41 protein-coding genes, 2 tRNA genes, 3 rRNA genes and 1 riboswitch (1 of these 47 running past the window's edge) are annotated in these 57,671 nt (G+C 52.6%); of the genes, 14 read left to right on the forward strand and 32 right to left on the reverse strand.

What is annotated here, in order from left to right:
• Positions 1-95 precede the first annotated feature (95 nt).
• The 11 genes from speA to LVJ83_RS12450 form a co-directional block, all read right to left on the reverse strand.
• Entirely contained in the window at positions 96-1,997 is a 1,902-nt protein-coding gene (gene speA, locus LVJ83_RS12400) for an arginine decarboxylase (protein ID WP_244784976.1), read from the reverse strand.
• A 494-nt stretch (positions 1,998-2,491) separates the two neighbouring features.
• Complete coding sequence (locus LVJ83_RS12405) at positions 2,492-2,782, reverse strand: ComEA family DNA-binding protein (protein ID WP_244784473.1); 291 nt, start codon at positions 2,780-2,782, stop codon at positions 2,492-2,494.
• 246 nt (positions 2,783-3,028) lie between these two features.
• Positions 3,029-3,141 (reverse strand): 5S ribosomal RNA (gene rrf, locus LVJ83_RS12410).
• Positions 3,142-3,328: 187 nt separating this feature from the next.
• Positions 3,329-6,222, reverse strand: a 23S ribosomal RNA gene (locus tag LVJ83_RS12415).
• Positions 6,223-6,679: 457 nt separating this feature from the next.
• Positions 6,680-6,755 (reverse strand) — tRNA-Ala (locus tag LVJ83_RS12420).
• Between the two features lie 29 nt (positions 6,756-6,784).
• Positions 6,785-6,861: transfer RNA gene (locus LVJ83_RS12425), tRNA-Ile, on the reverse strand.
• Positions 6,862-6,943: 82 nt separating this feature from the next.
• A 16S ribosomal RNA gene (locus tag LVJ83_RS12430) occupies positions 6,944-8,484 on the reverse strand.
• The 16S, 23S and 5S rRNA genes sit together here with 2 tRNA genes alongside, the layout of an rRNA operon.
• 522 nt (positions 8,485-9,006) lie before the next feature.
• Entirely contained in the window at positions 9,007-9,423 is a 417-nt protein-coding gene (gene dksA / locus LVJ83_RS12435) for an RNA polymerase-binding protein DksA (protein WP_244784977.1), read from the reverse strand.
• Positions 9,424-9,624: 201 nt separating this feature from the next.
• Positions 9,625-10,182: a YggT family protein gene (locus tag LVJ83_RS12440; RefSeq protein WP_244784978.1), complete on the reverse strand. Its 558-nt coding sequence runs from the start codon at positions 10,180-10,182 to the stop codon at positions 9,625-9,627.
• Between the two features lie 17 nt (positions 10,183-10,199).
• Entirely contained in the window at positions 10,200-11,000 is an 801-nt protein-coding gene (gene proC, locus LVJ83_RS12445) for a pyrroline-5-carboxylate reductase (RefSeq protein ID WP_244784979.1), read from the reverse strand.
• 190 nt (positions 11,001-11,190) lie between these two features.
• On the reverse strand, positions 11,191-11,883 hold the full coding sequence (locus tag LVJ83_RS12450; protein WP_244784980.1) for a YggS family pyridoxal phosphate-dependent enzyme: 693 nt from the start codon (positions 11,881-11,883) through the stop codon (positions 11,191-11,193).
• A gap of 139 nt (positions 11,884-12,022) precedes the next feature.
• Here LVJ83_RS12450 and LVJ83_RS12455 point away from each other — a divergent pair, with 139 nt between their 5' ends.
• Positions 12,023-13,063: a type IV pilus twitching motility protein PilT gene (locus LVJ83_RS12455; RefSeq protein WP_244784981.1), complete on the forward strand. Its 1,041-nt coding sequence runs from the start codon at positions 12,023-12,025 to the stop codon at positions 13,061-13,063.
• A 185-nt stretch (positions 13,064-13,248) separates the two neighbouring features.
• On the forward strand, positions 13,249-14,475 hold the full coding sequence (locus LVJ83_RS12460) for a PilT/PilU family type 4a pilus ATPase (RefSeq protein WP_244784982.1): 1,227 nt from the start codon (positions 13,249-13,251) through the stop codon (positions 14,473-14,475).
• A gap of 221 nt (positions 14,476-14,696) precedes the next feature.
• On the opposite strand, the gene LVJ83_RS12465 is transcribed toward LVJ83_RS12460, so the two are convergent.
• Entirely contained in the window at positions 14,697-15,503 is an 807-nt protein-coding gene (locus LVJ83_RS12465; protein WP_244784983.1) for a cytochrome C assembly family protein, read from the reverse strand.
• A gap of 110 nt (positions 15,504-15,613) precedes the next feature.
• Between LVJ83_RS12465 and ffh the strand changes: the two genes are divergently transcribed.
• A complete protein-coding gene (gene ffh, locus LVJ83_RS12470) occupies positions 15,614-16,975 on the forward strand; it encodes a signal recognition particle protein (protein WP_244784984.1) in 1,362 nt (453 codons plus the stop codon).
• A gap of 394 nt (positions 16,976-17,369) precedes the next feature.
• Here the strand turns inward: ffh and dnaK are convergent, their stop codons facing one another.
• From dnaK to LVJ83_RS12485, 3 genes are all read right to left on the reverse strand, one after another.
• Positions 17,370-19,304, reverse strand: a complete 1,935-nt coding sequence (gene dnaK / locus LVJ83_RS12475) for a molecular chaperone DnaK (RefSeq protein ID WP_244784985.1) — start codon at positions 19,302-19,304, stop codon at positions 17,370-17,372.
• Positions 19,305-19,562: 258 nt separating this feature from the next.
• Positions 19,563-20,135 (reverse strand): nucleotide exchange factor GrpE, encoded by a 573-nt coding sequence (gene grpE, locus LVJ83_RS12480; protein WP_244784986.1) that lies wholly within the window; start codon positions 20,133-20,135, stop codon positions 19,563-19,565.
• Between the two features lie 78 nt (positions 20,136-20,213).
• Positions 20,214-21,179, reverse strand: a complete 966-nt coding sequence (locus LVJ83_RS12485; protein ID WP_244784987.1) for a GlxA family transcriptional regulator — start codon at positions 21,177-21,179, stop codon at positions 20,214-20,216.
• 160 nt (positions 21,180-21,339) lie between these two features.
• Here LVJ83_RS12485 and LVJ83_RS12490 point away from each other — a divergent pair, with 160 nt between their 5' ends.
• The 5 genes from LVJ83_RS12490 to aceK all read left to right on the forward strand — a co-directional run bounded on the left by LVJ83_RS12490 (position 21,340) and on the right by aceK (position 27,553).
• Positions 21,340-22,563: an aminopeptidase P family protein gene (locus tag LVJ83_RS12490; protein WP_244784988.1), complete on the forward strand. Its 1,224-nt coding sequence runs from the start codon at positions 21,340-21,342 to the stop codon at positions 22,561-22,563.
• 74 nt (positions 22,564-22,637) lie between these two features.
• Positions 22,638-23,954, forward strand: coding sequence for an MFS transporter (locus LVJ83_RS12495; protein WP_244784989.1), 1,317 nt, complete (start codon positions 22,638-22,640; stop codon positions 23,952-23,954).
• 453 nt (positions 23,955-24,407) lie between these two features.
• Positions 24,408-25,307 (forward strand): DMT family transporter, encoded by a 900-nt coding sequence (locus tag LVJ83_RS12500; RefSeq protein WP_244784990.1) that lies wholly within the window; start codon positions 24,408-24,410, stop codon positions 25,305-25,307.
• Between the two features lie 147 nt (positions 25,308-25,454).
• Positions 25,455-25,586, forward strand: coding sequence for a hypothetical protein (locus tag LVJ83_RS13600; RefSeq protein WP_280515215.1), 132 nt, complete (start codon positions 25,455-25,457; stop codon positions 25,584-25,586).
• Positions 25,587-25,777: 191 nt separating this feature from the next.
• Complete coding sequence (gene aceK, locus LVJ83_RS12505) at positions 25,778-27,553, forward strand: bifunctional isocitrate dehydrogenase kinase/phosphatase (RefSeq protein ID WP_244784991.1); 1,776 nt, start codon at positions 25,778-25,780, stop codon at positions 27,551-27,553.
• Positions 27,554-27,717: 164 nt separating this feature from the next.
• Here aceK and LVJ83_RS12510 read toward each other — a convergent pair whose 3' ends face one another.
• The 8 genes from LVJ83_RS12510 to LVJ83_RS12545 all read right to left on the reverse strand — a co-directional run bounded on the left by LVJ83_RS12510 (position 27,718) and on the right by LVJ83_RS12545 (position 38,232).
• Positions 27,718-28,218 carry a GNAT family N-acetyltransferase gene (locus LVJ83_RS12510; RefSeq protein WP_244787780.1) on the reverse strand — a complete coding sequence of 167 codons (501 nt, stop codon included), beginning with the start codon at positions 28,216-28,218 and terminating at the stop codon, positions 27,718-27,720.
• Positions 28,219-28,444: 226 nt separating this feature from the next.
• Positions 28,445-28,987, reverse strand: coding sequence for an isochorismatase family protein (locus LVJ83_RS12515; protein WP_244784992.1), 543 nt, complete (start codon positions 28,985-28,987; stop codon positions 28,445-28,447).
• 291 nt (positions 28,988-29,278) lie between these two features.
• Positions 29,279-30,499, reverse strand: a complete 1,221-nt coding sequence (gene argJ / locus LVJ83_RS12520) for a bifunctional glutamate N-acetyltransferase/amino-acid acetyltransferase ArgJ (RefSeq protein ID WP_244784993.1) — start codon at positions 30,497-30,499, stop codon at positions 29,279-29,281.
• Positions 30,500-30,502: 3 nt separating this feature from the next.
• Positions 30,503-31,918 (reverse strand): chloride channel protein, encoded by a 1,416-nt coding sequence (locus tag LVJ83_RS12525; protein WP_244784994.1) that lies wholly within the window; start codon positions 31,916-31,918, stop codon positions 30,503-30,505.
• A 567-nt stretch (positions 31,919-32,485) separates the two neighbouring features.
• Positions 32,486-34,456: a transglutaminase TgpA family protein gene (locus LVJ83_RS12530; RefSeq protein ID WP_244784995.1), complete on the reverse strand. Its 1,971-nt coding sequence runs from the start codon at positions 34,454-34,456 to the stop codon at positions 32,486-32,488.
• A 259-nt stretch (positions 34,457-34,715) separates the two neighbouring features.
• Positions 34,716-35,657 (reverse strand): DUF58 domain-containing protein, encoded by a 942-nt coding sequence (locus tag LVJ83_RS12535; RefSeq protein WP_244784996.1) that lies wholly within the window; start codon positions 35,655-35,657, stop codon positions 34,716-34,718.
• Positions 35,641-36,552: an AAA family ATPase gene (locus tag LVJ83_RS12540; protein WP_244784997.1), complete on the reverse strand. Its 912-nt coding sequence runs from the start codon at positions 36,550-36,552 to the stop codon at positions 35,641-35,643. Before LVJ83_RS12540 ends, LVJ83_RS12535 begins: the two co-directional genes overlap by 17 nt.
• Before the next feature lie 360 nt (positions 36,553-36,912).
• Entirely contained in the window at positions 36,913-38,232 is a 1,320-nt protein-coding gene (locus tag LVJ83_RS12545) for an MFS transporter (protein WP_244784998.1), read from the reverse strand.
• Positions 38,233-38,355: 123 nt separating this feature from the next.
• Here LVJ83_RS12545 and LVJ83_RS12550 point away from each other — a divergent pair, with 123 nt between their 5' ends.
• Positions 38,356-38,514: a hypothetical protein gene (locus tag LVJ83_RS12550; RefSeq protein WP_244784999.1), complete on the forward strand. Its 159-nt coding sequence runs from the start codon at positions 38,356-38,358 to the stop codon at positions 38,512-38,514.
• Positions 38,515-38,572: 58 nt separating this feature from the next.
• Here LVJ83_RS12550 and LVJ83_RS12555 read toward each other — a convergent pair whose 3' ends face one another.
• The 4 genes from LVJ83_RS12555 to LVJ83_RS12570 all read right to left on the reverse strand — a co-directional run bounded on the left by LVJ83_RS12555 (position 38,573) and on the right by LVJ83_RS12570 (position 43,844).
• Positions 38,573-38,956, reverse strand: a complete 384-nt coding sequence (locus tag LVJ83_RS12555) for a VOC family protein (RefSeq protein ID WP_244785000.1) — start codon at positions 38,954-38,956, stop codon at positions 38,573-38,575.
• Between the two features lie 432 nt (positions 38,957-39,388).
• Positions 39,389-39,916: a gluconokinase gene (locus LVJ83_RS12560; protein ID WP_244785001.1), complete on the reverse strand. Its 528-nt coding sequence runs from the start codon at positions 39,914-39,916 to the stop codon at positions 39,389-39,391.
• Positions 39,917-39,929: 13 nt separating this feature from the next.
• Positions 39,930-41,318 carry a GntP family permease gene (locus LVJ83_RS12565; RefSeq protein WP_244785002.1) on the reverse strand — a complete coding sequence of 463 codons (1,389 nt, stop codon included), beginning with the start codon at positions 41,316-41,318 and terminating at the stop codon, positions 39,930-39,932.
• A gap of 1,641 nt (positions 41,319-42,959) precedes the next feature.
• Positions 42,960-43,844, reverse strand: coding sequence for a lysophospholipid acyltransferase family protein (locus LVJ83_RS12570; protein WP_244785003.1), 885 nt, complete (start codon positions 43,842-43,844; stop codon positions 42,960-42,962).
• Between the two features lie 182 nt (positions 43,845-44,026).
• Positions 44,027-44,137, forward strand: a riboswitch (SAM-I-IV-variant riboswitch).
• 318 nt (positions 44,138-44,455) lie between these two features.
• On the opposite strand from LVJ83_RS12570, the gene metK reads away from it, so the two are divergent.
• On the forward strand, positions 44,456-45,625 hold the full coding sequence (metK, locus tag LVJ83_RS12575) for a methionine adenosyltransferase (protein ID WP_244785004.1): 1,170 nt from the start codon (positions 44,456-44,458) through the stop codon (positions 45,623-45,625).
• Positions 45,626-45,824: 199 nt separating this feature from the next.
• On the opposite strand, the gene LVJ83_RS12580 is transcribed toward metK, so the two are convergent.
• From LVJ83_RS12580 to LVJ83_RS12600, 5 genes are all read right to left on the reverse strand, one after another.
• The gene (locus LVJ83_RS12580; RefSeq protein WP_244785005.1) at positions 45,825-45,992 is read right to left on the reverse strand and encodes a hypothetical protein; all 168 of its coding nucleotides are present in this window, start codon (positions 45,990-45,992) and stop codon (positions 45,825-45,827) included.
• A gap of 677 nt (positions 45,993-46,669) precedes the next feature.
• The gene (locus LVJ83_RS12585; RefSeq protein ID WP_244785006.1) at positions 46,670-47,320 is read right to left on the reverse strand and encodes an ABC transporter ATP-binding protein; all 651 of its coding nucleotides are present in this window, start codon (positions 47,318-47,320) and stop codon (positions 46,670-46,672) included.
• On the reverse strand, positions 47,317-48,114 hold the full coding sequence (locus LVJ83_RS12590) for an ABC transporter permease (protein WP_244785007.1): 798 nt from the start codon (positions 48,112-48,114) through the stop codon (positions 47,317-47,319). The genes LVJ83_RS12585 and LVJ83_RS12590 overlap by 4 nt, the downstream gene beginning before the upstream one ends.
• Positions 48,114-49,247 carry a capsule biosynthesis protein gene (locus LVJ83_RS12595; protein WP_244787781.1) on the reverse strand — a complete coding sequence of 378 codons (1,134 nt, stop codon included), beginning with the start codon at positions 49,245-49,247 and terminating at the stop codon, positions 48,114-48,116. Before LVJ83_RS12595 ends, LVJ83_RS12590 begins: the two co-directional genes overlap by 1 nt.
• A gap of 891 nt (positions 49,248-50,138) precedes the next feature.
• Positions 50,139-51,275 (reverse strand): polysaccharide biosynthesis/export family protein, encoded by a 1,137-nt coding sequence (locus LVJ83_RS12600; protein WP_425316033.1) that lies wholly within the window; start codon positions 51,273-51,275, stop codon positions 50,139-50,141.
• 407 nt (positions 51,276-51,682) lie between these two features.
• Between LVJ83_RS12600 and LVJ83_RS12605 the strand changes: the two genes are divergently transcribed.
• From LVJ83_RS12605 to LVJ83_RS12620, 4 genes are all read left to right on the forward strand, one after another.
• Positions 51,683-53,278, forward strand: coding sequence for a hypothetical protein (locus LVJ83_RS12605; protein WP_244785008.1), 1,596 nt, complete (start codon positions 51,683-51,685; stop codon positions 53,276-53,278).
• Positions 53,279-53,447: 169 nt separating this feature from the next.
• Positions 53,448-55,220 (forward strand): glycosyltransferase family 9 protein, encoded by a 1,773-nt coding sequence (locus LVJ83_RS12610; RefSeq protein ID WP_244785009.1) that lies wholly within the window; start codon positions 53,448-53,450, stop codon positions 55,218-55,220.
• Between the two features lie 12 nt (positions 55,221-55,232).
• Complete coding sequence (locus LVJ83_RS12615) at positions 55,233-57,323, forward strand: glycosyltransferase (protein ID WP_244785010.1); 2,091 nt, start codon at positions 55,233-55,235, stop codon at positions 57,321-57,323.
• A 1-nt stretch (position 57,324) separates the two neighbouring features.
• Positions 57,325-57,671, forward strand: partial view of a hypothetical protein gene (locus LVJ83_RS12620; protein ID WP_244785011.1) — the start only. The gene runs 802 nt beyond the window's last position; 347 of the gene's 1,149 nt are visible here — the first part of the coding sequence; the start codon lies at positions 57,325-57,327; the stop codon falls past the right edge of the window.

A 57,671-nucleotide genomic window follows, 5' to 3' on the forward strand; every position in this document is an offset into this window, starting at 1 on the left:
CGGGGCTTAATGTGTTGTAATTAGTGCCAAATCAAGGCCGTCTGAAATGCCTTTTCAGACGGCCTATGTTCATCATGCGCTTGCTTGGGAAAAAATCAGCCGTTATCTTCCAAACTCAAATACGAACTTTGTTTCAAACCGCGGCAGAATTCGGCAAAGTATAAATTGTGCTCCAGCTTGCCCAGTTTCGCCCAACGTGATTTTTCTTCAAACTTGTTCAGCACTTCTTCGGGTGAAAGGTGCACATAGCGCAGCATGTCTTCGATGGTGTCGTGCTCCTCCATACCGCCGAATTCGATATGCCCATTGTCGCGTACGTAAACGTTGACCGAATCGGTGTCACCAAAGAGGTTATGCATATCGCCGAGAATTTCCTGGTAAGCACCCACCATAAATACACCGAGCAGATAGGGTTCGCCTGTGCGCGGTTCGTGTATGGGCATACTCGATTCGATGCTTTGCTGATCAACATATTGGCTGACTTTGCCGTCTGAATCGCAGGTCAGATCTTGCAAAATGGCGCGGCGGGCAGGTTTTTCGTTAAGCCGGTGAATCGGCATAATCGGCAACACCTGGCCGATGGCCCAAGTGTCGGGCAGGCTTTGGAATACGGAAAAATTGCAAAAATATTTGTCGGCCAGCTTATCAGTCAGGTCGTCAAACACTTGCCGCTGAGAGCGCTGGCTGGCTTGCAGCTGGCTTTTCAGACGGCGGCACAATACGGCATGCAATTGTTCGGCCAAGGCTTTTTCGCGTAAGGATACTTTGCCTTCAAGATATAAACCGATGACCTCAGTGAGATAATGGCCGATACGGTAATACGTTTCCGTAACCATTTCACTGTCGTTGGCATCTTCCAGCTTGGTAATCAGCTTTTTAGTGGCAAACGACAGCGCCTCTTCGTCTTCAATTTCAGGAATATGTTCGGGCAAGCGCTCAACATCGGTGACGTTCATCACCAATACAGCATGATGCGCCGTCATCGCACGGCCGGATTCGGAAAAAATATTGGGATGCGGTACGTTGTTTTCATTGCAATATTCGGCCAACATTGAAACGATTACGTGCGAATATTCGCCAATATCGTAATTGATTGAGCTGGCATTGCGCGAATGAGTGCCGTCGTAATCCACACCCAGCCCCCCGCCGACATCGACATATTCAATCGGCAAACCCAAATCGCGCAATTCTGCAAAATAACGCACAGCTTCTTTAAAGCCGGTTCGATAGTCTGAAATATTGGAAATTTGCGAACCCATATGAAAATGCATCAGTTTGACCGTGTCAGCCAGGCCTGCGGCAGTCAGCTTTTCAGCCGCGGAAATCAATTGCGCCGCCGATAAACCAAATTTGCCTTTATCGCCGCCGGTGTCCGCCCATTTGCTGGAAGCCAGCGAAGACAAGCGTACCCGCAGGCCGAGATTGGCTTTGACACCGAGATTTTTAGATTCTTCAATCACCAAGTCTACTTCGGATTCTTTCTCAATCACGATAAACACTTGGTGGCCGAGCCGCTGCCCCATCAGTGCGAGGCGGATAAATTCACGGTCTTTATAACCATTGCATACAATGGTGCCGCCTTTAGGTGCAAAAGCCAATACAATCATCAGTTCGGGCTTTGAACCGGCTTCCAAACCAATGGATACTTCATCGTTTTTCGGCACGATAATGTTTTTAACCACTGATTCTTGTTGGTTAACCTTAATCGGATAAATCGCAGTATATTGCCCCCGATACTCATTTTTACGGATAGACCGATTAAAAGCTGCGCATAGAAGCGCCACACGGTCTTGCAGAATATCAGGGAAGCGAAACAACATCGGCAAATCTTGTCCGCGCTCATTCAGCTGACTGACCAAATCGTATAAATCAACCTGCACATCACTATCGTCATTCGGCTTCACAACCACATGCCCCTGCTCGCTTACAGAGAAATAACGGTCGCCCCAATGGCGGATACCATACAAGCCTGCACTGTCGTTTACTGTCCAAGACATATCAATCATTTCCATTTTTCAAACACCAATCAGGCGCCTATCATAGCATAGCCTCATCTTGAACCCTATATTATTAAGGCCGTCTGAAACATTCAAACAACCTTAGTAAAGCCCCTTAATAACAGCAAACCGCAGCCAAAGCTCCCCGCAATAAGCAGATTGCTATCGAAGCCACTTCCTGATATTCCTGTCTAACCGTGTCCATTCTCCCAACAACAAACCATCAGCAGCTATCCGACATGCAGGCTGCAGCCCGATGCAGTAAAAGCCTTCAAGACACTTTCAGACGGCATCGTTCAAGCAACGGAGTCGGTTTAACCGCAGTTTGAATAAATGGTATCAAACGTATCGCAATCATTGAAACGAAATAAGCCAAGGTGCCGCGGCAGCAACCCGGCGGGCACCGCCGCCAACACCCGGTATTGTGCAGCCGCCATTCCCCCCTAAAGCAAAGGCCGCCCGAACGGGCAGCCTTCAAACAGCTAAACGCAGCATCACGGCTTCTTAAGCGCAGGCTTGGCCTTCTTCGCCGCCGCCCCCGATACCGAAGCCTCATCCTTCAGACGGTTGTAAATACCGTCTCCGATCCCCTTCACGTTCTTCAGCTCCTCCACACTTTTGAAGTTGCCATTGCGGCTGCGGTACTCTACAATCGCCGCCGCTTTCGAGGGGCCGATGCCCGGCAGGGCTTTGAGCTCTTCTTCCCCGGCGGTGTTGATGTTGACCGCCGCCAGCGAGAAGCCGGTGCTTATCAGCGCCAGTGCGCCCCAAATCAGTTTTTTCATATTGTTTTCCTTCGTAATGTTGTTCGGCCTTCACCGGCAGCCTCTGCTGCATGCCGGCATTTGTTTATGATAAGGGTATTTTTTGATGCGTTCAAATATTTTTACTGCATTAACGGTTATGTGCCCGAATATTGCGCCGGTTTGTCGCAATCGGGCAACAGCAAGAGGCTGTTGGGGCCGTCCACCCGCCAACCACCCACAGAATAAAGCCCCGATACGTTTCCGTATCGGGGCTCTTGAATGGGTGTCTGGCAGTGACCTACTTTCACATGGGTATCCACACTATCATCGGCGCTGAGTCGTTTCACGGTCCTGTTCGGGATGGGAAGGCGTGGGACCAACTCGCTATGGCCGCCAGACTTAAACTGTACAAATTGCTAAAGCCGTCGCAACATGGTCTCCCATCTTGCTTTATCAACATGAACCGAGGCGCGCTCTGGGCGCTGCGCCCGCTTCCAACAAGGGTAATGTGTATCGCATGTCCGTACTGCTGTACGGCTCATGACTTCAGTAAGCTTTATCATCATTCGAAGTTCTTCAAATGATAGAGTCAAGCCTCACGAGCAATTAGTATCGGTTAGCTTCACGCGTTGCCGCGCTTCCACACCCGACCTATCAACGTCCTGGTCTCGAACGACTCTTTAGGGTGGTTAAACCACCAGGGAAGTCTCATCTTCAGGCGAGTTTCGCGCTTAGATGCTTTCAGCGCTTATCTCTTCCGAACTTAGCTACCCGGCTATGCCACTGGCGTGACAACCGGTACACCAGAGGTTCGTCCACTCCGGTCCTCTCGTACTAGGAGCAGCCCCCGTCAAACTTCCAACGCCCACTGCAGATAGGGACCAAACTGTCTCACGACGTTTTAAACCCAGCTCACGTACCACTTTAAATGGCGAACAGCCATACCCTTGGGACCGACTACAGCCCCAGGATGTGATGAGCCGACATCGAGGTGCCAAACTCCGCCGTCGATATGAACTCTTGGGCGGAATCAGCCTGTTATCCCCGGAGTACCTTTTATCCGTTGAGCGATGGCCCTTCCATTCAGAACCACCGGATCACTATGTCCTGCTTTCGCACCTGCTCGACTTGTCGGTCTCGCAGTTAAGCTACCTTTTGCCATTGCACTATCAGCCCGATTTCCGACCGGACCTAGGTAACCTTCGAACTCCTCCGTTACTCTTTGGGAGGAGACCGCCCCAGTCAAACTGCCTACCATGCACGGTCCCCGATCCGGATAACGGACCTGGGTTAGAACCTCAAAGTCACCAGGGTGGTATTTCAAGGACGGCTCCACCAAGACTAGCGTCTCGGCTTCTAAGCCTCCCACCTATCCTACACAAGTGACTTCAAAGTCCAATGCAAAGCTACAGTAAAGGTTCACGGGGTCTTTCCGTCTAGCAGCGGGGAGATTGCATCTTCACAACCATTTCAACTTCGCTGAGTCTCAGGAGGAGACAGTGTGGCCATCGTTACGCCATTCGTGCGGGTCGGAACTTACCCGACAAGGAATTTCGCTACCTTAGGACCGTTATAGTTACGGCCGCCGTTTACTGGGGCTTCGATCCGATGCTCTCACATCTTCAATTAACCTTCCAGCACCGGGCAGGCGTCACACCCTATACGTCCACTTTCGTGTTAGCAGAGTGCTGTGTTTTTAATAAACAGTCGCAGCCACCGATTCTCTGCGACCCTCCAATGCTTACAGAGCTAGTCTTTCACATCAGAGGGCATACCTTCTCCCGAAGTTACGGTATCAATTTGCCGAGTTCCTTCTCCTGAGTTCTCTCAAGCGCCTTAGAATTCTCATCCTACCCACCTGTGTCGGTTTGCGGTACGGTTCTGATTTAGCTGAAGCTTAGTGGCTTTTCCTGGAAGCGTGGTATCTGTCACTTCGCATCCGTAGATGCTCGTTATCACTTCTCGGTGTTATGAAAGTCCGGATTTGCCTAAACTTTCCACCTACCGGCTTGAACGGCCTATTCCAACAGACCGCTGACATAACCTTCTCCGTCCCCACATCGCACTAAATCAAAGTACGGGAATATTAACCCGTTTCCCATCGACTACGCATTTCTGCCTCGCCTTAGGGGCCGACTCACCCTACGCCGATGAACGTTGCGTAGGAAACCTTGGGTTTTCGGCGAGCGGGCTTTTCACCCGCTTTATCGCTACTCATGTCAACATTCGCACTTCTGATACCTCCAGCAACCTTCTCAAGTCACCTTCTTCGGCCTACAGAACGCTCCCCTACCATGCTAATCTAAATTAGCATCCGCAGCTTCGGTTATAGATTTGAGCCCCGTTACATCTTCCGCGCAGGACGACTCGACCAGTGAGCTATTACGCTTTCTTTAAATGATGGCTGCTTCTAAGCCAACATCCTGGCTGTCTGGGCCTTCCCACTTCGTTTACCACTTAATCTATCATTTGGGACCTTAGCTGGCGGTCTGGGTTGTTTCCCTCTTGACAACGGACGTTAGCACCCGCTGTCTGTCTCCCGAGGAACCACTTGATGGTATTCTTAGTTTGCCATGGGTTGGTAAGTTGCAATAACCCCCTAGCCATAACAGTGCTTTACCCCCATCAGTGTCTTGCTCGAGGCACTACCTAAATAGTTTTCGGGGAGAACCAGCTATCTCCGAGTTTGTTTAGCCTTTCACCCCTATCCACAGCTCATCCCCGCATTTTGCAACATGCGTGGGTTCGGACCTCCAGTGCGTGTTACCGCACCTTCATCCTGGCCATGGATAGATCACTCGGTTTCGGGTCTACACCCAGCAACTCGTCGCCCTATTAAGACTCGGTTTCCCTACGCCTCCCCTATCCGGTTAAGCTCGCTACTGAATGTAAGTCGTTGACCCATTATACAAAAGGTACGCAGTCACACCTCTAGGGTGCTCCCACTGTTTGTATGCATCAGGTTTCAGGTTCTGTTTCACTCCCCTCCCGGGGTTCTTTTCGCCTTTCCCTCACGGTACTGGTTCACTATCGGTCGATGATGAGTATTTAGCCTTGGAGGATGGTCCCCCCATCTTCAAACAGGATTTCTCGTGTCCCGCCCTACTTGTCGTATACCTAGTACCATACTTGAAATTTCGAATACGGGGCTTTCACCCACTATGGCCAAGCTTCCCAGCTTGTTCTTCTATCTCAAGTATTATCGTATACAGGCTCCTCCGCTTTCGCTCGCCACTACTTGCGGAATCTCGGTTGATTTCTTTTCCTCCGGGTACTTAGATGGTTCAGTTCTCCGGGTTCGCTTCTCTCAAGCTATGTATTCACTTGAGGATACCGTACAGAATACGGTGGGTTTCCCCATTCGGACATCGCGGGATCTTTGCTTTATTGCCAGCTCCCCCGCGCTTTTCGCAGGCTTACACGTCCTTCTTCGCCTATCATCGCCAAGGCATCCACCTGATGCACTTATTCACTTGACTCTATCATTTCAAGAACCTCATTGACTTCGCCCAACCTCCCGTTGACTAGGGGACCGGACTTGAGGTGCCTACTTTGATAAAGCTTACTGCTTTGTTGTGTGATTCACTCTGCCTTTTGTGTTTCAGAGTGAATCCGATACAATCATCACCCAAATTTTTGTGCTCCGATTGCTGCTGGGCTGTCGCCGGATATACCGGCTCTGCTTTTGCTGAAACGCATTCCGTTGCAACGGTTTGCGCTTCCAATCGAAACAACATTGTCTTTGTTTGTTGATTTCGGCTTTCCAATTTGTTAAAGATCGATGCGTCTGCCGCCGCGGATTTTGCCCGGGCTTCAGAATAACTTCGCAAATCAAAATGAGCTGGCCATTATAACAGCCGCTTTCGCTCTGTCAATTAAAATAAGAAGCTGCCGCTTCTTTTTCCTTTTCCAACTCGCTTTGATTTGGGAAGCTTTTGGTGGAGGCAAACGGGATCGAACCGATGACCCCCTGCTTGCAAAGCAGGTGCTCTACCAACTGAGCTATGCCCCCAGTACCGGCCGTGCGGTGCTACTTCTGTTTGGTGGGTCTGGGAGGACTTGAACCTCCGACCCCACGCTTATCAAGCGTGTGCTCTAACCAGCTGAGCTACAAACCCAAGGCCTTTGCTTCTTTAATTCTGCATCTCTTCTACAGTTTACCGATAAGTGTGAATACGACAACGCCTCTTCTTTCTCTAGAAAGGAGGTGATCCAGCCGCAGGTTCCCCTACGGCTACCTTGTTACGACTTCACCCCAGTCATGAAGCATACCGTGTTAAGCGGGCTCCCGAAGGTTACCCTACCCAATTCTGGTATCCCCCACTCCCATGGTGTGACGGGCGGTGTGTACAAGACCCGGGAACGTATTCACCGCAGTATGCTGACCTGCGATTACTAGCGATTCCGACTTCATGCACTCGAGTTGCAGAGTGCAATCCGGACTACGATCGGTTTTCTGGGATTGGCTCCACCTCGCGGCTTGGCTACCCTCTGTACCGACCATTGTATGACGTGTGAAGCCCTGGTCATAAGGGCCATGAGGACTTGACGTCATCCCCACCTTCCTCCGGTTTGTCACCGGCAGTCTCATTAGAGTGCCCAACTTAATGATGGCAACTAATGACAAGGGTTGCGCTCGTTGCGGGACTTAACCCAACATCTCACGACACGAGCTGACGACAGCCATGCAGCACCTGTGTTACGGCTCCCGAAGGCACAACTCCGTCTCTGGAGTCTTCCGTACATGTCAAGACCAGGTAAGGTTCTTCGCGTTGCATCGAATTAATCCACATCATCCACCGCTTGTGCGGGTCCCCGTCAATTCCTTTGAGTTTTAATCTTGCGACCGTACTCCCCAGGCGGTCAATTTCACGCGTTAGCTACGCTACTAAGGCATCATGTACCCCAACAGCTAATTGACATCGTTTAGGGCGTGGACTACCAGGGTATCTAATCCTGTTTGCTACCCACGCTTTCGAGCATGAACGTCAGTGTTATCCCAGGGGGCTGCCTTCGCCATCGGTATTCCTCCACATCTCTACGCATTTCACTGCTACACGTGGAATTCTACCCCCCTCTGACACACTCTAGTTACCCAGTTCAAAACGCAGTTCCCAGGTTGAGCCCGGGGCTTTCACATCTTGCTTAAATAACCGTCTGCGCTCGCTTTACGCCCAGTAATTCCGATTAACGCTCGCACCCTACGTATTACCGCGGCTGCTGGCACGTAGTTAGCCGGTGCTTATTCTTCAGGTACCGTCATCACCACCGAGTATTAGCCGGCGGCTTTTCTTCCCTGACAAAAGTACTTTACAACCCGAAGGCCTTCTTCATACACGCGGCATGGCTGGATCAGGCTTGCGCCCATTGTCCAAAATTCCCCACTGCTGCCTCCCGTAGGAGTCTGGGCCGTGTCTCAGTCCCAGTGTGGCGGATCATCCTCTCAGACCCGCTACTGATCGTCGCCTTGGTGGGCTCTTACCCCACCAACTAGCTAATCAGACATCGGCCGCTCAAATAGCGCAAGGCCCTAAGGTCCCCTGCTTTCCTCCTCAGAGAATATGCGGTATTAGCCATCCTTTCGGACAGTTATCCCCCACTACTCGGTACGTTCCGATGCGTTACTCACCCGTTCGCCACTCGCCATCAAAAGAGCAAGCTCTTCTATGCTGCCGTCCGACTTGCATGTGTAAAGCATGCCGCCAGCGTTCAATCTGAGCCAGGATCAAACTCTTATGTTTAATCTCTAACTTTTTTTAACTTCTGGTCTGCTTCAAAGAAATAAACGAAGATATGTTAAAACATTTCTTGTCTATCTTTTTCAACAGTGTGAGGCGTCACCGCACTCACACTTATCGGTAATCTGTTTGTTAAAGAGCAAGAACGAAATTATACAACACCCAATCTTCTTGTCAACCGCAGAATCCAAAAACTTTATCAAAAAGCCTTCTCAATCCCACCGTCCGTGCTATAATTATCAGATCGTTTCGTCACCGCCGAAGCAGCGAAGAACCGAACTATACTCCCTCAACCAAACACCGTCAACCAAAATGCCGGAAGTTTTTTACCTAAAACCGGCATCGCCTTGTTTTAGATGCGCATTTTGTTTCGGCTTCTCTACTGCTTTTTTATCTGCACTGCTTCAAACTGGCTGCGGCCGCTGATTTTATGCTTGTGGCCGTCTGAAAATTAACAAAAGCCGCCTGAAAAGATTATTATCTTCAGACGGCTTTTATTAATTTTTTAATTATTGTCAGCTGCACTTAATCAGCAAATTGTTTCTTGAGCTGCTCTCGGCGCTCTTGCGCCTCAACCGACAACGTGGCAGTCGGACGAGCCAACAAACGCTTGAGGCCGATGGGCTCGCCGGTATCCTGGCAGTAGCCGTAGTCGCCTTCATCGATTTTACGGATGGATGATTGCACTTTGCTCAATAATTTGCGTTCACGGTCACGGGTGCGCAGTTCCAGTGCATATTCTTCTTCCTGGGTTGCGCGATCAGCGGGGTCGGGCGCGGATTCGTGTTTTTGCAAATGATCGGTGGTGGCCGATGCATTTTCGATCAACTCGTCTTGCAGTTTAACCAATAAATCTCTAAAAAAGGCCAGTTGATCAGCATTCATGTACTCTTCTTCCGGGCCGTTCCAATTCAGGATATCTTGTTCCGTCAGCTTTGCCATAATTATTCTTTCATTCTCAGGTGATCATCAAACTGACTTTGAGGCAAAGTCAGGCTTGTTATTGATTTTGCAACATTTTGGTATCTTCCAAGAAGAAGGCAGCATCATAACATGATTTTGCCGCCCTGCTGCATCTTTACGCCTGTTTTATGATCGGCTTACCTGCTTTTGTCTTTAAATTATTGTTAAGTATCTGATAACTCAACCCAACAACCACAAATTAAGTTTGCTGGTGAGTTGTGGCAGGATTACACTCAACCAAAACCACAGCACCAACACCAGAACGCTGCCTGAAAAATCGTAGCGCCCTATCTTAAGAAAGACAAACGGGCGGGAAAGAGGTTCAAAAATCCGGTGTAAAACCGCCAGTAAAGGCGAATAAGGATTACTGAAACTCAGCACCATACGCAACACCAGCCCCAACAGCAAAACATAGGCTACCGCTTTAAACAGGCTCAGCAAAGTAAACAATAGGTTTGCCGCCATGGCTTTGATGCCCAATCCGCTTGGCAAGGCCAGCAGCAACACCAGAGTAAACGATAAATAGTACAACACCACGCAAGCTAATACGCAGGCGGCATCCCAACGCCCCAAGGGTGGTGCGACCTTACGCAAAGGTTTGACCAGCCAATCGGTAGTTTGGCTGCAAAACTGTGCCAACGGGTGTTCAAAAGGCAGTTTCGCCCATTGCAGCAAACAACGGGTCAGACACACGATGGCCAATACATCGGCCAATAACAAAATCACTTTTGCCAGCATGATTCAGACGGCCTCCATTAAGACTGCTCCTCAAACTGGCGGGCAATTTCCTGCGAACGCGCCACACAAGCCTCGACACCGGCTGCAATGGCCGCGGCGACGCCATGCTGTTTGAAGGTTTCAATGGCTTCGTGGGTGGTGCCGCCTTTTGAAGTCACATTTTGCTGCAATACCGCAAAATCACGGCCGGTTTCTTCAGCCAATGCCACGGCACCCTTAAATGTGGCCAAACTCAATTCATGTGCGGTTTCCGCATCAAAGCCCTGCGCCTGTGCCGCTTCTTTCAACGCATCCAGCAGGTAAAACACATAAGCCAGGCCGCTGCCGCTGATGCCGGTCATGGCATGTATTTGCGCCTCATGCTCCAGCCATACGGCCTCGCCGGTAGCCGCCATAATATCTTCGGCAACACGTTTGTCGGTTTCTGCCACCCCCTCGGCGGCAAACAAACCCGACACGCCCAAACCCACACGGCTGGCAATATTCGGCATCACCCGCACAATGCGGCGGGTGCCGCCCAAATAGCGGCTCAAGGTATCTACTGTCAAACCGGCTGCCACCGACATCACCAATGCGCCGTTGGTTGCCACGCCCTCACAAGCCGCCTGCATATCTTGCGGCTTGACCGACAACACCAAAACATCCTGCCGGCCCAACGCCGGCAGTTTTTCCGACACGGCCACGCCAAACTGCTGTGCCAGCCGTTCGCGCTTCTCAGCACCCCGGTTGACAATATGTACATCGGCATCAGCATGATTGACCAATCCTGCCACAATGGCAGCCGTCATATTGCCGCCGCCCAAAAAATAAACCGTCATGTTTCTTTTCTCCCATCATCTTCGTTTGACCACTTGATTGAAAGCACCGGTTAATCACACAGCGTCACAACACTGCCCGTTTCAAATTGCCGGCCCTCTGCGCCGTGCCCTTTTCAGCCTTATGCCAACACAGATACTGTATCAGGCCGTCTGAAACCATGAACGTTTCAGACGGCCTCACATTCCGGTTTCAAACATTATCGCGCTGGCCGAAAATAGCACTGCCGATACGCACATGTGTGGCACCGCATACCACAGCCAGCGCCATATCCGCCGTCATGCCCATCGACAACACATCAGCAGCCACACCCGCCGCCTGCAATTGGGTCAACAGCGCCTGCATCTGCTTAAACTGCGCCTGCAAGCCCGCGTCGTCCGCCGCGGCTGCGGCCACACACATCAGGCCGCGCACCTTCAACCGCGGCAACTTCGCCACTTCGCAGGCCAGCGCCACAGCTTCTTCCGGCTTCACCCCGTGCTTGGCCGCTTCGGCAGCAATATTCACTTCAATACACACCTGTAATGCCGGCATATGCTCAGGGCGCTGGCTGCTCAAGCGCTGCGCTGTTTTCAAGCGGTCGATGGTGTGCACCCAATGTGCGCGTTCGGCCACCGGGCGGGTTTTATTCGATTGAATTTGGCCGATAATGTGCCAGACAATATCCGGGCAGTCAGCCAGCTCATCGGTTTTGGCATACCATTCCTGAATATAGTTTTCACCGAAATCGCGCTGACCCTCACAATATACGGCGCGAATATCAGCGGCAGGAAAGGTTTTGCCCACCGCCACCAGCCGAACACTGCCCGCGGGGCGCGAAGCAGCAGCTTCGGCGGCAGCAATTTCAGCCAGCACATTACGGTAGTTTTGTTGCAAGTTTGCCATGCACAAGCCCTCATCGCAGCCATTTCCCAGGCCGTCTGAAAATAATTGATTTTTTGCTTGGTTTAAGCACCTATCATTCTTTAAAATAAAACATTCATGCTGTTTATAAAAATTGTAACCCAAAATACGAAAGCACATTATGCAAATTACCGATTTACTCGCATTCGGTGTGAAAAACAAAGCCTCCGACCTCCACCTCAGTGCCGGCATGCCGCCGATGATCCGCGTACACGGCGACATCCGCCGCATCAACCTGCCCGAAATGAGCAGCGAAGAAGTCGGCCACATGATTACTTCGGTGATGAACGACCACCAGCGCAAACTCTACCAGCAAAACATGGAAACCGATTTTTCATTCGAGCTGCCCAATGTGGCCCGTTTCCGCGTGAATGCCTTTATGTCCAACCGCGGCCCCGCAGCCGTATTCCGCACCGTGCCCAGCACCGTGCTCACCCTCGATGATTTGAAAGCCCCGCGCATTTTTCAAAAAATTGCTGAAAATCCGCGCGGGCTGGTATTGGTAACCGGCCCCACCGGCTCAGGCAAATCCACCACGCTGGCGGCCATGCTCAACTATATCAACGAAACCCAACCCGCACACATCCTCACCATCGAAGACCCGATTGAATTTGTGCACGAAAGCAAAAAAGCACTCATCAACCAGCGCGAGCTGCACGAACACACCCACAGTTTTGCCGCCGCCCTGCGCTCTGCGCTGCGTGAAGACCCGGACGTGATTTTAATCGGCGAGATGCGCGATCCCGAAACCATCAGCCTGGCGCTGACCGCAGCCGAAACCGGCCACCTCGTATTCGGCACCTTGCATACCACCGGCGCTGCCAAAACGGTAGACCGGATTGTCGATGTTTTTCCCGCCGGCGAAAAAGAAATGGTGCGCTCGATGCTTTCCGAGAGCCTGCGTGCCGTCATCTCACAAACCCTGCTGAAAACCCGCAACGGCGAAGGCCGCGTGGCCGCACATGAAATCCTGATTTCCACCCCCGCCGTGCGCAACCTGATTCGCGAAAACAAAATCGCCCAAATTGCTTCGGCACTGCAAACCGGCCAAGCACACGGCATGCAGACGCTCGACCAATCGCTGCAAGCCTTATTGCGCCAAGGCATCATCAGCGCCGAAGTTGCCCGCAGCAAAGCGCAAAACCTCGATGCCGTTATGTAATACCAATTCACAAAAATAACCTAACAGCGTTGGCTCGCCTTGCCGTACTAGCTGTACTGTCTTCGGCTCGCCGCCTTGTTAGCTTACTTTTGTGATTTGGTATAACCCCGTCCACACAACCGCCCGGCCGGCCTGCTGGATTCAACAGCATGCCCGTCCGCCAACTTTTCCACACAGGCCCTATCATGAGTGAACCCGACCGACTGCACAACCTGCTCAGCGAAATGGTGCAGGCATATTCGCAAAAAAACCAGCCCCCGCACATCCCTACTCCCGCCGAAATCGGCAGCCACCTGCATCCGCTGCTCGACCGCATGTGTGCCGATGCCGAACAGCGCGGCGCCTCTGATATTTTCATCAGCGCCGGTTTTCCGCCGGCCATGAAAATCAACGGCGTGCTCACGCCCATGCCGCACAAAGCCTTAAGCAGCCAAGACACGGCTGCCATTGCCGAATCCACCATGAATCAGGAACAGCTCGAAGCGTTTACCCGCGATCTGGATTTAAACTACGCCGTGCAATCGCGCAGCAACACCCGCTACCGCGTCAACGCCTACCACGAACAAGGCCGCGCAGGTTTGGTGTTGCGCCGCATCAATCAAGAAATTCCGTCGGTCGACGATTTAGGCCTGCCGCCGCAATTAAAAGAGCTGGCACTCAAACCGCGCGGACTGCTGATTTTGGCCGGCCCCACCGGCTCAGGCAAATCCACCTCGATGGCCGCCATGCTCAACCACCGCAACCACAAACTGCCCGGCCACATCATCACCATCGAAGACCCGATCGAATACCTTTATAAACCACGCCGCTGCATCATTACCCAACGCGAAATCGGCATTGACACGCCCGATTGGAAACTGGCGGTACAAAACGCCATGCGCCAAGCGCCCGATGTGGTGTGCATCGGCGAAGTGCGCAATGAAAACAGCATGGAATACGCACTCCAACTGGCGCAAACCGGCCACCTGTGCATCTTCACCCTGCACGCCAACAACGCCGCCCAAGCCATCGAGCGCATCATCAACTTTTATCAGGAAGACCGCCGCCAACAGGTATTAATGGATTTAGCGCTCAATTTAGTCGGCATCATCGGCCAGCGCCTTGCCATCAAAAAAGCAGGCGGACGCACCGCCATTATCGACCTGCTGCTCAACACCCCTGCCGTGCAGGACTTGATTTTCAAAGGCGAGCTGATGGGCATTAAAGAAACCATGACCCGCTCCGGCAACGACGGCATGCAAACTTTCGACCAGCATTTGTTCGACCTCTACATCCGCGACCAAATCAGCCACGATGAAGCCCTGCGCCAAGCCGATTCCGCCAACGACTTGCGCCTGCGCATCCAGCTGCACGAAGAAGGCGGCCGGCCCGAACGGCTGTATGACCGCATCAGCGATTTAAACCTGATGTAATAACCATTCAGAAAAAAGCCAACAGCATCGGCGCGCCTTACCGCACTGCCTGCACTCCGCCGCCTTGTTCGCTTAGTTTTATGAATGGATTAAAACACCGCCGACAGCAAGACAGGCCGTCTGAAAACGTTTCAGACGGCCTGATTCAATCTCTTAATTGGGAATCTTGTTATCCCCAACCCACATTCCACCTTTCACATTTCACGCCAGGGTAACCATAATTACCGGTGCAAAATAATTTCCAACACAAACTTACTGCCGACATAAGCCAACATCAGGCTGACAAAACCAATAATCGTCCACACCGCCACTTTTTTTCCGCGCCATGCCGTCATGCTGTGCTTCAACAGCAACCCGCCGTAAATCAGCCACGACAATATCCCGAAGACTGTTTTATGGCTAAGCGAGGCCGATTTTCCGAATACTGCCTCGGCAAAAAAGGTGCCGCTGACCACAGAATAAGTCAGCAGCAAAAAACCTGCCCACATTCCTTGAAACATCAGTTTTTCCAAGCTCAGCAGCGGCGGCAGAAACGACACCAGCGCCGAAAACTTTCTTTTATGCAGCTCGCGGTTCAGCAATAAAACCAATACGGCCAGCAAAGTCACGATGCCGAAAAGGCCGTATGCCAGCAATGAGGCGCCGACATGGAGCATAAACGGCCAGTCGCTGATTTGGTAGCCGATAAATTTGCCCGGAAAAACCACGCCCAGCAATAATGAAAATGCCGCACAAGGATAAAGTAGCAATTGCAATCCGCGCAAAGAATAGAAAAAACTGCCGCACCAATACATCATCAACATCAGCCACACAATCAAGCTGATCGAATAGCCGAAGCCCATAATCAGTATTTGATCCTGCAAAACCGGCAGCGACAAAGCCACACCGTGCACCAGCAGCGCCGCCGCCAAAACCGCCAATTCCATTTTCAGCGGATACGGCGTTTCACCGCGTTTCTTGTAACGCAGCCACACAAAACCGGCCAATCCGGCATACACGAGCATCAAACAAATCAATACAATCGGCATTACAAACTTTCTTTGTGTGCATATTCATTGCCGCACACGTAGTGTAGAATAAGGCAATTTTAGCAAATAACGCCCATTTAGTGGCAGCTATTCTCATTATAAGGATACGCATGTTAGATAATTTAACCAGCCGCTTTAACAATGTGTTTAAAAACATCCGCGGCCAAGCAACACTGACCGAAGACAACATCAAGGCCGCCTTACGCGAAGTTCGCCTGGCACTGCTTGAGGCCGATGTTGCACTGCCGATTGTCAAAGACTTTGTCAACAGCGTGAAAGAAAAAGCGTTGGGCAAAGAAATCACCGACAGCCTCACGCCCGACCAAGCCTTTATCGGCGTGGTCAACGAAGCGCTGGTGGAGCTGATGGGCAAAGAAAACAGCTCGCTCAATCTATCTGCCGCCCCCCCTGCCGTGGTATTGATGGCCGGCTTGCAGGGTGCAGGTAAAACCACAACTGTAGGCAAACTTTCGCGGCTGTTGAAAAACGAGCAGAAAAAGAAAATTCTGGTGGTGTCTGCCGACGTATACCGCCCTGCCGCAATTGAGCAGCTCAAATTGCTGGCCGAACAAGTGGGGGTGGATTTTTTCCCTTCCGACAACAGCCAGCAACCGGTAGAAATCGCCCGTGCCGCCGTCGATTATGCCAAAAAGCATTTTTATGATGTATTAATGGTCGACACTGCCGGCCGCCTGGCCATTGATGAAGCCATGATGGCCGAAATCAAAGCCCTACATGCCGCAGTAAACCCGGTGGAAACCCTGTTTGTGGTGGATGCCATGCTCGGCCAAGATGCAGTCAACACCGCACAGGCCTTCAACGAGGCCTTGCCGCTTACCGGTGTGATTCTGACCAAAATGGACGGCGATTCGCGCGGCGGTGCGGCCTTGTCGGTACGCCAAACCACCGGCAAACCGATTAAATTTATCGGCATCGGCGAAAAAGTTACCGGCCTGGAGCCGTTCCACCCCGATCGTATTGCCAGCCGTATTCTCGGCATGGGCGACGTGCTCACTTTGATTGAAGATGTGCAAAAAGGCATCGATGAAGAAGTGGCCGCCAAAATGGCGAAGAAGCTGCATAAAGGCAAAGGCTTCGATTTAAACGACTTTAAAGAACAAATCCAGCAAATGCGCAATATGGGCGGGCTGGAAAACATCATGTCGAAAATGCCGGGCGAAATCGGCCAGCTTTCCAAACAGATTCCAGAAGGCAGCGCCGAAAAAGCGATGGGGCACGTAGAAGCCATCATCAATTCGATGACGGCAAAAGAGCGCGCCAATCCCGCGTTGATTAAAGCCAGCCGCAAACGCCGTATTGCTGCGGGCTCCGGCACCACCGTTCAAGAAGTCAACAAAATGCTCAAGCAATTCGAGCAATCTCAACAGATGATGAAAATGTTCAGCGGAAAAGGCATGAGCAAACTGATGAATATGGCCAAGGGCATGAAAGGCCGCTTCCCCGGCATGTGAAGTTTCAGACGGCCTCATGGTAAACATCATGAGGCCGTCTGAAACTTCACGTTGAAACATGGCCATTAAAATTCAAAACTCAGGCCGTCTGAAACATATTCTGAAACCTATCATGTCTGAACAACGGCATTCGCAGCGGAAGGTAATCCGGTAGAGGCCGTCTGAAATATAATGGAATAAGAAAGAAGTGATGCAAGGCAGTAAGCCGCAAACAGTGAGCGCGTAACAGCAAGGCGCGGCAACGCCATAGCCCTTTTTTATTTATTTCACTATATTTGCACCGCCCTCGACCCGCCGCCTTGTTTGCTTACTTTTGTGCATGGGTATCACAAACAGCCGTAAAAAAAGAGCACCGTTTCCGGTGCTCTCTCTCTTGGGCGTGATCCGATAAAACTTAGTCTTTTTTATCTTTCACTTCTTCAAATTCGGCATCAACAACATCATCGCTGCCTTGGTTTGAAGCCGCTTCGGCCTGTGCGCCGCCTTCGGCTGCCTGAGCTTCTGCCTGTGCTTGCGCGTAAACCATTTCGCCCAGTTTCTGGCTGGCTGCACCCAAGGCTTCGGCTTTGGCGTCGATGGCTTCTTTATCTTCGCCTTTTACCGCTTCTTCGGCCTCTTTCAGCGCATCTTCGATTTTGGCTTTTTCATCCGCATCGAGTTTGTCGCCGTAATCAGCCAGTGATTTTTTCACAGAGTGAATCAGCGCTTCGGCTTGGTTGCGCGAAGCCACCAGCTCGGTCAGTTTTTTATCTTCCTCTGCGTTGGCTTCGGCATCTTTCACCATGCGTTCGATTTCTTCCTCGCTCAAACCGGAAGAGCCTTGAATGGTGATGTTGGCTTCTTTACCGGTGCCTTTGTCTTTGGCCGACACATGCAGAATACCGTTGGCATCGATATCAAAGGTTACTTCGATTTGCGGCATGCCGCGCGGTGCGGGTGCAATATCGCCGAGGTTGAAGTTGCCCAGTGATTTGTTGGCCGATGCACGTTCGCGCTCGCCTTGCAGCACATGAATGGTCACGGCGCTTTGGTTGTCTTCTGCGGTTGAGAAGGTTTGAGAAGCTTTGGTCGGAATGGTGGTGTTTTTCTGAATCAGTTTGGTCATCACACCGCCCATGGTTTCGATACCGAGCGACAACGGGGTAACGTCGAGCAGCAATACATCGCTGCGGCCGCCGCTCAATACTTCGCCCTGAATCGCAGCACCCACGGCTACGGCTTCATCGGGGTTCACGTCTTTGCGCGGTTCTTTGCCGAAAAAGGCTTTCACGGCTTCCTGCACTTTCGGCATACGGCTTTGACCGCCCACCAAAATCACATCATCAATATCGCCCACGCTCAGGCCGGCATCTTTAACGGCGATTTTGCACGGCTCGATGGAACGGGTAATCAAGTCTTCTACCAGGCTTTCGAATTTGGCGCGGGTGATTTTCATCGCCAAGTGTTTCGGGCCGGTGGCATCCATGGTGATGTAGGGCAGGTTTACTTCGGTCTGCTGGCCGCTCGACAATTCGATTTTGGCTTTTTCCGCTGCTTCTTTCAAACGTTGCAATGCCATCACGTCTTGTTTCAAATCGATGCCTTGTTCTTTTTTGAACTCATCGATGATGTGGTCGATCAGGCGTTGGTCGAAATCTTCGCCGCCGAGGAAGGTGTCGCCGTTGGTGGCCAACACTTCAAATTGTTTGTCGCCGTCGACATTGGCGATTTCGATGATGGAAATATCGAAGGTGCCGCCGCCCAAGTCGTATACGGCGATTTTACGGTCGGCTTTGTCGCTTTTATCCATGCCGAACGCCAAAGCGGCGGCGGTCGGCTCGTTGATGATGCGTTTTACATCCAAACCGGCGATGCGGCCGGCATCTTTGGTGGCTTGGCGTTGGCTGTCGTTAAAATAGGCCGGCACGGTGATCACGGCTTCGGTAACGGTTTCGCCCAAATAGGCTTCGGCCGCCTGTTTCATTTTGCGCAATACTTCGGCCGAAATTTGCGGCGGCGACAATTCTTTGCCTTGTGCTTTCACCCAAGCATCGCCGTTGGCGGCTTTGATGATTTCAAACGGCATCAGGTCGATGTCTTTTTGTACTTCTTTATCGTCGAATTTATGGCCGATGAGGCGTTTGGCGGCATAAATAGTGTTTTTGGGGTTGGTTACTGCTTGGCGTTTGGCCGGGGCGCCGACCAGAATTTCGCCGCCGTCGAGATAAGCGATCACAGACGGGGTGGTGCGTGCGCCTTCTGCATTTTCAATAACTTTGGTTTGGCCGTTTTCCGAGATGGCCAAACATGAATTGGTTGTACCTAAGTCGATACCGATTACTTTTGCCATTGTGTATAGCTCCTTAATGATTTTAGTGATTTTTAAATCTTGCTGCGGGCTTGTGCCCTGTCGGGAGTGTAAATAAGGGAGGTTTGCTGCTTTTCAAGTATGGCCGTACAAAATTTTTCAGCCGAATAATCATTTTTAATTCAAATGCTTGATTTGCTTATCCACAAGCCCGGTGCAATCTGTGTTTCAGACGGCCTCTGATGGGCTTGCAGGCCGTCTGAATATTTTGTGTTTGATAAAACGTGAACAACGGTGCGTTCAGGCTTCGCCCTCTGCTTTAGACACCACCACCATGGCGGGGCGCAATACGCGCTCGCTCAAGGTATAGCCTTTTTTCATCACGCTCACCACGGTATTGGGCGCCTGCTCGCTTTCCACCGCCTGCATGGCCTGATGTTGGTGCGGGTCGAGCTTGTCGCCCGGTTGCGGGTTAATCTCTTTGATTTGGGTGTTTTCAAAGGCTTTTTGCAATTCGGCCAAGGTCATCTGCACCCCCATTTTCAGGGCGTCGAAATTGCCGCTTTGGTCAAGCAGCGCCATTTCCAGATAATCTTTGACCGGCAGCATTTCGGTGGCGAATTTCTGGCCGGCAAATTTATGGGCGGCCAAGATTTCTTCCTGATGGCGGCGGCGCAGATTTTGCTCGTTGGCCAGGCCGCGCAATTGTTCGTCTTTAAGCATGCCTTCCAGCTCTTCGACGCGCGCCTGCAAATCTTCGTAATCGGGCACGGCGGCTTCGGTTTCGGCTTCGCCGTTTTCGAAAACGTCAGCCGCTTCGTCTGCTGCGGTTTCAATCGGGTTTTGTTCGGTATTTTGTTTTGCTTCTGTCATGGTTACCAGCCTTTGTCGGTATAGGGGGTTAACGGTTTATCGCTCTAATATAAGGCCGTCTGAAAAATATTCAAGCATTCAAGCGGCTTCTTCTTTGCGTTGCTGCGTGGGCGGATATCCGTATTGTTTGCGGAATGCTTTGCTGAATGACGACACGGTGAGAAAGCCGCAGGCAATGCTGATATCGGTGATGCTGAGGCTGGTTTGCTGCAACAATTCGCGGGCACGGCGCAAGCGCTGTTGCAGATAATAGCCGGCCGGGCTGGTTTGATGATAACGCTGAAACAATCTTTGCAGCTGCCGCGGCGACACCCGGCACAGCTCTGCTACATCGGCCAGCGTCAGCGGCTCTTCGATATTGGCCTGCATCAATGCCACCGCATCGGCCACATGCTCGTAACCGGGCGCGCTGCCGGCGGGCGCCGGTGCATGCTGGAGGCTGTCGGCGGTGCGCATGTAGGCGACATCAAAATACTCGGCAATCTGCGCGGCCAAAACCCGGCCGTGATGCTGGCGGATGACTGCCTGCGCCATATCCAGCGCCGAAGCCCCGCCGGAGCAGGTGTAGCGGTTGCGGTCGATGGTGTAGAGATTCTGGCGAAACGCCACACCCGGGTAGCTTTCCTGTGCGGCAATAAAATTTTCCCAATGCAGCGAGGCCTGATAGCTGTCGAGCACGCCGGCATCGGCCAGCGCCAGCGCACCGGTGCACACGCCGCCCAAAGCGATATCGCGTGCGGCCAGCCTTTGCAGCAGCAGGCGGATGGCGGGCGACACCAGATGTTGGATTTGATAACCGCCGCACACCAGCACCAAATCGCATTCCAACAAGCCCTCGGGCGTATCGGTATGCTGGATTTGCAAGCCGTTGCTGGCAGCGGTGTGCTGGCCTGCCAGCCCGGCCACTTTCCAAGTGTAGAGCGTTTGTTCCGATGCGTAATTGGCCATGCGAAACGGCTCGATGGCATTGGCAAAAGCAATCATGGTAAAGCCGTCTATCAATAAAAAGCCCAAACGGCAGGGCGCAGCGGCAGTCTTCGCCATTATTTTTCCTTGTTTGCAGCAGCACTCAGACGGCCTCAGCCTTGACTTTCAGGCCGTCTGAAACATTTGTCGTTTCAAGCCAAAACTAAGTCGTTTTACGAAAATTGTCAACAATCTGTTTTCAATATGATAGGAGCCGTTACCCCTTGAGGAGCTTTCCATGAACACCATGCAACATCTGCCCAGCCTCATCAGCATCGAAAACGGCGCCAAAGCGCCCGCCACCTTCAGCGCAGAAGAATACCGCCGCCGCCACACGCAATTGCGCGCGCACATGGCCGCCGCCGGCATTGATTCGGTGTTGTTTACCTCTTATCACAATATCTGCTACTACGCCGATTTTCTCTATTGCTCTTTCGGCCGTTTCTACGGCTTTGTGGTTACGCCCGAGAGCAGCACGCTGATTTCCGCCAACATCGACGGCGGCCAACCGTTCCGCCGCAACGCCGGCGAACGCAACGTGGTGTATACCGACTGGCAGCGCGACAATTATTTTCGTGCCGTGGCGCAAGAAGTGCCCAACCGCGGCCGTGTCGGCATCGAATTCGACCATCTGCCGCTGGAGCGGTTAAACAAACTGAAAGCCGCGCTGCCCGATGTGGAATTTGTCGACATCAGCGCCGCCTGCATGCAGATGCGCATGATTAAATCGGCCGAAGAAATCGCCCTCATCAAACACGGTGCGCAAGTGTGCGACATCGGCGGCGCGGCTTTGGTGGCGGCGGTGGCGGAGGGCGTGCCCGAATATGAAGTGGCGCTGGCCGCCACGCAGGCGATGGTGCGCGAAATCGGCCGCCGCTTTCCGCACAGCGAGCTGATGGACACTTGGACCTGGTTTCAATCCGGCATCAATACCGACGGTGCACACAACCCCGTAACCGCACGCAAAGTGCAGAAAGGCGACATTCTCAGTCTCAACTGCTTTGCCATGATTGCCGGCTATTACACCGCGCTGGAGCGTACCTTGTTTTACGGCGAACCCGATGCCGCCTCGCTGCGGCTGTGGGAAATCAACGTTGAAGTGCACGAAGCCGGCTTGAAGCTGCTCAAACCGGGCATGCGTTGCGGCGATATTGCCGCCGAGCTCAACGAAATCTATGCCCGCCACGGCCTGCTCGACCGCCGCACCTTCGGCTACGGCCATTCTTTCGGCGTGCTGTCCCATTATTACGGCCGCGAAGCCGGGCTGGAGCTGCGCGAAGACATCGACACCGTGCTCGCGCCCGGCATGGTGGTGTCGATGGAGCCGATGATTATGCTGCCCGAAGGCATGAGCGGCGCCGGCGGCTACCGCGAGCACGATATTGTGGTGATTACCGAAAACGGCGCCGACAACATCACCGGCTTCGGCTACGGCCCGGCACACAACATTATCCCGGCCTGATGTTTGACACCCGTTATCCAAGCAAGCCGATAAATAGGTTTCAGACGGCCTGATATTTTTCAAGGAGCCACACCATGCAACTGACCGCCCCCTATCACGAATCGTTGCCGCAACAATCCGCCGACAGCGAAAAAAACCTTAAAAAAGCCGCCCGCGCCAGCTTTATCGGCAATTTTGTCGAATGGTTCGACTATGGTGCTTACGGCTATCTCGCTGCCGTAATCGCCAGCGTGTTTTTTCCCACCGGCGACCGAACCACCGCGCTGATGTCGGCTTATGCCGTGTTTGCCATTTCGTTTCTCATCCGCCCGCTCGGCGGCATTTTCTGGGGCTATATCGGCGACAAATACGGCCGCCGCCCGGCGCTTTCCTGGTCGATTCTGATTATGTCGGCTGCCACCTTTCTGATTGCCCTCTTGCCCGGTTATGCCAGCATCGGCATCGCCGCGCCGGTGATGCTGCTGGTTTTGCGCATGTTTCAAGGCTTTTCCGCCTCGGGCGAATATGCCGGCGCATCGGCTTTTCTGGCCGAATACGCGCCGCCCGAAAAACGCGGCTTCTACACCAGCATTGTACCGGCCAGCACCGCCGCCGGCCTGCTGCTCGGCTCGCTGATGGCTGCCGGTATGTATGAATGGCTCAGCGCCGAAGCCATTGCCGATTGGGGCTGGCGGCTGCCGTTTCTGCTGGCCGCACCGCTGGGGCTGGTGGGTCGCTACATCCGCCTGAAGCTGGAAGAAACGCCGCAGTTTCAAAAATCCGCCCAAGCCGCCAAGCCTGAGAGCGTGCCGATTTCACGCCTGTTCCGCCACCACCGCCGCGCCCTGCTGCTGGCCTTTCTGGTGGCCTGCCTCAATGCCGTGGCCTTCTATCTGATTTTGAGCTATATGCCGACTTATTTATCGGAAGAAATGGGCGTGAGCAAAACCCAGTCGTTTTTTGCCGCGTCAATATCCCTGCTTTCCTACATTGGGTTTATCTTTCTGATGGGCACGCTGTCAGACAAATACGGCCGCAAAGCCATGCTGATTACCGCTTCGGTGCTGTTTATCGTGGCCACCGTGCCGCTGTTCAGCCTGTTCGGCTGGGGCGGCTTCGGCATGATTCTGCTGATTCAGGTGATTTTCGGCGCGATTTTGTCGGTCAACGACGGCACGCTGCCGGCTTATTTATCGGAAATTTTCCCCACCGACGTGCGCTATACCGGCTTTGCCTTCAGCTTCAATTGCGCCAACGCCCTGCTCGGCGGCACCGCCCCGCTGGTGGCCACTTGGCTGATCAGCAGCAGCGGCAGCAAACTCTCACCGGCATGGTATCTGATGGCCGTGGCGCTGATGGCCTTAATCGCCGTTTGCGCCGGCAAAGACCGCAGCAGAGAAACCTTGTCGTAAACCCTTGAGCCGTTTATGCTGCTTAGGGTGTCCTGATGTGTCGATTTAAGGGGATTTTTGTTCCTGAAAATGCAGGTGCAAGGTAAAAATCGCAGCAAGATTGGGCATCTTGCGAGACGTTTTAACACAGCAGATGCGTTTTCAGGGGCAAAATATACCCGCAAGGACACCCTAGCCATCCGCAGCATCAACGGCCATCCGATATGGAAACGTGCCCGATATCAGGCCGTCTGAAACAATGTTCGGGCAATGAGCCGATCATGTGAATGGCCAATCTGCCGCAACGGCTGCAACCCTCGAAACGCCGCATATGCTCTATAGATTCGGCAATTTTAATGCCAACCATCTTTTATTGGTTGCTCTTTTAAAACAATTGGATTGATTTGAAAAAATGCCATTATTCAATTGCCGTTTCTATAGGCCGTCTGAAAGAGGCCGTCTGAAAGGAAAAGCATGAACCCTGCCACCCTCGGCATGATGCAGATTATCACCGGCGCCGCCTGTTGGGGCACGCTGGGCATTTTGGGCACCACGCTCAAGCAGCTGGATTTCAGCAGCGCCGAAGTGGCTGCTTTGCGCATCACGCTGGCGTTTGCGCTGCTGCTGCCTGCGCTGCCGTGGTTTTGGCCGCAACTGCGCCGGCTGCAATACCGCGATCTGCCCATGTTGGCGCTGCAATCATTAATCGGCATGCTGGGCATGAGCCTGTGTTATTTTGCCGCCGTGTCCCGCATCGGCCCTTCGCTGGCAGTGGCGCTGCTCTACACTGCACCGGTGTGGAGCCTGATTTTGGCGCGGTTGCTGCTTGGCGAAGGCATTACCCGCCAATCGGCGCTGCTGGCGGTGGTGGCCGCCGCCGGTGTGGCGCTGACGCTCGGCGACGGCCTGCGCGCGCATCCGGCCGGCATGGCATTCGGCTTGGGTGCCGGCATTTGCTATGCGCTTTACGGCGTGTTGGGCAAACGCGCCATGCGCGGCCATCCGCCGATGCTGGTCTTTTTTACTTCCATCGGGTTTTCTGCGCTGGCATTGTGCCTGCTGCCCGACACCCGCAGCGCCTTTGCCAGGCTTGCCGGCCAACCTGCCGACGTTTGGCTGTCCGCCGCCGGCCTGGCCTTGGTGGGCACGCTGGCGGCGTTTGCATTGTTTGTGAAAGGGCTGCAAAAAATGCCGGCGGCGCGGGCGGCGGTGTTTACCGTGTTTGAGCCGCTCACCGCCATCGCTCTGGCCGCCTGGCTGCTGAACGAGCGTTTGGGCGGCTGGCAATATGCCGGCGTGGCGCTGATTCTGGCGGCGGCCATAGGCAATGCCCTGCCCCGGCGCAAGCCCTGCCTGCAACCTTCCGAAGCGTAATATCGGTTAGGCCGTCTGAAAGCGTATTGCAGCTTTCAGACGGCCTGATAACCATCGACAAAAGCCAGCAAACAAAGCGGTGAGCAACAGACAGTTTTTCCGCGAATGGAGCCCACGCTACATGTTGCCCACCATCACCACGCAACGATGCCAAATAGCGCCGGTTCAGCGTTTGCCGATAGGTTAAGGCCGTCTGAAAACAGTGAAAGTGCAGTTTCAGACGGCCTGGCTTTGATGGTATTGCCGCCGGTAACGGTTGGCAACGCAGACGTAGCGTGAGCCCCGCCTGCGAACTTTCTGTTTGAGCTCAACCCATTCACCAAAGGCTGACATCGTTTATGAGGGTTTTTGCGAATGGCCATGCTTGCCAAACTACATAAAACAACATAAGGTAACAGCCATCACACCAATGACAACAGAGGCCGTCTGAAAGCCAGGCAAAGCCCGTCGGCCAACAAAGGAAAATACCCATGATTGCGCACAACACGCAAACCCAAGGGCGCTCGGTGGCGCAAACCATGCTTGAGGGGTTCAACAAACACTACCGCCTTTACCGCGAAGTAACCGCCCGCGCCAAAGCGCTGTTTGAAAACCGTGATTGGCACGGCATTCAAGACTTGGTGGCCGAACGCATCCAGATGTACGACCAGCGCGTGCAGGAAGCGGTGGCCATCTTGCGCAGCGAATATGCCGCCGATGCCTTGAGCGACGAAGTATGGGCGGCGGCCAAAACCGAATACATCGCCCTGCTGGTCAACCACAAACAGCCCGAGCTGGCAGAAACTTTTTTCAATTCGGTGTCTACGCGGCTGCTTTCCAAAGAGTATTACAACAATCAGTTTATCTTTATCAAGCCGGCCACCAGCACCGAATACATCGATTCTGATCCGCCCACCTTCTGCTCGTTTTACCCCAGCAAACAAGGGCTGCGCGACTGCATGCGCGAAATTCTGCGCCATTTCGACTGGCAGGTGCCGTTTGCCCACGCCGCGAAAGACATCAGCAGCATTTTGCGCGCCGCCAAACAGCACTTTCAGGCCGAATGGCCGCCTGAAGAGCTGAACCTGCATGTACAGGTGCTCAATTCGCCGTTTTACCGCAACAAAGGCGCTTATATTTTCGGCAGAATCATCAACGGCAGCAGCCGCCACCCGTTTGCGCTGGCCATCGTACACAATAACGAGGGCGAGCTGATGGTGGATGCGGCGCTGTTTGACCCCAAACAAATCGCCGTGCTGTTTTCATTTGCACGCGCTTATTTTTTGGTCGACATGCCGGTGCCCAGCGGCTACGTGCAGTTTCTCAACGCCATTCTGCCGATGCGCACACCGGGCGATCTCTACACCATGGTCGGCCTGCACAAGCAGGGCAAAAACATCTGGTGGCGCGAATTTGTGCAGCATCTCGAATATTCGCACGACCAGTTTATCCTCGCCCCGGGCGTTAAAGGGCTGGTGATGACGGTGTTTACCCTACCCTCGTTTCCTTATGTGTTTAAGGTGATTAAAGACAAATTCGGCCCGAATAAAGATTTTGATCAGGAATACGTGCGCCGCAAATACCTGCTGGTGAAAAAACACGACCGCGTCGGCCGCATGACCGATATTCTGGAATTTTCCAATGTACCGCTGCCGAAATCGCGTTGCAGTGAGGAATTTTTAGAAGAAATGCGCCAAATGGCACCCAGCCAGCTTGAAGAACACGAAAACCATGTGGTGATTAAACATGTGTATGTCGAATACCGCCTCAAGCCCTTGAATCTGTTTATGCAGAAAGCCGACCCCGCCGAAAAAGCGGCGGCGGTCATCGATTACGGCTACGCCCTCAAAGAGCTGGCCTCGGCCAATATTTTCCCCGGCGACATGCTGTATAAAAACTTCGGCATGACCCGCTTCGGCCGCGTGATTTTCTATGATTACGATGAAATCGAATACATGACCGACTGCAACTTCCGCAAGATTCCGCCCGCGCCCAATCCCGAATACGAAATGTCGGGCGAAGTATGGTATCCGGTGCACAAAGGCGATGTTTTCCCCGAAGAATTCGGCCCTTTCCTGTTGGGCGAGCCGGATGTGCGGCAAGTGTTTTTACAGCACCACAAAGATTTGCTCACGCCTGAATTCTGGCAGGGCAAAAAAGAATCGCTGCAACAAGGGCGGGTCGACGATTTTTATCCCTACCCGCAATCGCTGCGCTTCACTCCTGAAAAACTGGCCAAAGGGCTGGTAGACAACACCGATGTGTAATCCGTTCACAACAGTAACCTAACGGCGTTGGCTCGCCTTGCCGTACTAACTGTACTGTCTTCAGCTCGCCGCCTTGTCCGCTTACTGTTGTGAATGGGTATAAGCGGGGCAAGGCCGTCTGAAACATTGGCAGGATGATCGATGACGATGACGTTCAGACGGCCTCAATCCACCACCCGCTTGCCCAAAATCACAATATCCGCCTCTTGAGTTTCCAAATCACACACCTGCGGCAACCGGCCCCATTCCTGAAAACCGAGCGAATGAAACAGGCGGATGCTGGCATGATTGTGGCCGAAAATCACCGCCAAAATATTGCGGATGCCCAACGAAGGCGCCCGTTCGAGCATATGTTGCAGCAAAATCCTGCCCACCCCCACCCCGCGCATATCATGGCGCACATACACGCTGATTTCGGCGCTGATATGATAGGCCGCGCGCGGATAGTAATCACTGAAACTGCCCCAGGCCAACACCTCGTTTTGCGCATTTTTCAACACATAAAGCGGGCGGTTGCCGCCATGCGCATCAAACCACGCCCGGCGCGATGCCACACTCACGGGGCGTAAATCAGCCGTAGATTGGCGGCTCTCAATGGTGCTGTTATAAATCTCGACAATCGCGGCCAATTCATCCGCTTCGGCAAGGCTGATGGTGTATTGCATGGTTTCCAATCTGAAATAATGCCCGTAATATCCATTCACAAAAATAACCCAACCGCGTTGGCCTGCCTGACCGTACCACCTGTACCGTCTTCGGCCCGCCGCCTTGTGAGCTGACTTTTATCAATGGGTATCAAAAATCCGCTTATACTGCAAACGGCAAACAATACCGAGGCCGTCTGAATGGTGACGCACATGCAAACCCTTTCAGACGGCCTCAAGCAACCGGCTACTGAATCAATTTCGACACGGTTTTAAACGCCGCATGCTTGGCATCGCCCAACAATTGGAACAACACACTTTCCACATTCGACACCACCACACCCGCCGCCGCCATCTGCTCCAGCGCATTAACCCGATTGACCAAGCTGCGCGAAGTGGTGCACTCAGACGGCACATACACCGCATAACCGCCGGCACGCAAATCCAGCGCGGTTTGCAGCATGCATACATGCGCCTCAGCCCCCACCAAAATCACATTTTCCGCACCGTGTTGCTGCAAAGCCGCCGCCACCTCATCGATAAACGCCGAAAAACGCGTTTTTTCAAACACCGGCGCCGCCCCCAACAACAACTTGATGGCCGGCACAGTCGGCCCCAAACCTTTCGGATACTGCTCGGTAACCAGCAGCGGCACCTCCAGCGCCTGCAAACCCTGCAACAACACGCGGCTGCGCTCAATCATACTTTGCGCATCATGCAGCGCCGGCGTGAGCCGCTCTTGAATGTCCACCACAATACACACAGTATTGGCAGCGTTTAATGTATTCATATATTTCTCTCTTTGTCGACAGGTTTTCAGCTTTCAGACGGCCTGAACCTTATTGATTTGATGATAAGGAAATATATCGTGAAACCGGCGGATATTCAACCAAACAAAATGCAGCCGGATCCATTCACAAAAGTAAGCTAACAAGGCGGCAAGCCGAAGACAGCACACACGTACCGCAAGGAGAGCCAACGTAGTTAGGTTATTTTTGTGAATGGGTAACGGCGCAGCGGGGCAACAATCAAGGCCGTCTGAAAACTTATTTTCAGACGGCCTCACAGTGATGCAGCTTATTTATGAGCGGTAATCGGCATTAATCGACACATAACCGTGCGACAAATCGCAGGTATAAATCGTGGCGGCGGCCTGTCCGCGCTGTAAATCTACGCGCACGAGAATTTCATCGTCGTTCATCACCTGCTGCCCTGCCGCTTCGGTGTAGCTTGCAGCGCGACCGCCGTGTTCGGCCACCAGCACATCGCCCAGATACAAGCGCACTTTATCGGTATCCAGATGCGCCACGCCCGAATAACCGATGGCGGCGAGCAGGCGGCCGAGATTGGGGTCGCTGGCAAAAAAAGCGGTTTTTACCAACGGCGAATGAGCGATGGCATAGGCCACTTGGCGCGCTTCTTCACGGCTTTCGGCATTTTCGACTTTAACGGTGATGAATTTGGTGGCACCTTCGCCGTCGCGCACAATCGCTTGCGCCAGCTCCAACGCCAGGCTGCCGAGCAAGGCTTTGAGCTGGTCGTAGCGCGGGTCGGCGATATTGTCGATTTCGCTTTGGCCGCATTTGCCGGTGGCGATAATCACAAAACTGTCGTTGGTGCTGGTATCGCCGTCTACGGTAATGCTGTTAAACGAAGCATCGGCGATTTCCTGCGTGAGCATCTGCAAAATCGGCTGCGACACTTTGGCATCGGTTACGATAAAGCCGAGCATAGTGGCCATGTTGGGGCAAATCATGCCCGAGCCTTTCGAAATACCGGTGGCGCGCACGGTATGGCTGCTGCCGATTTTGGCCTCACGGCTGGCGGCTTTGGGCAGGGTGTCGGTGGTCATGATGGCGCGGGCGGCATCGTTCCAGTGCACCGGTTTCACATCGGGCAGCGCCGCCACAATTTTCTGCACCGGCAAAGGCTCCAAAATCACACCGGTGGAAAACGGCAGCACTTGTTCCGCTTCGCAGCCCACTTGGGCAGCGGCGGCGGCGCAGACGGCCAGCGCATCTTCCCGGCCTTGGGCGCCGGTGCCGGCATTGGCATTGCCGGTATTGATAACCAGCGCGCGAATGCCGTTTTCATTAGCCAGATGTGCCTTGGCCACATGCACCGGCGCGGCGCAGAAGCGGTTTTGGGTAAATACCGCGCCCACGCTGTTGGTTTTATTCAAAACAATCAAAGTCAGATCATCGTGATCGGGCTTTTTCACACCGGCTTGCCCGACAAACACCTGCGCACCGTCGACGGTTAACAATTCGGATGCTTCTTTTTCTCGCAAATTCACTGCCATATATTATTTCTCCCTGGTTACAGATGTGCCGGGCAACGCCGCGGTTTGAGCCTGTTGGGCCGCATATTCTTCCTGTACGCGCTGCCGGTAGCGTAAGCCCGCTGCGTGGTAAAACGGCTTGGGCGAAAACTGGCGCGATACTTGAGATGCAAAAATAGCACCAATCAGCAACCAAAACAACAGATTCTGCCCGCCGGTCATTTCCATCACAATCACACTGGCGGTCAGCGGCGATTGCGTGGCCGCTGCCAGAAAGGCCGCCATGCAAATCAACACCAGCACATTCACCCCGGTTTCCAAACCGCCGATCTGGGCAATCTGCTGCCCCATCATCGCCCCCACCGTCAGCGCCGGCGTGAAAATACCGCCGGGAATGCCTGCCCAATAAGACAACACCGTGGCCGCCCACTTCGCCAGCGCCACCCCCGGCGGTGCTTCATACATGCGCCGCAAAGCACCGGAGGCTTCATGGTAGCCGGTGCCGAAAGTCTGCCCCTGATACAGCGTGCCGACGGCCGCCAGCAGCACACCGATCAGCCCCGCCAGCAACAGCGGGTGACGGCGTATCCAGCCGCGCCAGCGCTCGGGCGCAATACCGGCCGCGCCTTTATACAGAAAGCGCGCAAACAGCCCGCCGGCCACCCCGCACACCAGTGCGCACAGCAACACCCAGGCCAGCATATGCGGCAGCGCATCGCCGTGAAAGCCTGAAAAATAAGGGTTGTTACCCTGAACGGCCACTTGGATGAAACCCGCAGCCAGCACACCGATAAAAATCTGCCGCTCCCAGCGCAGCATCACACCGCGCCCCAGCTCTTCAATGGCAAACACCACCCCCGCCAGCGGCGCATTAAACGCCGCCGCCAAACCGCCGGCCGCACCGGCTGCGAGCAAATCATTTTCCTGCAAGCCTTTAAACGCCAGATTGTGCTTTTTGCACCACGCCCCCCAAGCCGCCATCACCGCCGCCCCCACCTGCACAGAAGGTCCTTCGCGGCCGATAGAGGCACCGGCCAGCATGCCCAGAAATGTCAGCGGAATTTTTAACGCGGTCTGCCAAAGCGACACCAGCCGCGTTTTTTGCGGCCCGTGCGGCAGCGACAACGAAGCCAGCACCTGCGGAATACCGCTGCCGGCGGTATAAGGCGCAAAACGGCGCGTGAGCCAGGCAATCAGCGGCAGCCCCAGCGGCAGCGCCATCCAGGCAAACCACGGATACTGCTGCACCCAGTGGGCATTTTGTTCCAACGCCCAATCAGCCATTTTGGCAAACACCAACGATGTCAGCGCCACCAGCGCAGAGCCGGCCAACAAAAACATAAACGCAATGGTTTTGCGCGACAAACGCTGTGTCTGCACCGCTTTATGCGACAACTTTTGGCCGAGCAAGCGGCTCCAAGATGAAAATAAATGTTTCATGTGCGATTATCCGAACGGCCTTTCAGACGGCCTCAATCATGGGGATGGCGAAAGCGGCCGGACGGGGTGCCCTAAAGCGTCTTGACCGCAGCAGATATTCAAACGTTTTCACGATACGGTATTATGAACATGTTTGGGCGGCTGATAAACCCGCCTGCCGCCATTGGCCGCATTAATGGGTATTTTCAACGGCAGAGTGTGGTATAAATTTTGCATTTTTTGCGGGCGGCACAACATCGAGGCCGTCTGAAAGGCATTGACACCCTTAAAAAATAACCTGAATGCATCTGCCTGCCTTACCGCTTAGGGTGCTCTGACCATTCGTTTATCAAGGGGATTTTTGTTTCTGAACAGGCAGATGCCGGGCAACAAACACCCGCCAACCGCATTTGTTAAAAAGCCTTGCTGCACTTACTGGCACTTGTATGAAATGTGGGCATGAATGTTTTTCATGCCCATTCACAAAAATAAGCGAACAAGGCAGCGAGCTTGAAGACAGTACAGTTCGTAGGGCAAGGCGCGCCATTAGGTTACTTTTGTGAATGGGTATCAGACGGCCTCAACAGATTATCTGCCGCGTTGCCGGTAATAACGCCCGGCCAGCGCCCGTGCCCGCCGGTACCAGCGCCGTTGCAGGCGTTTGGATGGCGGTTGTTCGGCGGCATACAGCCAATATTCGTATTCATCCAGCAACCGCTGCAACGCCGCATCTTCTATACCGTGCTGCGCCAGCAGGCGGCGCAGGCCGTCTGCGCTGGTGGCGGCAACAGCAGGGTCTCCTTCGCCCATCAGCGCGGTTTTCAGCAGCATAAAACCCGCCTGCAAATCATCACGCCGCTGCCGCCCGGCCAGCCACCAGCATAATAACGGCAACACCGCCAACAGCAAGCCTGCGGGCAATACCAGCAGCAATGTGCCGGGGCGGAAGCCGCCCAAACCCAGCGCGGCAAACAAATCGTTTTGCTTACCCTGATCGTAGTTCACCACCCATTGCTGCCAATAATACTGCCCCGTGTCATACCAGTGCGACCAGCGGCCGCCCCGGTCGGCCAGCAGGCTGCGTTCGCCGGGCGGCAAAGCCCGTGCCAGGCTGCCTTCGCTGCGCGATGATGCGGCCGCGGTGGGGTCGACGCGCAGCCATGCCTGCTCATCAGCCAACCACACCTCTGCCCAAGCATGGGCATCTTTGCTGCGGATTTGCCAAAACCCGCCCTGCGGCCGGTATTCGCCGCCGTGATAACCGGTAACCACCCGTGCCGGCAGCCCGGCGGCGCGCATCATCACCACAAAACTTTGCGCATAATGCTCGCAAAAACCGCGCCGGGCGTGAAACATAAATTCGTCCACGCTGTCGCTGCTGCCCATGCGCGGCGGCTGTAAAGTGTAGGCAAACGATTGGCGGCGGTAGTAGTGCAGCACATTATCGATAAATTGGCGCACATGTGCCGATTGGCGCATCAGCGATTCGGCCAGCAGACGCGTTTGCAGATTACCGTCGGGCAGCCGGGTGTAGCGGCGGTGTTCGGCGGCACTCAAGCGGTGCGGCAAGGTATCGGTAAGCGCCGACTCAAGCGTGATGCGGCGCAAACCCTCGCGGCTGTGCTCCGCCCGCAACACCCGCCCCAAACGGCTCTGTAAACCTTGCGGTACGGTTTGCGGATAATCCAGCACCGGAATCACGCCCTGCCGGTCACGCAATATCATTTGATAACGCAGCCGCCGGCGGCTTGCCGGCGCCTCGGCGCTGTCGGTGTCATCATGAGCCACCGCCTGCCAGCGGCGGCCGTCAAACTCGCTCATCACGATGGCGCGCCAATATAAATCGCCCGTCTGAGGTTGCAGGCCGTCTGAAAAAGTGATGTTGGCCACCCACTCGTTACTTTGCACCAAGTTGCTGATGCTGCCAGGCGCCATGCTGTCCGACAAACCCGTCTGCGCCTGCGCGGCCTGATTTTGCGGCATAGACCACAACGGCCCGTCCACCCTCGGCACCGCCGCAAACAGCACCGCCATCAGCGGCAACGCCAGCAGCCAGGCGCTGGCACTCTGCCGCAGCGCCTGCTTGAGCGGCAGCCCGGCCAGCAAGGCTAAGCACACGCCTATCGCCGCCAGGCTCGACAACAGCCACACACCCGCCATCAGGCTTTGATTAAGCAGCACGCCGGCACCGGTTAAAAACAGCATCGCCAGCAGCAGCACCTGCCCGTCGCGGCGCGTGCCGTTTTCAAACGCTTTGAGCATCACCAGCAGCAACAGCAACGAAACGCCACCCTCACGCCCAAACAAAGTGCCTGCCTGCTGCCACACCAACGCCGCCGCCATCACCGCCATCAGCAGTAAGGCCGCGGCAGGTATTTTGTTGATACGTAAACGCAGCAGCGCCAGCCGCAGCAGCCACAGGCCGCCAAACAAAGCCACCACCACCACAGGCAGTGAAGCCGCCAGCGGCAGCGCCGTCCACAGCAGCACCAGCAATACGGCCGCTTGCACGCGGAATACGGGCAGGCGGCGTAAAAAAGGCGGATTTAAAATCAACATGCTTCCTTATCCGACAGGCTTTTCATACCCATTCACAAAAGTAAGCGAACAAGGCGGCGAGCCGAAGACAGTACACACGTACGGTAAGGCAAGCCTGCGCCGTTAAGTTATTTTTGTGAATGGGTATCAGACGGCCTGATGCCGTCTGAAAAGCCTGTATCAATCCATCATAAAACTACTGAATTTCCAGCTGTCCTGACAGCCTCCGAATCATCCGCCAGCGCCGACTCGCCTGCCTGCTTATTTTGACAACCGGGCATTACCACAAAGCCAAGGCCGTTAAACATTTCTCACGCTGCCCCGCTTGCGGTTCAATCAGCGTGTCGGGCAGGTGCAGCGTATAAACCGCACCATGCCGCTCCGCCGCCAACACCCGGTGGCAGAGCAGGCCGGCCAACCGCTGTTGCGGCGTATCGGCGGGGTAATCCAAATAAGACAGCACCATTTGCGGCGCTCCGGCAACAGGGTGCTCAAATTTTTTGTCCGACAGCTCGCCGGTTTTGGCATAGCTTTTCCACGCCACATGCTGCCACGGCGTGCCGGCCTGGTGTGGCTGCAAATACGCCCAATCGCCATCATCCGGCCAAGGTCGGCCATATCCGCCGGCAGCGGCAGCGGCGGCCTGCGGCGGCCATTCGTGTGCGATCGGCGCCGGATACACCACCGCATCGCTCGGCCAATGCCACACACACTGCACCATGGTCAGCCCGAACGGCGCCACCGCCGCCGTGCGCAACGGCGGCACCCGCAGATAACCGCGACGCACCGCCGCAATGCGCCAGGCAAACACATCCGCACCGCCGCTGCGCACCTGCCACGGCTGCCACACAGCGCTTTCAGACGGCCTGTCGAGATATTCATCTTCATTCGCCAACCACAACCAGCGCGTGCGCACATTGTCGGGCACGCTCAACTGCAACAGCGCCTGCCCGCCGGCAAACACTTCCTGCGGCATCGCCACATCAATCTGCATGCCCAACAGCTGGCGCATGTTCATCAACACCGCCACCCCCATAAACGCCGTCAGCCAAAACGCCGCCGCATAAGCCAGGTTTACCTGATAATTCACCCCCGCCAGCCACAACAACGCCGCCACCGCCAGCACCCCCATACCCAAACGGGTCGGTCGGCAGCCGAGATGGCGCCAGGAAGGCGAACGCCCCGTGGCGGCGGGTAAGGCCGCGCTACGAAACGGCCACATGATGGAGCAACTCCGCCAGCATTTGCGCACTGCCGATGCCCTGTCGCACCGGCTGCAAACGGTGGTTGGCCACCGGCACCCACACCGCCTTGATATCATCAGGCAACACATGCGCCCGCCCCTGCATAAACGCCCATGCCTTGGCCGCCCTCACCACCGCCAGCCCCGCGCGCGGGCTCAAACCCAGCACAAACTGCCCCGGCCGGCGCGTTGCCTGCACCAAACGGTAAACATAAGCGGCGGCGGCAGGTGCAAATTTCACCGCCGCCGCCTGCTGCTGCCATTGCTGCACGCCCGCCGCATCACACACTGCCTGCAAGGCGGGCAGGCTGCTGCGGCCGCCGCCGGCCGCATAAAGCTGTGTTTCGGCCTCGGCAGCCGGATACCCCAGGCTCAGGCGCATCATAAAGCGGTCGAGCTGCGATTCGGGCAGCGCAAACGTGCCCGCCTGTTCGACAGGGTTTTGCGTGGCCACCACCACAAACGGCGCCGGCAACGCATAAGTTTGCCCGTCCACCGACACCTGCCGCTCTTCCATCGCCTCAAGCAATGCCGATTGCAGCTTGGGCGAGGCACGGTTGATTTCATCGGCCAGCAAAAACGGATGAAACACCGGCCCGGGATAAAACGTAAACCGGCCCTCATCGGGGCGGTAAATATTCACGCCGAGCAAATCAGAAGGCAGCATATCGCTGGTGAACTGCACCCGCCGGTAATCCAGCCCCAACACCGCCGCCACCCCGTGCGCCAACGTGGTTTTGCCCACACCGGGCACATCTTCGAGCAGCACATGGCCGCCGGCAATGATGCCGGCAAGCAGCTGCTGCAATACATCGGGCTTGCCCAAAATCAAGCCGTTGAGTTGTTGCAGAGCATTTTGGATAGATGGATTCATGATGAAAAGCAGACAATCGAGAGTGAAATGAATAAAGCAGTGATACAAGGCATAAGCCCCAGGCAGTAACGATCGTGAAAAGAATGACGCAGCAGCGCAATACCGGCACAATCAACAAGATGCCGTCTGAAAAGTTTTCAGACGGCATATCTTATACCAATTCACAAAAGTAAGCTAACAAGGCGGCGAGCCGAAGACTTTACACACCTACAGGAGTGGTTGACTTGGTGCTTCAGCGCCTTAGCGAAAGCAGTCCTCTTCGAGCTCAGGCGAGCCAACGCCGTTAGGTTATTTTTGTGAACGGGTATTACCTCAACTCAACACCGGCGAGGGCCCGGCGCCTTCAAATTAAGCCGCCGCTCAACGGCTGATGTCTTCCAGCGTACGCCCTTTGGTTTCCTCACCCAACAGCACAATCACCGCCACCACCGCCAGCAGCACACCGGCAAACATCATAAAAATCTTACCGAATCCCTGCGGCTGCACAATCAGTGCGGCCACCGCCATCGGCGCCAAAATACCGCCCACACGGCCGACCGCGCCCGCCCAGCCGGAGCCGAACGCCCGAAAACGCACCGGATAAAGCTCAGGCGTATAAGTATAAAGCACGCCCCAGGCACCGAGGTTGAAAAACGACATCATGCAGCCCCAAAAAATCACCGCCGCCACGCTGCCGCCTTGGCCGAAAAAATAAGCACACAGCGCACAGGCAAACAAAAAGCCCGCCAGCGTGGCCTTGCGGCCGATTTTTTCCACCAGCACCGCCGCCGCAAAATAACCCGGCAGTTGCGCCAGAATCATCACCAGCACATATTCGAACGTTTGAATAACGGTATAGCCCTGTTCCACCAAAAGCTTGGGCAGCCAAGTGAAAATGCCGTAATAAGAAAACACAATGCCGAACCAAATCAGCCACAGCATCAATGTGCGCTTGGCAAACGGCGGCTGCCACAATTGGCCGAAGCGGATTTTTTCTGGCGAGGCCGCCTGCGCCACCAGCGCCTTTTCCGCCACCGGCATGCCCGCCTGCGCCTCTAAGCGGCACACAATTTGGTGCGCCTCTTCAATACGCCCTTTATGAATCAGATAAAGCACCGATTCGGGAATGTATTTCCACACAAAAAACACATAAAACACCGGCAGGCCGCCAATCAGAAAAGCGCTGTGCCAGCCGTATTGCGGAATAAAAAAATACGACACCAGCGCCGCAGCCAGCCAGCCCAGCCCCCAAAAACTTTCCAACAGCACAATAAACCGCCCGCGCACCGAGGCCGGCACATATTCGCTCACCAGCGTTACCGCCACCGGCAATTGCGCCCCCAAGCCGATGCCGACAAAAAAACGAAACAGCAGCAGCCAGGCCAAATCAGGCGCCAGCGCACATAGCGCCGTGGCAATGCTGTACACCACCAAGCTGGCGGCAAACACTGTTTTGCGGCCGATTTTATCCGCCGCCCGCCCGCCCAACACCGCGCCGGCGGCCATGCCCACAAAACCGGTGCTCACCACCCAACCCAAGGCTCGCGGGCTTAACGCCCATTCCTTACCCAGCGTGGCCAGCACAAACGACACCATGCCGGTATCCATCGCATCAAACAGCCAGCCCAAACCCACCAACACCAGCAATGTGTAGTGAAACCGCCCCACCGGCAGCCTTTGCAGCCGCGAAACAATATCCATGCCCCAACACTCCCTTGCCGTATCGTTTATTTTGCCGATAAAGCCGACTTATAGACGATTTATCAATCAGTTGCAAGCACAACCCCATGTTCAGACGGCCTAGGGTGTCTTGATGTGTCGTTTATGGAGGGATTTTTGTTCCTGAAAATGCAGGCTCAAGGCAAAAAACGCAGCAAGATTGGGCATCTTACGAGGTTTTTTAACGCAGCAGATGCGTTTTCAGGGGCAAAATACACCCGTAAATCGACACATCAGGCCACCCTAAAGTATTCTGATGATTGATAAAAGCAGGGCGGCAGATTAATCAGGCCGTCTGAAAAACAGGCCTGCTCATCCCCATTCACACGCGGTAACGGCTGATTTCGAGCAGATTGCCGTCCGGGTCGCGCAAATAAACCGAATCGATGGCGCCCACCGCGCCCGTGCGCGGCACAATCCCGCTCAAAGCGGTGATGCCGTGTGCGGCCAATTCCTGCTGCACCTGCGCCAGCGGCGTATCGGTCAGCAAACACAAATCGGCGCTGCCGCACACCGCTGTTTGCGCATGCGGTGCAATTTCTGCGCCTTGCTGATGCAGATTGATTTTCTGGCTGCCAAACAGCAACGCCTTGCGCCCTTCGCCGAAAGTAATTTCCTGCATGCCCAGCACACGGGTATAGAAATCAATACTGCGGCCGATATCGGCAACGGTGAGTACGAGATGATCGAGGGAAGTAATGTTCATAATCGTGCGCTCCTGAAAATGGGTGCCGACAGCTCGGGCTCAAACCCACACAGATGCTCTGATTGGGGTTTTGCTGTCACAAAAATCAGCCTGCCGCCCTGTTCAAGCGGCAGCCGGATAATATTTTTTGATGATACCACTGATAGAAGCGGCCTGACGGTATCGGTTTATTTTGCCGGCTTATGGGGATGAATGGCATGAACAAGTTTTGGCCTATTGAGTCAAGATACCCGCTCATACCCATTCACACAAGCAAGCTAACCAAGCGGCGAGCCGAAGACAGCACGGGTAGTACGGCAAGGCGAGCCAACGCTGTTGGGTTACTTTTATGAATGGGTATCCGTCATCATCCCAACAATCAGGCCGTCTGAAACGCCGGTTGCCCATTCGGCACCAACGGTTTTCAGACGGCCTCAATCCATCTCCGACAGGCTACACGTTGTAGCCCTGCGCTCTTACCCACGCCAGCATTTCAGCTTCCACTTCGGCAGGCTCGCCGGCGTTGTCGATGCGCACACCGGCCTCGTCGCTGCCCAATTCTTCCAGAATTGCTTCTTGCGAAGTGAGCATTTCGGCTTTCATATAATGGCCTTTACGCGCCATCATGCGGGCAAGGTTGACATCGTGCGGCGGCGCCAAGTGAACAAACACCACGTTTCCTTCAGCTTCGCGCAGAATATCGCGGTATTGGCGTTTCAGCGCCGAACAGGTTACCACGCTGAAAGGCTCGCCCTGCTGTGCCTGCGCCGTCATCCAGTCGCGCAGGTTGCGCAGCCACGGGTAGCGGTCTTCATCGGTCAGCGGAATGCCCGCACCCATTTTGTCGCGGTTTTCCTGAGTGTGAAATTCGTCACCCTCGGCATAAGGGCAGTTGAAATCGGCTTGCAGGGCTTGGGCGGCAGTGGTTTTGCCGCAGCCGCATACACCCATCACCACGAAATGTACGGTTGTTTGATTCATCTTATTGACTCCTTTAGCCCAGCAATACAAATGCAATGGCGGAAAGTGTGAAGCCGACCACCGCAATCAGGGTTTGGTTAACCGTCCACGTTTTCAAGGTGGTGGGCACGTCCATATCGAGCAGGCGGCCGACCAGCCAGAAACCCGAATCGTTAACATGGCTGGCGCATACCGAGCCGGCCGCAGTTGCCAATACCACACAGGCAAGCTGCCAATCGGTATAACCCGCAGCCATCACCGCCGGTGCCATCAGTGCAGCTGCCGTGGTTAATGCCACCGTAGCCGAACCTTGGGCAATGCGCAACACCACCGCCACCAAAAAGCAGCCCAGCAGCACCGGAATACCCAAACCGGCCATGCTGTCGGCCAGCGCCTGACCGATGCCCGAAGCACGCAACACGCCGCCAAACATACCACCCGCGCCGGTAATCAGAATCACCGAACACACCGGCCCGAGCGCACCGTCGATGGTTTTTTCCAACGCGCTGGCTTTCTCACCGCGGCGGCCGCCCAATACATACAAGGCCACCAATACGGAAATCAGCAGCGCAATCGGCGTCGAACCGATCATGCGCAAGGTTTGCACCCAAGATTCATCGGCGCTGACCACATCCTGGCTGATTAAGGTCGCCAAACCGGTGTTCATAAAAATCAGCAGCATCGGAATCAGCATAATGCCGATAACGGTGGCCGCAGAAGCCGGCTGCTTGGGCTGATCCTTATCCAATTTGCCGCCTGAAAGCAAATCGGGCACCGGCACATGAATGCGCTTATCCAAAAACTGGCCGAGCAGGTAGCCGCTGAAATACCAAGTGATGAAAGCAATCGGCAAACCGATCAGCAACACATGGCCGATGCCGGCGCCGTAAAATTCAGAAGCGGCAATCGGGCCCGGATGCGGCGGCAGAAACACGTGCATCACCGAAAATGCGCCGATAGATGCCAAGCCATACGCCAATACCGGCGCTTTCATGCGCCGCGCGGTGGCAAACACAATCGGCAGCATCACCACCAAGCCGGCATCAAAGAAAATCGGGAAACCGAAAATCAGCGAAGCCACACCCAGCGCAAACGGCGCGCGTTTTTCGCCAAACATGCGCACCAGCGCATCGGCCAGCGACTGTGCCCCGCCCGAAGTTTCGACCAGGCGGCCGAGCATTGCGCCCAAGCCCACCAGCAGCGCCACGCTGCCGAGCGTGCCGCCGAAGTTTTTCACCAATACATCATTAACGATGCTGCCCATCGGCAGGCCGGTGGCAATGGCGGTAAGCAGGCTCACCAGCACCATCGTTACCAATGCATGCACACGAAATTTAATAATCAGCACCAAAATCAGCGCAATCGCGCCGAGTGCAATACCGAGCAACGGGCCCGCGCCCATTGTCTGCGTCCAGTTTTCCATTTACTGCTCCTGCATTATTGTTTGTTGAAGGATTCTCTGAGGCATTTTTATTCTTGCAGCGTCAATCAGCTGTTTGAATGTAATAAAATGTAACTGCACTCTACTGGCTTGTGCAACGGCTGATTGTGATTTAAATCAAACTTGGATTTATTTTTCTTAACAAAGGCATTATTAAGAATTAAATTTCCATAATTTTATTTTTTGTGAAATTTAATGTCAATATTACATTTAACTACACATATTTGGCACGTGCATTTGCTCTATTGTCAAATCATTCAAATACATGCTGTTGCCATGAAGCGGCAAGCCGTCAAACAGGCCGTCTGAAACACCGGTTTATGTTTCAGACGGCCTGTTTTTCCTTGTATATCGAACATCCCGCATCATAGCAAGCAACACCCTACTACGCTGACTGGAGCAGCAAGATTGGCGGGAAAAACAAACGCCGGCCAAAACACGCAACGGCAAACACAACGGCAACTGAATTCCCTTCCCGTGGGAGAGGGTTAGGGAGAGGGCACAAGCCGCAAGGCTTGAATAATAGCCAGGCCGCCTGAAAATGATAATAGAATACATGATAAAGCAAACCTGCGGTTTGCCGCCCTCTCCCCAACCCTCCCCCACAGGGGAGGGAGTTAGGTTACTGAAGCGGTGAGATTGGCGGGAAAACAAGCGCCGGCCGAAACACGCAACGGCAAACACAACGGCAACCGGGTTCCCTCTCCCATGGGAGAGGGTTAGGGAGAGGGCGCAAGCCGCGGGGCTTGAATAACGGTCAGGCCGTCTGAAAATGATGGCGGAAGGTGCAATGAAGCAAACCTGCGGTTTGCCGCCCTCTCCCCAGCCCTCCCCCGCAGGGGAGGGAGTTAGGTGGCTGAAGCAGTAAAAGATTGGCGGGAAAACAAACGCCGGCCAAAACACGCAACGGCAAAAACAACGGCAACCGAATTCCCTCTCCCGCGGGAGAGGGTTAGGGAGAGGGCACAAGCCGCGGGGCTTGGATAACGGTCAGGCCGCCTGAAAATGATAATAGAATACATGATAAAGCAAACCTGCGATTTGCCGCCCTCTCCCCAGCCCTCCCCCGCAGGGGAGGGAGTTAGGTGGCTGAAGCAGTAAAAGATTGGCGGGAAAACAAACGCCGGCCAAAACACGCAACGGCAAAAACAACGGCAACCGAATTCCCTCTCCCGCGGGAGAGGGTTAGGGAGAGGGCACAAGCCGCGGGGCTTGGATAACGGTCAGGCCGCCTGAAAATGATAATAGAATACATGATAAAGCAAACCTGCAGTTTGCCGCCCTCTCCCCAACCCTCCCCCACAGGGGAGGGAGTTAGGTTGCTGAAACGGTAAGATTGGTGGGAAACAAACGCCGGCCAAAACACGCAACGGCAAAAACAACGGCAACCGAATTCCCTCTCCCGCGGGAGAGGGTTAGGGAGAGGGCACAAGCCGCGGGGCTTGGATAACGGTCAGGCCGTCTGAAAATAATGGCGGAATGCGCAATGAAGCAAACCTGCGGTTTGCCGCCCTCTCCCCAGCCCTCCCCCGCAGGGAAGGAAGCCGGGTGTCCTGACCATTCAGAATGACTCAGATTTGTGTGTGGGCTTGCTTTTTATGAATGGGTGCGATTGCTCTGCGCTTAGCCCGTTTCAGACGGCCTCTGCGGTGCGCCGGCAGGATGTTTGTAGCGGTTATACATAAACAAATACTGTGTAGGAAAACGCCGTATCCAATATTCGACATTTTGGTTGATCAGCCGCGCATCATGCGCTTTATCGCCGTTCAACTCACCTTGCAGCGGTTCGATATGCAGCACAAACCCTTGACCGCCGGGCAAGCGTTCGCCGCAGAAAAACAGCGCCTTCACCCCTTTTACCTGCGCCAGCTTGGCCGCCAGCGTCATTGTATAGGCCGGTTTGCCGAAAAAATCCACCCATACGCCGTCACCGCCTTCTTCGGGCGAGGGCACATGGTCAGGCAGCACGATGGTGGCCTCCCCCGCCCGCAGCGCCTTCATCACCTGCTTCACACCCTGAATATTGGTCGGCGCGGTTTTCCCTTTGCCGCGCACCCGCCCCGCCTGCATGATGGCATCAAACATTTTCAGCTTCGGCGGTTTATACATGGCGGTGAGCGGAAACGGCAACTGCTGGCTGATATAGCGCCCGGCCAAATCATAACTGCCGATGTGCGGCGTGATAAACAGCAAACCTTCGCCCTTATCCAAGGCCGTCTGAACATGTTCCCAGCCGTGTATTGCCTGAAACAGGGCTTCAATGGCTTCAGGTCGTCTGAAAAACGCTATCGGCAATTCCAGCGCGCCTTTGGCCGTTTCCTGAAAAACAGCCTTAATATCAGCATCGGCAGCCGCCAACCCGGCCTGAAGCATATGCACGCGCGCGCGCTTGCGGTCTTTGGGCAACAGACGGCAGGCAGCAGCGCCCCAAAGATTGCCGATAACGTGCAGCAGCGGCAACGGCAGGGCGGCCAAACATTTAAACAGCAGGGTAACGAAGGTTTGCATAATCATCCGACTCAAAAGGGTAAAAACGATTTTAATGGAAATCTGCGCAAACCCCAAACCAAACCGGGGTCGTTTGCCATTCAGGCGGCCTTAGCTTGGTTTGAAATACGCAATCCTTAAAAACCCGCCGCCCGCAGCGCTTTTACCGCCCTTGTTCAGCCACTTAAAACCTGCTATCATCGCCGCTGCATTAAGAGTTGGACATTCCATGCCAACCTGCTTTTCACGCCGAAAGGTAAGGTGGACGGTTATCAAACCGATGTGGCTCGCCAGAGCAATCCAAACCCGCTTAATGCGGGAATTTTTTTTGCCCGAAACCCGAGTGCATCCTGACAATTTTATTTACGGGTGTATTTTGCCCCTAAAAACGCATCTGCTGCGTTAAAAAGCCTCGCAAGATGCTCAATCTTGCTGCGTTTTTTGCCTAGCATCTGCATTTTAGGGACAAAAATCCCCTCATAAACAACACATCAGGACCCGAGGGCAGAATTCCTTTTAATTAAGAGCTTGTGTTTCGCAGCAGCCGACAGCGGCCTGCCTGTTGAAACACCCGTTAAGCGGCCGTCTGGAACATCAGGCACGCCCCGCCCCACCCCGAAAGAATGAATACAATGAGCGAATTTTTATTTACTTCCGAATCGGTTTCCGAAGGCCATCCCGACAAAGTGGCCGACCAAGTTTCCGATGCGATTTTAGACGCCATCCTCACGCAAGACCCGGCCGCCCGCGTGGCCGCCGAAACGCTGGTTAACACCGGCTTGTGCGTATTGGCCGGCGAAGTCACCACCAACGCTCACGTCGACTACATCAAAGTTGCGCGTGAAACCATCAAACGCATCGGTTACAACAGCTCCGAAATGGGCTTCGATGCCGAAGGCTGCGCGGTCATGATGTGTTATGACCAGCAATCGCCCGATATCGCCCAAGGCGTAAACGAAGGCGAAGGTGTAGACTTAGACATGGGCGCAGGCGACCAGGGCTTGATGTTCGGCTATGCCTGCGACGAAACCCCCACGCTGATGCCGTTTGCCATCTATTACGCCCACCGCCTGATGCAGCGCCAGAGCGAAGTGCGCAAAAGCGGCCTGCTGCCGTGGCTGCGCCCCGATGCCAAAGCCCAGCTGACCTGCGTTTATGATGCCGACACCGGTAAAGTCAAACGCATCGATACTGTGGTGCTGTCAACCCAGCACGAGCCGCAAATCGAGCGCGAAGAACTGATTGAAGCGGTGAAAAAACACATCATCGAGCCGGTGCTGCCTGCCGACATGCTCACCACCGATACCCAATATTTGATTAACCCGACCGGCCGTTTTGTCATCGGCGGCCCGCAAGGCGACTGCGGCCTCACCGGCCGTAAAATCATCGTCGATACCTACGGCGGTGCCGCGCCGCACGGCGGCGGTGCGTTTTCCGGCAAAGACCCCACCAAAGTCGACCGCTCGGCTGCCTATGCCTGCCGCTATGTGGCCAAAAACATTGTGGCCGCCGGTTTGGCCAGCCAATGCCAGATTCAGATTTCCTACGCCATCGGCATCGCCCAACCCACTTCAATTGCCATCGACACCTTCGGCACCGGTAAAGTGGATGAGGAAAAACTGATTGAAATCGTGCGCAACCAATTCGACCTGCGCCCGAAAGGCATCATCAAAATGCTCGACCTGCAACGCCCGATTTACAGCAAAACCGCCGCCTACGGCCATTTCGGCCGCGAAGAGCCGGAATTTACCTGGGAGCGCACCGATAAAGCCGCTGCCTTAAAAGCTGCTGCGGGCATGTAACACTGAGTCATACCTAAACAGAAGGCCGTCTGAAAGATTAATCTTTCAGACGGCCTTCTCCAAGATGAAGCCTTGCAAAATACCTGTTGCAGTCACAGAATCGTTCGTGAATCTCATTCCGCCACAGGCCGGAAAACATCATGGTGAAACACTTTCACGCCGAAATTTATTTTGCCAAAGCCTCATAATATCAAAGACATTACTGCGCTACGCCCGATGCCGGGGCAGAAGCAGAAACCTCGGAAGCCGGCACGGAAGTCACACCCGCAGCAGGCGTGGTATTTTGATCAACAGGTTTCTCACCGCAAGCACTCAAGCTCAATGCCAACAGGATTACAGCTAAAGGGGTAGCCATTGAAAATTTCATCACAACACTCCTTTCATCACACAAGTTGCCGGGCGAAATAACCCGACATCCATCACAGCAGCCAAGCTTATCAAAGTATCATATCGAAACACAAGGCTTTCATCATTCGGCCATTTGCTTTCTGCATGATTCAAAAGCGGTTTGGGCGGATTATCTGACCATATCATGGTGCCAAGGCGCCCTGACCGACTGCATAAAATACCCAATGCTTCTGCCATTAAGAACCGCCATCACACCGTTTGGTTCCCTTCCGCCCCAAGCTTATGCCCATTCACAAAAATAACCTAACGGCATTGGCGCGCCTGAGTCTGAAGAGAACCGGTTTTACTAAGGTGCCCTGACAATTCGTTTATGAGGAGATTTTTGTTCCTGGAAACGCAGATGCCAGGCAAAAAACGCAGCAAGATTGAACATCTTGCGAGGCTTTTTAACGCAGCAGATGCGTTTGCAGGGGCAAAAAGCACCCATAAATCGAATTGTCCGGACACCCTAGGGCACTGAAGCGCCAAGTCAACCAGCCCATACTCACTGTACCGTCTTCGGGCCGCCGCCTGGTTCACTGACTTTTTTAAATGGGTATTATCTGAATATTCCATCACAGCCAAAGGCCGTCTGAAACTGAATTCAGACGGCCTTTGCTATCGTAAACGACAAACTGCCGTTGACCATATTATTTGTTATAACAAAGCATTATAATATTTATATGCTGAATCCATGTTTTCAAATTTGTGCATATGGCCGGCCTCCAGCACCATCGCATTGTCGCAATATTGTTTCATGGCGCTGTGGCTGTGCGACACCAAAATAATCGAACGGTCTTTGCGTTTCTCAAACAGCTCATATTTACACTTGGCCGAAAACCGCGAATCGCCGACGGCAATCACTTCATCAATCAGATAGCAGTCAAACTCAACCGCCAGCGACAAAGCAAACGCCAGCCGCGCCTTCATCCCTGATGAATAGCGCTTTACCGGCTCATAAAGATATTGCCCCAGCTCGGAAAAGTCTTCGGTAAACGCCTTCACATAATCGACATCAACATCATAAATGCGGCAGATAAAACGCAGATTGTCCATACCGGTCAGGCTGCCCTGAAAAGCACCGCTAAACGCCAGCGGCCACGAAATGCTCATCGTGCGCTTGATTTCGCCTTCAGTGGGCGCTTCCACACCGCTGACCAACCGGATAAGGGTGGATTTACCCGCACCGTTGCGCCCCAAAATGCCGATTTTTTCGCCTTTTTCCAGCTTAAAATCAATATTGTTCAACACCGTTCGCCAACCGGAACGGGTGCGGTAACGTTTAGATACATGCTCAACCGAAATCATTGCGGCTCAACCCCTTTACTGAAATTGCTGACCATGGCCAAACCCAGCAGCAGCAGCACCAGATTACACAACAGCAGATACCACGGATTCTCATAAGTGGTTACCGAGGGGCCGAAATAGCCGGCACGAAACATCTCTGTACCGTGCACCATCGGAATCCACAATACATACTGCTGAATTTTGGCAGGCAATACATGCACAAAGAAAAACACACCGGAAAGCGGCATCATCAAAAAACTCAATGTGCCCCAGATTTTGCCGAATGCTTCAAATTTATATGCCACCGAGCAAATCACCAACCCCAAACCCACGGCAAACATCGCCATCAGCATCCAAGCAACCAGCATATAAAACATATCATATGGCGGCTCAATCCAAGACATGGCGATAAAAAGGCTCATAATCACGATTTGGGCAATCGTTGCGCCGGAAATTTCCAGCAGCATGCGCGCCAGCAAGGTATCCAATACCCGCACATTGCGGTGATACAGCAAACTGATATTGGCATTGATTGCGCCGATAGCACGAGATGAAGCGCTCCGCCACATCATCATCATCGGGTAACCGGTCATCACAAAAGCAAACATATTCAACGAGGAAACCTGGTTGGCACGAAAATAGCCCCACAAACCGACAATTAACAAGGTCATCAGCAACGGCTCGACAAACAGCCACAAAAAGCCGATATTGTTGCGTCCGTAACGGGTGATGATTTCTCGCATCAGCAAAGCGCCGATCACCCGCACCTGAATCGCCAATGATTCGAGAAATGAAGTTTGATGCAAAGCTTTCATCAGTTTTTATGCTCACGTACGCTGGCAATCAGCAAGCTCAAAATGCCGTACACAATCAGGCCGATAATCAATGTAGCGATAATGTTATAAATTCGCTGGGGCAATTGCGGCATATCCGGCACACTGGGCTGCGACACCACTTCAAGATACAGCTGTTGGCGCTCAGCTTCTGCCCGGGCGTTTTCCAATGAAGTCACCGCTACCGCCAGCTGTTTTTCCGCCAATTCGTTTTCCAGATACAGGCGCTGGTAATCTGCGGCCTGATTGGTCAGCGAATTGCTGCCGCCGCCTGAAATCATGCGCATCTGCAGAGCGATTTCTTTACGCAGACTCTGCTCCCGGGCTTTCAAGCCCGGAATCTGCGGATTATCAGGGGTAACCGCACGCACCTGATCCAATTGCGTTTGAATCACAATCAGCTCGTCTTGCAGCTTGGAAACCAGCCCCATCTGCACTTCGGATTGCGCTTTCAAATCAAAAATACCGTGCTCGGTGCGGTAGGCGGTCATGTTGCCGGCCGCTTTCTGCACCCGCTCTTCTGCCACTTTAACCGCTTCTTGCGCATAGCGGATGGTGTCCTGACGCGCCCGGGTATTGAGTTTATTGATCAGCGCCTCACCCTGCTTGAGCAAGGCATTGTTGATTTGCGCCGATTCGCCGGCATCAAAAGAGGTGACCCCCAAGGTGGTAATGCCTGAAATCGAATCAAAATTAATGCCGATTTTTTTAATGTAATACTGATAGAAAGCTTCGCGCGAATCAAACAAGCCGAAACCGTTAAAGCGGCTGAAAATATCACCCTTAACTTCATAGAAATCCCGCACCGGCAGGCCTCTTTCCAACTCTTGCAGCGCAGAGCGCGACTGCATATATTCCCGCACCGTATAAGTATCGTCTTGCGCACGCGAGAAGCCGGCGCCTTGCAAAATCGCCCCGATATCGCTTAACGCCGTCTGATTTTTAGATGAACGCACCACAAAGCTGGATTCTGAGGTGTATTGGTCGGAAGCAATCAGGCCGAAATAAAGTACGGCCACTGCGGTAGGAATAATCACCGTCAGCCACAACAGCGGGCTGGCTTTGGCCGCCCACCCTTTAAGCTTATGCCCGGGTTTGTTGCGTGCAGCCGCCAAAGCCGCTGCTTCGGCTTGTTTCGCTGCTTCGGCTTGTTTCGCTGCTTCGGCTTGTTTCGCTGCTTCGGCTTGTTTCGCTGCTTCGGCTTGTTTCGCTGCTTCGGCTTGTTTCGCTGCTTCGGCTTGTTTCGCTGCTTCGGCTTGTTTCGCTGCTTCGGCTTGTTTCGCTGCTTCGGCTTGTTTCGCTGCTTCGGCTTGTTTCGCTGCTTCGGCTTGTTTCGCTGCTTCGGCTTGTTTCGCTGCTTCGGCTTGTTTCGCTGCTTCGGCTTGTTTCGCTGCTTCGGCTTGTTTCGCTGCTTCGGCTTGTTTCGCTGCTTCGGCTTGTTTCGCTGCTTCGGCTTGTTTCGCTGCTTCGGCTTGTTTCGCTGCTTCGGCTTGTTTCGCTGCTTCGGCTTGTTTCGCTGCTTCGGCTTGTTTCGCTGCTTCGGCTTGTTTCGCTGCTTCGGCTTGTTTCGCTGCTTCGGCTTGTTTCGCTGCTTCGGCTTGTTTCGCTGCTTCGGCTTGTTTCGCTGCTTCGGCTTGTTTCGCTGCTTCGGCTTGTTTCGCTGCTTCGGCTTGTTTCGCTGCTTCGGCTTGTTTCGCTGCTTCGGCTTGTTTCGCTGCTTCGGCTTGTTTCGCTGCTTCGGCTTGTTTCGCTGCTTCGGCTTGTTTCGCTGCTTCGGCTTGTTTCGCTGCTTCGGCTTGTTTCGCTGCTTCGGCTTGTTTCGCTGCTTCGGCTTGTTTCGCTGCTTCGGCTTGTTTCGCTGCTTCGGCTTGTTTCGCTGCGGCCTCAGCCTGCTGCGCGGCTGAGGCCGCTACCGGTTTTTGCTCGGACATTTTCTGCATCCATTCAATATTTTAAAAACTTGCAGGCCGTCTGAAAGCATATACAGCTTTCAGACGGCCTCTTCATTAATTGGCGATATTATCAACGCTGTTCACACCGCTAACCACCGGTGAGAACACAAATTGTAAGAATTTCTGCACTTCGGCCAAAGGCGCATTCGACACATAAACCACATCTTTGTCTTTTACCGGAAAGCGTTGCAGCCAAAATAAAGAGTTCGCATCTGCCAGATTCACACGATACACCACCGGAATCTCCGCATCATAAGTATATCCCTTGGCCAGCCAAGCACCCTTATCCTGCTCCGGCAAATCCGCCAGCGGCTCATAACGGAACACAAATACCCCGCGCGCATCCGAACGGCGGTCTTGCAAACCGCCCATCCGGCCGACTGCTTCCGCCAGCGACAAGCCCCTTACCGAAAAGCCCACCTGCTGCGAACGGCCGACCGCACCCATCGAAGTAAAGCTATACGGATTGGTGATAATCGTGACCACGTCGTTTTTACGCAACACAATATTCTGGCGCGGATTGGCCACCAAATCTTCCAGCGCCACCTGCTTCACCTCATTGCCGCGCGTCAGCTGCACCGTGGTATCCTGCACATTCGCAGTCGAACCACCTACCGCCGCCACCGCATCCAACACCCGCTCGCCCGCCGCCGTCAACGGCATACGCACACTGTTACCGGCACGCACCACCGACACATTGGCCGCATTATTCTGCACCATGCGCACCATCACCTGCGGCTGGTTCGCCATCCTTTTCAGACGGCCTTTGATAATTTCCTGAATCTGCCCCGGCGTTTTACCGCTCACCGCAATATCGCCCACAAAAGGAATCGACACCGTGCCGCGCTCGCTCACCATCTGCTCCGGCAGCTTGGTCAACTGCGCACTGCCCGATCCGCTGGACGTTAACGACCCGCCAAACAACACCGCCGGCGGCGCTTCCCAAATGGTAATGTCTAGCACATCACCAATATTCACCGCGCCCACAGAAGCACGACCTTCGCCCAATTGGGCAAAAGATTGATTATTTTTTTGCTGATACAGCTTACGCACCAAGCTTTCATCAAGATCAATGACTTCCACTTCGGGCACAGCCGCCGTTGCCTGTTGCTCACTTAAAGCCACCACTTTTTTACCGCTGGGGCCGGAAGTGGGGAGGCCTGCGCATGCCGACAACAGTAGAGCTGTCATCACGCCCTGCACACCATAACTACCAATCCGTAGAAAATATTTATTCATGCTTAAAATACCACTCATCAATCTCAATAATTATCGAATAAAATCTATTGTACTCGGAATATTACACCATTTAACTACAAACTCACAATTAGCTCACCCCGGACATTAACCAATGAATTATTATACATAATTATAATAATTAAATTTACCTATTTGGCAAATTTTCAACACGTCATTACTGTATAACAATGCCATTCACAACATTTTTTGACAAAAAACTTAAAAGCATCTATTCAAACTAAAGCACTTGCTTTAAAATTTAAAACAAAATAATTTCATCAATACCCTACCCATTTACAAAATCCTCTACACACAAATACTAAATAAACTAATCTAAAGTTATTAAAAAGGTTATCACTGTGGCAAAAATTCTTGTTGTAGGACATCCCGACTCCGACTACCAAATCATAGAAACACTATTACACGAAGTTGGTATGCGCCCTGCCCTTCCCTCAAAACGGGAAAAAATGTCACCATTAGAGATTGACGCGGCACTATTGAAAGCCACTCCCAACACTTCAACCAACCAATCCTTGCAGGCAAGCAATAAAATCACAAACCGCCAACTGACCGTCAATGCCGTATGGCATGGGTTAGCGATGGATTTGTTTTTAGGAAATATTGATCAATCCCTATGGGGCTGGGCAGACCCGCAAGCACTCTACCTGCTTGACTATTGGCAAAAAATGGATGAAAGCATTCATTTTGCCTTGGTATACGACCACCCCCACAGCATATTGACGCATCATCAAGACTTACTTGACAGCGATGCAATCGAACAAAAGCTACAAGAATGGATTGACTACAACGAAGCACTGTTGCATTTTTATTCACGCAATCAAGAACGCTGCCTGCTAGTAAACAGCCAACAAGCCAAGCTTTCCTCCAGCAGCTACATTCAACAAGTGCAACTGCACATTGAGGCACCGTGGCAAAATTCCATAGTAAAAAACTCCACCTTAGCAACACAAAGCAAAAAATTGGACAAATCCTTGCCATTCAAGCCACTGGGCACTACCAGCCCACCAGATCAATTGGCGCACTTTTTAGCAGACTTTATCATTAAATCACACCCCAGCGTAACGCAACTCTATCAAGAGCTGCAAGCCAGCGCCAGCCTGCCCTTGCGCAAAGATTCACACCTGCATGCGGATAATCAACCCGCCGTTTTAGCATGGCAAGCGATGGTACAACAACGCCGACAGCTCGCCGAGCAAACTACCGCTATACAGCAAAACAACACCGAACTGACAAGCATCCGCCAAGAAAATAATCTATTGCTCAACCAGCTACATACTACTCAGGAAGCCTTTGAAAGCATACACTTAACACATAAAAACACTGAAGACCTGCTCAATACTGCTGTGCAGGAAAAAAACGACACTCTCAAAAAAATTAATCTATTAGAGCAGGAAAAACAGCAAGTATTAAACAAGTACAAACAGTTGGAGCAAGAAAAGCAACAAACCCTTAGCCAGTACAAGCAACTGGAGCAAACTCAAGGCCGTGCTCTTCAAGAAAGAGAAAACGACAATAAACAATTATTGGCCCAGTTACATCATACACAAGAAGAGCTGGAACGTTTATTTTTAGAAAATCAGCGCCTAAACGCACTCCCGGTATATTACGGTGCCGCCGAACGGATACGAAGCCAACTGGATTACCGCCTCGGTGCTGCCATGATCCAAAATAGCAGAAATATCAGCGGTTGGCTGAATATGCCGTTTGCCCTGTTGAAAGAACATCGCAAACCCATCTCAAGCGAAACTGGACTTCCTGCTATAAGTGAATATCAAGATGCCTATGAAGCAGAAAAAATGCAACGTCATTTATCTTACCAGCTTGGCCAAACGCTCTTGAAACACAGCCGCAACCCCCTTCTTTGGCTGACGGCACCTTGGGCACTAAGCAAAACCGTCAGAGAATTCAGAAAGCAAGCAAAACGATCAAAATAGGCCTCCGAGTCTTTAATACGCTCATGCTCTTTCAGACGGCCGCATTAAAAGATAAATAACATACAAAATCATAATTTTTAATACAATAAATACTGTTATGCCCACTTACACTTAACAGCAGTTATTGCAGCACCACAGTTAAAACAACCTCCCTGCCGAGTAATATGCCATGCCCATCTATTATCCGAAATCAATTCAGTGGCTCACACAGCTTGCCATACTCTTTCCCATCAAACATGTATTGTTGATTGGAGCCAGTAGTGGCGCTTGTGAATGGTTGGGTTGGCTGCAGCAACAAACCATTCCCCATGTTACTTTAATTGAAACCAACCCTGGAGACCATCCTATTTTACAGACAGAAACCAACATACCTTCCGACTGGACAATCTATAACCAACTGATTGCAGAGCACACCGGCACAACCACTTTCTACCACGCCAGCCTCAGCAGCGAAAGCGGTCTGATTGCACCTGAAAAATTAACCGCCATTTGGCCCAATATCCAAACTACCCAACAACAAAACCTAGCCGCGCTATCACTACAAGATTTTACCTTAAAGCAAGACTTGCAGCCTGAACTATTGATTATCAACTGTTTTGGGGCGCAATCACTGCTCCAACACACCACCGACTTGCTTCAGCATACTAATATCATTATTGCCAAAACCAGCCTTGATATAGAAAATCTACCTGAAGCCGATTTAACAGCTTTGGCTGAATATTTACATGCACAAAATTTCAAATTAATAGCAACAGAGTCAGGGCGCCATCCCAAAGTTGCCTATGCAATATTTGTAAAAGACCATGCCAAGTTAAACCGGATAACCTTCCGGAAATACCAATCCGCTACACAACAAAACCAAGCTCAACAAACTGAAAAAAAGGTATTAGAGAAGCATCTTACTCAACTCAAACAAGAGCTGGTAGCCATACAAGAAAAAAACTTTAAACACGTTAAAAAATGGAAGCAAACAGCCAAAAAATATAAATATAAATTTTCCGAACTAGAAAAGAAACATGAACAATATACCCACGCCTTACCGACACAACAACGCGAGTTATTCGATCAACAGCAAGAACAACTGCTACAATATCTGAATACTCTATTCCGGACACAAACAGAACAAACAGCAAGTTTATTAGCCACTCAAATAGACCGCTTGACGTCTAAAAACGTTGTGCCCGATTACAACGAAACCATTCAAAAAACTGAAAAAAATGTTATTAATACACTAACCCAGCGCCTCAATAACAGCACTTCTCAAATTGAGGCCTATATTGCCATTCACAATTATCTGAATACCGGCAGTCTGCTCTCAGGCTTCCATGGCTGGCCCATCAGCCCCGATATCGGTCTGTTTATCATCAACCAAATGCGCCAAAAACAATATGATTTAGTGATAGAATTCGGCAGCGGCACCTCCACTCTACTGTTTGCTAAACTTGCAGCCGCAAAACACCACCAGCCACTGATGAGTGATTTACTGCCGCAAAAAATTCTCTCATTCGACCACCATGCCGATTACTATCAGAGAACCCAAGTACTTTTAAACACCAACCAAGTGGCCAAACATGTTGACTTAGTACATGCGCCCCTGATTGAATGGCAGAAAAATGAACAAACCTTTTTATACTATGACTGTGAAGCTACACTGCAACAGTTAGCGCAAAATCTACAAGGTAAATCAGCTAAAATATTGGTATTAGTTGATGGCCCACCGGGGGATACTTGCAAAAATGCTCGCTATCCGGCCGTACCGCTTTTATTCAAATATTTAGCAGAACATCAAATTGATATAATTTTAGATGATGCTACGAGGCCTGAAGAAAGAGAAGTTGCCGCAAAATGGCAAAATTTTCTCAGTAACTGCCAAATTGCTTTTTCTGACGAGAAAATCATTAATGAAAAAGGAATTTATTTTGTGAAAACTGCTAACTCATAAACAGAGAACATCATGAAAAAAATATTAAGCGAAGCCATTGCCCAGTATGAAAATCAAAATTATCTAGCAGCCTTAGACCTATTTGAGCAAGCTGCAGCAATATATGGAGAAAAAATAGTTGCTTTACACATTCAAAAATGCCGTGCAGCACTAAAAGATGCAGATGCATCTTTTAGTGCTGCACCCGCAGTCGCTCTAGTTTTAGCAAACGTACCCTCCAGCCTTGATCCAGCAACCAAGATTTTATTAAATAACCAAAAATCTATTCAACTTTCAGACGGCGAAAGAAACAATTTGCTGCAAGCGTGGAAGCAGGCCACGCACAAAAAATCAGAAAGTGTTGAAGCTAAAAAAGTTAATCCGATTCCTGCCGATTGGCCGAAAGACTTACAGTTGGCTCCTTTGCCGGAGGGACCAAACGATTACGTTTGGCACCAACGTAGAAAGAATAACCTAAATCACTCACAGAGCCTCAGCGCAGGATTATCAGTGATTGTGCCCACATTCAACCGCAGTTGGATTTTAGATATTACCTTAGCCTGTTTAGTGAACCAAAAAACTAAATTTCCATTTGAAGTTATTGTGGCTGATGATGGCAGTAAAGAACAAATAGTTGATATTGTAAGAAAATATGAAGATAGCTTAGATATCAAATATGTCCGTCAACACGATTACGGCTATCAGCTCTGCGCAGTACGCAATTTAGGATTGCGTACTGCAAAATATGATTATGTATCTATTCTGGATTGCGACATGGCACCGAATCCCGTCTGGGTGCAATCCTATCTGCAACGCTTACTTAAAAATGATGATGTTGCACTAATTGGACCACGTAAATATGTTGATACCCATGGCCTCAAAGCAGCCGACTTTCTAGCCGATAAAGATTTGGTTAACAACTTGCCAGAAATTAGATCTAGCAACACAGTCGCCAGCACACAAACCCCCATAGCCTCTGTTGATTGGCGCTTGGAACATTTCGCCAAAACCGACAACTTACGTCTGTGCGATTCGCCATTCCGTTATTTCAGTGGAGGCAATGTTGCCTTTGCAAAAAAATGGCTTGATAAAGCCGGTTGGTTTGATGAAGCATTTACCCACTGGGGCGGTGAGGATAATGAGTTTGGTTATCGACTGTTTAAAAAAGGCTGCTTCTTTCAAGCATTAGAAGGGGGAATGGCCTATCATCAAGAACCGCCCGGCAAAGAAAACGAAACCGATCGTGCAGAAGGCAAAAAAATCACCATCAATATCGTAAAAGAAAAAGTGCCTTATTTTTACCGCAAGCCCATCCCATTGGAACACGATGTTATTCATGCAGTGCCTTTGGTGTCGATTTATATTCCTGCATACAATTGCGCATCTTCCATTGTGCGTTGCGTAGATAGTGCTCTTAACCAAACCATCACTGACCTTGAGGTATGTATTTGTGATGATGGCTCAACCGACAATACCTTAGCGGTTATCCAACAACGCTATGGCAACCATCCGCGTGTGAAAATCATGACCAAAGCTAACGGCGGTATTTCTACCGCCTCTAATGCGGCCGTCAAAATGGCCAACGGCTTTTATATCGGTCAACTGGATTCAGATGACTATCTCGAACCCGATGCCGTCGAACTCTGCCTGACTGAGTTCCTGAAAAACCGCAAACTAGCTTGCGTCTATACCACTAATCGTAATGTCAACCCTGATGGCTCGCTGATTGCCAACGGCTACAACTGGCCGGAATTTTCACGCGAAAAACTTACCACTGCTATGATTGTGCACCACTTCCGTATGTTCTCTGCTCGAGCATGGCATCTGACTGATGGTTTTAACGAGAATATTGCCAATGCCGTTGACTATGACATTTATCTAAAATTGAGTGAAGTCGGTGAATTTCAGCATATCAATAAAATTTGCTACAATCGGGTGTTGCATGGTGAAAATACATCGATAAAAAAACTTGGCTTACAAAAAGAAAATCACTTTAAAGTAGTTAATGCTTCTTTAGCAAGACAAAATAAAGTTGACTATCAATATACACCCCAGGATCTAGAAGATAATGCAAGCCGGAAATACTTATTTAAGCTAAGCAATCAACAAAAAGGAAATATATAAAATGGAATTTCTTAATATTCAATTAAGCTCTATTACATTGGATTCTCAGCTAAATACTTTAAGAATCCCTCCAAGAAAAGAAGAAGAACAGCAAAGTAATTATAAAGAACTATTTGACTATTCTACCCTTTTTTCCGACATATATCGAACAGAAACGTCAATTGAGCTTTTAGGCCCTCCACTGATGAATTTAAAATCCATCTTACAAAATAATGGTGGTCTTTTTATCAACGGAAGAGATTACACTCATCTCGCTAAATTTACTGATAATTATAGAATAGGCAAGACTATCATTCCTGATATTCGGGACGCAAAAGAAATTCAAATCCACTTTGAAAATGAAATATT

The organism is Uruburuella testudinis (assembly GCF_022870865.1).
Taxonomy (GTDB): Bacteria; Pseudomonadota; Gammaproteobacteria; order Burkholderiales; family Neisseriaceae; genus Neisseria; species Neisseria testudinis.

Excerpts from the sequence above, each read along its gene's own strand:
- speA (WP_244784976.1), bottom strand. The coding sequence starts at position 1,997 with ATGTCTTGGACAGTAAACGACAGTGCAGGCTTGTATGGTATCCGCCAT.
- LVJ83_RS12405 (WP_244784473.1), bottom strand. The coding sequence starts at position 2,782 with ATGAAAAAACTGATTTGGGGCGCACTGGCGCTGATAAGCACCGGCTTC.
- dksA (WP_244784977.1), bottom strand. The coding sequence starts at position 9,423 with ATGGCAAAGCTGACGGAACAAGATATCCTGAATTGGAACGGCCCGGAA.
- LVJ83_RS12440 (WP_244784978.1), bottom strand. The coding sequence starts at position 10,182 with ATGCTGGCAAAAGTGATTTTGTTATTGGCCGATGTATTGGCCATCGTG.
- proC (WP_244784979.1), bottom strand. The coding sequence starts at position 11,000 with ATGACGGTTTATTTTTTGGGCGGCGGCAATATGACGGCTGCCATTGTG.
- LVJ83_RS12450 (WP_244784980.1), bottom strand. The coding sequence starts at position 11,883 with ATGGCAAACTTGCAACAAAACTACCGTAATGTGCTGGCTGAAATTGCT.
- LVJ83_RS12455 (WP_244784981.1), top strand. The coding sequence starts at position 12,023 with ATGCAAATTACCGATTTACTCGCATTCGGTGTGAAAAACAAAGCCTCC.
- LVJ83_RS12460 (WP_244784982.1), top strand. The coding sequence starts at position 13,249 with ATGAGTGAACCCGACCGACTGCACAACCTGCTCAGCGAAATGGTGCAG.
- LVJ83_RS12465 (WP_244784983.1), bottom strand. The coding sequence starts at position 15,503 with ATGCCGATTGTATTGATTTGTTTGATGCTCGTGTATGCCGGATTGGCC.
- ffh (WP_244784984.1), top strand. The coding sequence starts at position 15,614 with ATGTTAGATAATTTAACCAGCCGCTTTAACAATGTGTTTAAAAACATC.
- dnaK (WP_244784985.1), bottom strand. The coding sequence starts at position 19,304 with ATGGCAAAAGTAATCGGTATCGACTTAGGTACAACCAATTCATGTTTG.
- grpE (WP_244784986.1), bottom strand. The coding sequence starts at position 20,135 with ATGACAGAAGCAAAACAAAATACCGAACAAAACCCGATTGAAACCGCA.
- LVJ83_RS12485 (WP_244784987.1), bottom strand. The coding sequence starts at position 21,179 with ATGGCGAAGACTGCCGCTGCGCCCTGCCGTTTGGGCTTTTTATTGATA.
- LVJ83_RS12490 (WP_244784988.1), top strand. The coding sequence starts at position 21,340 with ATGAACACCATGCAACATCTGCCCAGCCTCATCAGCATCGAAAACGGC.
- LVJ83_RS12495 (WP_244784989.1), top strand. The coding sequence starts at position 22,638 with ATGCAACTGACCGCCCCCTATCACGAATCGTTGCCGCAACAATCCGCC.
- LVJ83_RS12500 (WP_244784990.1), top strand. The coding sequence starts at position 24,408 with ATGAACCCTGCCACCCTCGGCATGATGCAGATTATCACCGGCGCCGCC.
- LVJ83_RS13600 (WP_280515215.1), top strand. The coding sequence starts at position 25,455 with ATGCCAAATAGCGCCGGTTCAGCGTTTGCCGATAGGTTAAGGCCGTCT.
- aceK (WP_244784991.1), top strand. The coding sequence starts at position 25,778 with ATGATTGCGCACAACACGCAAACCCAAGGGCGCTCGGTGGCGCAAACC.
- LVJ83_RS12510 (WP_244787780.1), bottom strand. The coding sequence starts at position 28,218 with ATGCAATACACCATCAGCCTTGCCGAAGCGGATGAATTGGCCGCGATT.
- LVJ83_RS12515 (WP_244784992.1), bottom strand. The coding sequence starts at position 28,987 with ATGAATACATTAAACGCTGCCAATACTGTGTGTATTGTGGTGGACATT.
- argJ (WP_244784993.1), bottom strand. The coding sequence starts at position 30,499 with ATGGCAGTGAATTTGCGAGAAAAAGAAGCATCCGAATTGTTAACCGTC.
- LVJ83_RS12525 (WP_244784994.1), bottom strand. The coding sequence starts at position 31,918 with ATGAAACATTTATTTTCATCTTGGAGCCGCTTGCTCGGCCAAAAGTTG.
- LVJ83_RS12530 (WP_244784995.1), bottom strand. The coding sequence starts at position 34,456 with ATGTTGATTTTAAATCCGCCTTTTTTACGCCGCCTGCCCGTATTCCGC.
- LVJ83_RS12535 (WP_244784996.1), bottom strand. The coding sequence starts at position 35,657 with ATGTGGCCGTTTCGTAGCGCGGCCTTACCCGCCGCCACGGGGCGTTCG.
- LVJ83_RS12540 (WP_244784997.1), bottom strand. The coding sequence starts at position 36,552 with ATGAATCCATCTATCCAAAATGCTCTGCAACAACTCAACGGCTTGATT.
- LVJ83_RS12545 (WP_244784998.1), bottom strand. The coding sequence starts at position 38,232 with ATGGATATTGTTTCGCGGCTGCAAAGGCTGCCGGTGGGGCGGTTTCAC.
- LVJ83_RS12550 (WP_244784999.1), top strand. The coding sequence starts at position 38,356 with ATGGAGGGATTTTTGTTCCTGAAAATGCAGGCTCAAGGCAAAAAACGC.
- LVJ83_RS12555 (WP_244785000.1), bottom strand. The coding sequence starts at position 38,956 with ATGAACATTACTTCCCTCGATCATCTCGTACTCACCGTTGCCGATATC.
- LVJ83_RS12560 (WP_244785001.1), bottom strand. The coding sequence starts at position 39,916 with ATGAATCAAACAACCGTACATTTCGTGGTGATGGGTGTATGCGGCTGC.
- LVJ83_RS12565 (WP_244785002.1), bottom strand. The coding sequence starts at position 41,318 with ATGGAAAACTGGACGCAGACAATGGGCGCGGGCCCGTTGCTCGGTATT.
- LVJ83_RS12570 (WP_244785003.1), bottom strand. The coding sequence starts at position 43,844 with ATGCAAACCTTCGTTACCCTGCTGTTTAAATGTTTGGCCGCCCTGCCG.
- metK (WP_244785004.1), top strand. The coding sequence starts at position 44,456 with ATGAGCGAATTTTTATTTACTTCCGAATCGGTTTCCGAAGGCCATCCC.
- LVJ83_RS12580 (WP_244785005.1), bottom strand. The coding sequence starts at position 45,992 with ATGAAATTTTCAATGGCTACCCCTTTAGCTGTAATCCTGTTGGCATTG.
- LVJ83_RS12585 (WP_244785006.1), bottom strand. The coding sequence starts at position 47,320 with ATGATTTCGGTTGAGCATGTATCTAAACGTTACCGCACCCGTTCCGGT.
- LVJ83_RS12590 (WP_244785007.1), bottom strand. The coding sequence starts at position 48,114 with ATGAAAGCTTTGCATCAAACTTCATTTCTCGAATCATTGGCGATTCAG.
- LVJ83_RS12600 (WP_425316033.1), bottom strand. The coding sequence starts at position 51,275 with ATGACAGCTCTACTGTTGTCGGCATGCGCAGGCCTCCCCACTTCCGGC.
- LVJ83_RS12610 (WP_244785009.1), top strand. The coding sequence starts at position 53,448 with ATGCCCATCTATTATCCGAAATCAATTCAGTGGCTCACACAGCTTGCC.
- LVJ83_RS12615 (WP_244785010.1), top strand. The coding sequence starts at position 55,233 with ATGAAAAAAATATTAAGCGAAGCCATTGCCCAGTATGAAAATCAAAAT.